Raw genomic sequence first — 56597 nt, 5'->3', positions numbered from 1 at the left:
TAAAAAAGTGATTCGTTGTTCCTATCTTGTACTATTTGGATGTAGATTATGTAAATAAACACTTATCTTGAGCATATGCAGTTAATATGAGCATGATTCGGTTATTGATAAAGCTTGTTGATAAGCGGTGTTTTCTTATCTCTATCCAGCCTATATATTAATCTTCTTAGGCAAAAAATAGGAACTATCACCCTAATACATCTATACATCTATACATCTATACATCTATACATCTATACATCTATACATCTATACATCTAATATTTTTAACTGCTTTCTCTCAAACCTGGAAGTCAGTTATTAATTTTTCCAACTACGCCATCTCGAACACAGAGATCTCTGGGGAATAGTACGGTGAGTTTCTGGGATCTCTCGCTACGCTCGAGATGACGTGGTAAGAAGGATGGATTAGTTTAATAATAAGGGTTATTAATTTTTTCGTTCTGTTGCTCTTATCATCGAAGTAAGTTGCACGTCGCTTTCCGGCAAGGTGATTTCAGATAGTATTTTATAGCCACTCTTTATATGGACTTGTTTTGCAGATTCACTTGCAGTTTCAAGATAGCAGGGTAATAAAGTAGATTCTGCTGTATTAAAAGTATGTTGCATTAGGGCCTTACCAAATCCCTTTTTTTGATATTCTGGTTTAGTTCCCAGCATCCAGCAATACCAGTATTGTTGCGATCCCATATTCTTTTTTCTTTCTTTCATCGTCAAATCATCTAGTTGCATCAAGCGGTTGAATGCTTGTTTACCTAAAATTCCTGGGGTACTTAACATTCCAGAACGAAACATTCTCCAAAAGGTTAAATGAGTATCTCCGGGGATTTTACGTAACGCTATAGCTTCAAAGTTTTGGGTCCTAAACGCTTTTCCATATAGCACGCAATATTTTACCCAAGTATGAAATATAAGAATCCCTTTCTCACGGTAGGCAGATTGATCAGAGAAGATCCATTGTATTAATGAATCATTTTTAAAAGCATCAAAGAGTGTGGACGCCACCTGTTCAAGTTCATTTAACGTGATGTCCGTAATCTCAATTCTATTAGACATGTTATATACCTTGTAAGTCGTAAATAATAAAATTGTTTATTATTTTAACACCAGGCGCTCTTAAACAACATGCTCTGGAAATGAAGTATCTATATATATTAGATTAGGAGTAGATATTGGCTTGAAAACACTAGGCAACCTCCCTGAAGTTATTTTATACACCACTCATTCTTAGATGATGCACCGATCTCTGAGATTACCTCGATCTACCCCCTCTCCCGCGCTAGTGAGTAAAAAAACTTCAGGGACGTTGCCTAATAAAACTTATTGGTCTTAGCGATAAAGCCCTCCTGCTTAAAGAGAAGGGCTAATCTTGTTTAACGATGAGCATGTCCGTGTTCATCGCCATGTCCTTGCTCATATCCATGTTCGTATCGATGCCCATGTTCATTTCCATGACCATGCTCATATCGACGTCTCTGTTCTTGTACATGGACATGCGTATTATGTCCATGTAACGATCTTCTGTACAATCCCATGTCATGTCGGTTTGCCCAATGACTACCAATCCAGTGCCAACCAGTGCATATCCCGCCTGCACGATAACTTCCGCATTGCCAATATCCATTAACCCAAATTCTTTGGCCCGAAGCGCCATTATATTCACATACACGGTGCTTATGGTGCCAAACACCATCGTAAAAACCCGGTTGGACTATAAAACAGCTTGTATAACCAGGTGGGCCAACCATGATTTCCCTTGCTGGTGGTGGAGCAGAAACAATAACTGAAATGCCCGCGTGAATGCTTGTGGAAACCAGTAGTGATAATAACGCCACCAGTAAATTTGAAAAGCGGCACTTAACGTATAACATAGGAGTAACATCCCCATTTATTAGCATCAATGAACTTGTATTTTAAACAGCTTTGAGAATTAATGCACAATATAAATCAATTTTTTTACCAGGAATAGGACCTTTTACCAGCTAGTTGTATGTTAGACCAAGAATATTTGCAATCATTTTCAAGTCACCTCTGGCGATCGCCTTCTTTTTTTGTTACTCTTCGCAATTCAACTATGGTGGCTCTATTGGTCCCCACGCGACGATAGATTGTGAACCCCGTCAGGCCCGGAAGGGAGCAGCGGTAACGATTGATTCGGGCGCCGAGGTGTGGCTCTTAGAGCTGCCGCCCAAATTGCGAAAACATGTATGAGCTATCTGGCCCTTGCCCGTAAATGGCGACCACGCACATTTTCCCAACTGGTTGGCCAAGAACATATAAATAAGGCATTAATCAATGCGTTGAATCAACAGCGCTTGCATCATGCCTATCTATTTACTGGTACCCGCGGTGTGGGTAAAACCAGTGTTGCGCGAATTCTGGCTAAAGCACTCAACTGTGAAAAAGGAATCAGTTCAGAACCCTGTCTTCAATGCGATGCATGTCTTGCTATTGAGCAAGGTCGATTTATCGATCTAATAGAGATTGATGGCGCATCTAAAACAAGGGTAGAAGATACGCGTGAACTGCTTGATAATGTACAATATGCACCCTCTAGTGGCCGTTTTAAGATCTACTTAATTGACGAAGTGCATATGCTCTCCCAGCACAGCTTCAATGCACTATTAAAAACCCTGGAAGAACCGCCCCCCCATGTGAAATTCATTTTAGCGACCACTGATCCGCAAAAATTACCGGTTACCGTTTTATCGCGCTGTCTGCAATTTAATCTCAAGCATCTACCAGCGGAGTTAATAAGCAAGCATCTACAACTAATTCTCCAAGACGAACAACTGGATTATGAAATCCAGGCTTTAAATATCCTGGCCCAAGCCGCGCATGGAAGTATGCGTGATGCATTAAGTTTACTGGATCAAGCCATTACCAGTTGTGATGCACGATTACAGGCCAGTGATGTAAAAATGATTTTGGGATATACCCAACAAGATTATGCAATAAAAATTCTTCAGGCCCTGGCAGAGCAAAATGCAACTATGTTATTAACTCTAAGCCAGCAAATTGCTACTGAAGGAGGACATTTTCAATATGTTCTGGACGAGTTGCTTAATTATTTTCATCAGATTACCGTCTATCAAAACATAGGGGATCACAATCCATTAATTAGTCCATCAGTGGAAGTTAAGTCCCTTGCGCAACAATTTTCAGCAGAAGATATTCAATTATTCTATCAATTTGGTTTAAAAGGCTGTGAAGAAATTCATCTTGCACCAACATTGGCTATAGGTTTTAACATGACGATGCTACGCATGTTAACTTTTAGACCAGCACCTTGTGCCACTATGCCACCATTAGCTTTTCAGCAAAACAATCCAGTTGGCCAGCCTGTAATTAACGAAGAGGCTCCACAGGAAACAATTGAAGAAGAAGCCCAGCCCTTTATTGATGATACAGCTGTTGATAATACGATTGTTGAAGATGCCGTCGATATAAATGAGCAAAGAGAAGAAACAGATGTTGTGATGGAACAACCGATTATTGCTAACGACAAAGCAACTGATTGGGCCAATATTATACCGCAGCTCAAACTAACAGGCTTAGCACTTAATGCGATTGAAAATGCAGAGTTTATTGCTAAAGAGGGGCGCGATATTATTTTAAGAGTAGCGAAAGGTCATCAGTCCTTATTCAGCCCAACCATTCTCACTCGAATTGAAACCGCGCTTGCTGGGTACTACGAAAGCCCTGTAAAAATCACCCTGAACAGTGATGAGGCAGTACAAGCGAGTCCTGCACAGCAAAAAGAACGGGTAACTCAGGAAAAACAACAAAAAGCAGAAACGGCTTTACATAATGACCCTTTATTTCAACAGCTTCAAAAAGAATTTTCAGCTGAATTGGTCAAAAATTCTATTGTCCCGCTCAAAGATGACTTATAATAATGTAATTAACCTAAATAAACGAGGCAACAATGGACATCAATCAAAATCTTGGCAATCTGATGAAAGAAGCACAAAAAATGCAACAACGCATGCAAGAAGCACAGCAACAATTAAGTCAATTGGTGGTTAGCGGTGAATCAGGCGGTGGCATGGTAATGATTAAAATGAACGGTCGACATGATGTAACTGAAGTTAAAATCAAACCTACCTTAATGGATGAAGACGTTGAAATGTTAGAAGACTTAGTGGCTGCAGCAGTCAATGATGCCGTACGAAAAATTGAAAAAGTATCTAAAGATAAAATTAGCCAATTAACAGCTGGCCTTAATATTCCAACTGACTTGATGGGCGATAAAGAGGAATAAGCCTAACCATGGATACTCTAAACCGTTTGGTAGAAGCACTTCGCTGCCTTCCGGGCGTAGGACCAAAATCCGCACAACGCATGGTGTTTCATTTACTGCAACATCAAAGACAGCGAGGCTTACACCTCGCTTCTTGTTTAGAGCAAGCAATGAACGATATCAGTCATTGCGAACGATGTAATAATTACACCGAAAAAACCCTATGTAATCTGTGTCAAAATCCTGATAGAGATCCGGGGGTTCTTTGTGTGGTAGAAAGCCCCGCTGATGTATCAGCTATAGAGCAAAGCAATGCCTTCCAAGGTAAGTATTTTGTTTTGATGGGCAAAATATCTCCTCTAGATGGATTGGGACCCGATGATATTGGGTTACCCAGACTTAAAAACCTAATCATCAGGGAAGAAATTAAAGAAGTTATTCTTGCCTTAAGTCCCAGCGTTGAAGGCCAAACTACGATTCATTTTATTCATCAACTTTTGCGTGGTGAAACCATCAATATCAGTCAATTAGCTCATGGGATACCTTCTGGAGGCGAATTAGAATTTTTAGACGGTAATACTATAGGAAGTGCACTTCGTAATAGAGCAACAATTAATGTTTAGAATAAAATTTATACATCATTTTATAAAACGCTCTGGCTTAATCCTGTTGATGCTTTTTTTTGCTGGATTGACTCATGCATCTTTTCATAAAAGCCTATGGCCAAAATGGGAAGTGCATAACCCTCTCTCCAAAGAGGTTATTTCTCATCAAGCATGGCAAGACTTCCTTGATCACTATGTAATCACCAATGAGGAAAAAATCAACCTCATTAATTATGAACAATTAACTCAGAAAGATTTAGAGTCATTAAAAAGCTACATAGAAAAAATGTCTCAAATAGATATTGATAATTACAACCGCAACGAACAATTAGCTTATTGGATCAATTTCCATAATGCTCTGATAGTGCATACCGTTGCCAGATACTATCCTGTTACTAATATCCAGGAAATCAATATCTCCCCTGGTTTATTTAGTGTCGGTCCCTGGGGAGCAAATCTGGTAACCGTTGATAATAGTGTGTTATCCCTTGACGACATCAATAATCGCATTATTCGTCCCATTTGGAACGACCCACGGACTCATTATGCATTAAATAATGCAACCATAGGTGCGCCTAATCTGAATAAACAAGCTTATCAAGGTGCACTAATAGAACAACAATTGAATGAGGCAGCGCTCTCTTATATTAATTCGCTCAGAGGAGTTCAGGTAATTGAGGGGCGGCTAATTATTTCTAAATTATACGATTGGTATGAAGAGGACTTCGGCGGCACCAAACAAGACGTGATTACTCATTTGCTACAATTTGCACAGGAGCCGCTGCTTAGCCAACTAAAACATACGAACAGTATTGATAGTTATATCTATAACTGGCATATAAACAGTCCCGCTGTCAGTACTTCATGAAAAAAAAGCACCCAGCCTTTTCTCATTTTTGTTTTTTTTTATTGTGTAATCTGTGCTTTTTTGTTTTGCAATTAATTCTGATCCATTCGCAAAATAGTGGTTTTACTAGCGCAGTTAAACTCCCCATCAGGGTTTATCTCGAAATTTTTGCGACATTAGGTATTCATCTCACCCTCTATATTCTTTTATCACTAATCCAAACTCTATTGCTTATGGGGATACTCAAAAGGACCTGGCATTATTTCTCTCCGGAGCAATGGTTGATTATTATTTGGTCATTATTTGTTTGTGCCATATTAAGTGCCAATGCTTACTTTTTTCCTCTTAGTGTATTCAGTAAATTATTCTCACCTCCCGTTTCTGAATTTTTTATTCTGCTCTTATTATTTCTTTCATTACTGGGCATCTGTATTTTAGTAATTAACAGTCTCTTTTATCGCAAGAACCTGTACGGATTTGTTTTAATACTTCTGGCGGTTTTTTGTTTTATGCTTATAACTCATTATACCAATCCCATTCACGATCAGGGCGCTCATTCCAAACCGAATATTATTATCCTTGGTATTGACTCCCTGAGTCCTGAAAGTATTAATGAAGAGAGCATGCCTTTTCTTACAGGACTCCTGAACAACAGCATGCAATTTACCAATGCCATTAGTCCATTAGCGAGAACGTATCCTGCATGGACTAGCATGCTTACTGGTTTATACACGCAACATCATCATGCAGAAGAAAATTTAGTTCCTAGACGTTTTGTGAAAAGTGATGCAAGCATTATATGGACGTTAGATAAACTAGGCTATGACACCATTTATGCAACAGATGATCGTAGATTTAACAGTATCGATAAAGATTTAGGATTTAAAAAAATAATTGGCCCCAAGCTCGGGGTTAATGATGTTTTATTAGGTACATTTAACGATTTTCCCCTAAGTAATTTACTAATCAACTCCGGCATCAGTGCCGAGCTTTTTCCCTATAACTACAGTAGCCGGGCCAGCTTTTTTTCCTATTATCCTGGAACATTTAGCGCAAAGCTGCAAAATGATTTATCTCAGCCTCAACAGAATAAGCCTGTTTTTTTAGCAGTACATTTTGCCCTTCCTCACTGGCCTTATGCCTGGGCCGTGTCGTCACCGGAAGAATTGGATAACGAGTTCAGTATCGAAAAGCGCGATCATTTGTATCAAGATGCCCTGCAGCGCGTCGACAAACAATTTTTTTCTTTTTTTGAGTTTTTAAAAAAACATCATTATTTAACTAACAGCTTAGTCATTATATTAAGTGATCATGGAGAAGCACTGTATTATCCAAATTCACGTCTGACCAATTATCAGAATTACCAAGGTTTGCCGCCAAGCAGGTTTGCGCAATACCTTAAAAAAAAGACAGCAACCGTATTAAATAAGAGTGCTGGGCATGGCTCGGATATCTTAAGTCCCCGCCAATATCATAGTGTATTGGCATTTAATATTTATGAAAATGACAAAATAGTCACTTCAAGTCATAAAATAAACACACGAATTGCACTGATTGATATTGCGCCTACTATTCTGGATTTTCTTCACATAAATAATACGCACAATATGGATGGCATTTCACTGTTACCAGCCATACTTAATCCACAAGCAAGCTTGCCTGAACGAGCCTTTTTTATAGAAAGTGGTATATTTCCTAATCAAAAACTATCTAAAGAAAAAACTATTGAAATAGGCAAGGAGTTTTACGAAGTGAATCCAGACAACGGTGAGCTTGAAATCAAGCCTAATAAATTAAAATTCTTCGAGCAACAAAAACTATATGGAATTATCGATGGTAATTGGGTGCTGGCACTTTACCCTGATGATAAAACATATATCGCCGTCATCCAAAACTTGGCCACCGGCGAATGGACTGATGATCTGCATGATGCTTTTGCCCAAAAAACACCGGCGGATATAATGTATCAACAATTAAAACATTTTTATGGTAAAAAACTCTTTCTTCCCTTGCCTTAAATAAGTTCTATTTCGTCCCCTCATTTCGCAGTCTCTTGGGATTCTTGACCTGTATTTTCGATGAAATTAAATAACTCTTCTACCGTGTTATTCAAAGTGACCGTTTCACTACCATAAATAGCTATAATTCTAAAAACCGCGTCACGATTACGACGTCCCGTATGAATTTGCTGTTTTGCTAAATCATAAACATAGGGTTCTGTTGCCGCATGTCTGATTTTCAACTCATCTCGTAAGGCTTCCATAACGCATTGTAATGCTTGAAATACACGAGTAATCGCATTTTTTTCAATACTATTGAGTGCAGGTAGCCAGTCTAAAAGATGGCCTCTATCTATAGTAAATAAAGTATACAGTAAATAACGACTGTCATTATTGGCAAAATAACCGTATAAATCGAGACACTCTGTTGTAGAGAGCTGTTCATATAAAAGAATCATTTTCTGACGGAATACTGATAGTTTGTTTTCTTCAGCGATATCATCCTTGACTAAGCGCTGCTGTAAAACCATAACCGCATCAATTAGTCGATTCGGATTAAACCAGAATTTATAGGCTCGCCCCAAATCATGCAATCGCTCCAGGGTAACCTGCTCCTCACTTTCATGAGTATATTTTACTTTTACCTTTTTAATTGCTTCTTGAATGACCGCTTTAAACTCTTCATCAACCTCTATCATGATTCCTTGGGGTAGCTCATCACCATGCAATAAATAATCTACTTCAGGTTTTAGTCCTTGTTGTAGTGCAGTGCTGTATAAATGGTTTTCTAATAGTTCAATATAATGATGTAATAGACCTACGCGGGCGCGCACTGAAACCAATTTTTCCGGATGGATCAATTCTTTAAATAATTTATCTGGGTATAACTTATAGAAAAACATCGCATTGACCAGATTGACCAATTCTGGCGCAGAAAAATAATCCAGAGCGACTTGTAACTGTTGTGGATTCCATTCATGAAATAAAGACGATAGTTCCACGCTTTGAGCATTACTTTCATTCCAAAAATCAACAACTGCGGTCAACCAGGACTGCAGATCCTCTTTTCTAAATATCTTTTTCAATTCCTCAGAATGCTCACTGGCTGTATTGGACAGTAAAGGAGGGGCAGTTAATTGATTAAAATGATAATAAAGGGAGGCAATTTCAGTGATGAGTTGACATTCCTCTTCCAAATGGGTCGTTTTAGATAATTGCTGTTTCAGATGCAGAATTAACTGATATTGTTTTTGCCAATTTAGTAGTTGGTTTGGCATTGGTAATTCAGAGCACACATTTTTTTTACTCTCATCTATCAATTTTAAATAATCAAGATATTTGTGAGCCAAGGCGTGACACAAGGTATTGGCTTCAGCAGGAAAAAATTTGAAGTCACTCTCAACATTCAAATATTTGTTGAGTCGGCTTTCCAATTGTTTCACTTGAAATTTGATTTTCGCCAAAGCTCGATAATCATCAGTGATAAACCAATGTGCTAAATCAGGTTTATTTTGAGTCATCCTTGTCTCCTCAAACATCTCTCTTAATAAATGAAAGCAATACGTCTAATTTAAACATATCATTAAAATAAAAATTTGCGCGGCATTTATTGATCAAAATGACTAAATATTTGAATCCTTTGTAAAAATTGTCCTATAAATAATTAAAAATTATTTGCAACAGAGAGTTAAACTTGTCAAAATTAAGACATTTTTTTAACTATTAGGAGCAAATCGATGTCACAAGGTCATTATTTGCTATTTATTGATGAAACCCCAGTCAATGAAGACCTAAAAGATTATTTTTCAAAATTCAACTTAGATATAATACAACAAAAGACCTTGCACCCCATTCATACCGAAAAAGGAATGCCCGCAGCAATTTTGATTCATTGGTCCATTTTAAAAAAAGAGCCAGAAACAATAAATCAATTTTATAATAACTATCCGGTTCCGCTATTAATCATCAACGATACCCCTGATGAAGATACTTGTATTTCCATGCTTGAATCAGGTGCGGATGATTGCCTGACCACCCCCCTTTATCCGCGCGAATTGCATGCACGAATTAATGCGATTACTCGTCGGGTTATCCGTGCCCAGCAAAAAATAGAGCATGGTAAAGACGTAATGATGTTTACCAACTGGCGATTGTATCCGGCTTCTCGGCAGGTATTCGGGGAGAATAATCAAGAATTACAATTAAGTGCAGGGGAATATGACTTGCTGTTGACCTTTGCTCAACAACCTCAGCGCGTATTAGATAGAGAATTCCTCTTACAAATAACTAAAAACAGTGACTTAAATCCCTTTGACCGAAGAATAGATGTACAAATAAGCCGTTTACGCCAAAAAATAGAACTCGATGCAAAAAAACCTGCTTTAATTAAAACTATTCGTAACGGTGGTTATATGTTTACTGCCCGGGTAGTCACTCTAAAAGAAAGTGATGCCGAATAGGCAACAATAATTGTAACTCATTAAGATAACTCATTATTTACAAATATTTTCCAACCTGATCATTTTATGATAAAATAATCACCTCTATAAATACTAAGTATACGTCGTAAATTACATCGCTATACTCTAATGATGTCTGAATTATGTCTAAAAAATTGTACGTTTATATGGATGATGTATTGTTTACCTCTGATGAGAAAACAGTACTGATTACCAAAGGAGTTACTACCTGTATCGCGTTCATCGTACAAGGGTCATTTTGGGATGAAGAAAACGATAAAATTCACTTTTGTGGTCTATATCATTGGTCAGGTTTTAAAAACGTTAATAGAACCCAGGATCAACAAGCTAAAGATACCCTCCTCAATTTTTTTAAAAAACTCCGAAACTATGCAGGAATAGACGATGAAGATGAAATCACTATAGATGTGCTGTATTTTATCGGCGGAGAAAAAGAACAATGCGATTCCGATGACGAAATCCTTGTCTCAGGTACAGAAGCGGAAGTGAACTCGCTCCAAAAAGCGGTTAAGGGATTTAATTTTGCAGCCCACCAATTTAAAATAGCTCCTGAAAATATACACCATCAGCATTTTTTAACCGAAGGGGAACAAAGCATTTCCATTCAATTGACCCTTGATGCCATCGATTGCAAAATAAAAAGCCCGGCACCAGGTGACGCATTCGATAATGAAGTTACGCCGAATCTGGGCATGCAATAAGTAGACGCAAATATAATATCAGACGTCAACAATGAATACGTTACTCCAAAAGAAACTCTTATAATTTCCCAGTTTTCACTGTTATACTGCTGAATTCAAATAAATTTCTAAACACGGAATGTTATGTGGATAGTTTGGATTGCTCTTTCGCGACCCTACACATTTATCGTATTGGCCCTGATGTTACTCATTATCGGACCGCTTGCGATGATGCGCACCCCCACCGATATTTTCCCAGACATTAATATTCCTGTCGTCAGCGTGGTTTGGAATTATACTGGCTTACCCCCCGATGAAATGGGGAATAGAATTACCAGTGTTTTTGAAAGAGCCGTTACTACTACAGTTAACGATATAGAACATATTGAGTCAGAATCGCTGATTGGCGTGAGCGTTATTAAACTGTTTTTTCAGGCAGGGGTTAATATTGATATCGCATTAAGCCAGGTAACCGCTATAGCTCAAACCATGTTACGCAACTTACCGCCAGGAACCCTTCCCCCCTTAATATTAAGTTATAAAGCATCAACGGTCCCAGTATTACAACTCGTTTTATCCAGCTCAACCATTCCAGAACAAGAGCTAAATGATCTAGGAAACAATTTCATTCGCACTCAGCTGGCTACCGTGCAAGGAGCGGCTTTACCTTACCCTTATGGAGGAAAAACTCGCCAGGTTCAGGTTGATCTGGACCCGCAAGCGATGCAGACTTATGGCGTATCTGCACAGGGAGTGAATGCAGCTATCGGGGCACAAAATCTCATTTTACCAGCAGGAACGCAAAAAATTGGCCAATATGAATACATCGTCAAATTAAATGGCAGTCCGCTCAAGGTCAATGAATTAAATGACATGCCGGTAAAAATAACTCCCGGGCGGGTGCTTTACATTCGAGATGTAGCTCATGTACGAGATGGCTTTGCTCCACAAACCAATATAGTCCGAGTCAATGGACAACGTGCGGTAATGATGTCCATTCAAAAAACAGGAAATGCCTCAACTCTGGATATTGTCAGTCGCATTAAAGCATTAATACCTAAAATCAAAGAAAGCCTTCCCAATGGGCTGCAATTGACGATGTTAGCCGATCAATCAATCTTTGTGACCGCAGCGATTCAAGGGGTTATTGTAGAAGGCGTTATAGCAGCTGCTCTGACGGGTTTAATGATCCTCCTCTTTTTGGGCAGTTGGCGCAGCACTTTAATTATTACCTTATCCATCCCTTTATCTATTATCGCCTCTATTTCTTTGCTTTCAGCTTTAGGACAGACAATTAATATTATGACCTTGGGCGGGCTAGCTCTCGCTGTAGGTATTTTAGTTGATGACGCCACAGTCGCCATTGAAAACATCAATTGGAATTTAGAGCAAGGGAAAGAAGTAGAACAAGCGATTCTGGATGGCGCGAAACAGATTGCCATCCCTGCATTGGTTTCCACTTTATGTATTTGTATTGTATTCGTACCTATGTTTTATTTAGGTGGTGTGGCTCAATTCCTCTTCGTTCCATTGGCAGAGGCGGTAATTTTTGCCATGTTAACTTCATATATTTTATCACGGACTCTGGTAGCAACTTTAGCCAAGTATTTGCTCAAGCCTCATGATTTGACTAAAGAACATCAGCAAAACGGTAATCGTTTTGTTCGCTTTCATAATGCCTTTGAAGAAAAATTTGAAGCCTTTCGCCAAAGATATTTTGCTTTATTAAGCTGGGTATTAAAAAATTCGACCTTGTTTATGTGCAGTTTTCTAGGTTTTGTTATTGCCTCTATTGTGCTGCTCTGGCCGTGGCTTGGCTCTGATTTCTTCCCCAGTGTGGATGCCGGACAAATAAAACTTCATATCCGTGCTCCTACCGGTACGCGAGTTGAAGAAACAGCACGCCTGGTCGATAAGATAGATACTCTAATCCGCCAGGTAATACCCCCAAAGGATCTTGACAATATTGTTGATAATATTGGCTTACCAGTAAGTGGTATTAATTTATCATACAGTAACTCAGCTCCAGTAGGACCGGCTGATGCAGATATCTTAATTTCGCTTAAAGACGGACATCGTCCCAGTCCTGATTACGTAAAAGAATTAAGATCCATTCTGCAGGAGAAATTTCCTGGTGTATCTTTTGCCTTTCTCCCTGCAGACATTGTGAATCAAATTATAAACTTCGGTCTGTCATCCCCCATTGACATCCAGATTATTGGTTTGAAAAATAAAGAGAACATGCTTTATGCGGATAAATTATTACAACGGTTAAAACAGATACCAGGCCTTGTAGATACCCGCATTAGACAAGCCAATAATTATCCTGAGTTCATGGTCGATGTTAATCGCAGCAAAGCAAGTGAGCTGGGATTCACCCAATTTGATATTGCATCAGATTTATTGGTTACTCTTTCCGGAAGTTTTCAAACATCACCTACATTTTGGTTAAGTCCTGAGAATGGAGTTTCCTATCCCATAGTGACTCAAGCCCCCCAATACGTGATGGATTCATTACAGGCCTTACGAAATATTCCTGTTTCTAATATAAATAAACCCGACCAAGCACAAATTTTAGGCGCCTTATCGACCATTAAACGTATCTGGGGTCCAGTGGTAGAGTCGCATTATAACGTACAACCAGTAGTTGATATTTTTGCCGCCGTACAAGACCGAGATCTGGGGGCTGTGGCCAGTGATATAAACAAGGTGATTAATGACACCAAAAAAGAGGTGCCTAAAGGCTCTTCTGTCGTTGTACGAGGTCAAATTCAAACCCAGCACCAGGCTTTCCAAGGTCTTTACTGGGGATTAGTCTTCTCTATATTGCTGGTCTATTTATTAATTGTCATCAATTTCCAATCATGGACTGATCCCTTTATTATCATTACCGCCCTTCCCGCAGCTATAGCAGGGATTGCCTGGATGTTGTTTATTACTTTTACGACATTAAGCGTACCGGCTTTAACAGGGGCAATTATGTGTATGGGGGTTGCAACGGCGAATAGTATCCTAATCATTAGTTTCGCCCGCCAACATCTGGCTGAAACGAATGATCCACTAGCGGCTGCTCTTGAAGCAGGAAAAGCGCGTATACGCCCCGTGTTAATGACTGCATTGGCAATGATTATTGGGATGATGCCTATGGCTCTTGGACTTGGCGATGGAGGCGAACAAAATGCGCCTTTAGGACGTGCCGTGATAGGCGGACTGTCTTTTGCCACCATATCCACCCTCTTATTTGTACCTACAGTATTTTATGTCATTCATCATCGTCGATTAAAAGTAAAGCAAAGGAAGAAAGATGATTAAACGAATTCATTCGCAATTCAAAACCCAACTCGATACTCGATGGATAGCGATTATTTCCTTTGTCTGCCTGATTCTTTTGATCGTAATAGGTTTTCGTATTTATGCAGCCATAGTTTTGCGTCAACAAACTAACGCCAATTTGCTCCCGGTAGTTGCGACAACGATTCCAATTCAGGTAACCGGAACAGAAAAAATTATATTACCAGGCAATGTACAGGCATGGCATGAAGCCCCCATTTATGCGCGCACTAATGGCTATATAAAAAAATGGTATGTTGATATAGGCAGTCATGTTAAAAAAGGTGACCTGCTTGCCGTTATTGAAACCCCGGAGCTGGACGCTCAATATGCACAGGCAAAAGCTGATTTAAATACAGCCATAGCAAACAACAAATTAGCGCAGTCTACAGCCAAGCGTTGGGTAAATTTATTAAAGACCGATTCAGTGTCTAAACAGGAAACGGATGAAAAAGTAAGTTCTGCGGCGGCATTGAACGCCGCGATGATTTCTGCACAGGCTAATGTAGATCGTTTAAAAGAATTAGTCAGTTTCGAGCGCGTCATTGCCCCTTTTGATGGCGTGATTACGTTTCGTAACATTGATATTGGTTCTCTTATTAATGAAGGCAGCAGCACTACAGGGGTTCTTTTATTTCGATTATCGCAAACCAATCCACTGCGGATTTATGTGAATATACCGCAGAATTATACGTCGCGGATTACTGCCAATATGACGGTTAGTTTGACTTTTGCAGAACACCCTGGGCAGGTATTTACAGCCAAACTAGTCAATACAGCCCAAGCAATTGATCCGGCGTCATTTACTTTGCTGGCCCAGTTCAGCGCTGAGAATAAGAAAGGTATATTACTTCCAGGAGGCTACACGGAGGTCTCTTTTAACTTTGCGGTCTTACCCGGAACAGTTCGTTTACCGGTTAATACTCTTATTTTTCAGGCAGCCGGCTTGCAAGTAGCCACCTTGGATAAAGACAATCGGGTAGTGTTGAAATCCATCAAGATAAGCCGTGATTTTGGTTCAGAGGTTGAAATCGAATCCGGAATTAGCCCTGGAGAAAGAATTATCATCAATCCTCCTGACGCCCTGACCAATAGAGAAAAAGTACGAGTTGCTTCATGAGAAAAGTAACTGCAATAGGAATACTGACCTGCGTATTGACCAGTTGCAACCTGGCACCAACCTATCATCAACCTTTCATACCTATTCCTGATCACTTTAAAGAGACAGGGAAATGGGTAGCGGTTAAAGCCATTCCTCCTCAAGGAACACCTGGTCCCTGGTGGCAGATATTTAATGATCCGATATTAAATGAATTAGAAGAAAACGTGGTCCCTGCAAATCAGGATTTAAAAGCAGCATTTGCTCGCTATCAGGAAGCAAGCGCATTAGTACAGGTAGCCCGAGCTGGCTTTTTCCCCACTATCCAGGGACTAGCTAATGCAGACCGGCAAAAAACCTCGGTTACTGTTGCCAATCCGAGCTCGACACCTATTTTTAATAATTATTTAATCGGAGCTGATTTAAGTTATGAGGTAGATGTCTGGGGACGAATTCGTAATGAAGTGGCGCAAAATCAAAATCTTGCTAAAGCAAGTGAAGCCGATCTTGCCGCAGCGACCTTGAGTTTACATGCCACCCTTGCTAGCGACTACTTTGCTCTGAGGGGGGCTGACGAGTCGCAAAGGATACTAGATGAAACAGTTGCAGCTTATCAAAAAGCTCTTTATTTAACCCAGCAGCGCCATAAGGGTGGGGCAGCGCCAATTGCAGATGTCGATGAAGCAGAGACACAATTGGAAAATGCGAAAACATTGGCTGCAGATATGCGGTTACAACGAGCTCAACTGGAACATGCAATTGCAGTGCTCATTGGCAGATTCCCCGCAGACTTCAATCTGCCTCCCGCAAAACTACCCAAGCATTTTATCACCATTGCCCCTGATTTACCGTCTACACTTTTGGAGCGCAGACCTGACATTACGGCTGCAGAATTACGTGTAGAGGCAGCAAATGCGAATATTGGTATTGCTCGAGCTGCTTTTTTCCCTGTCTTTAATCTCTCCAGTATTATTGGTTTTCAAAGCAAAACCTTATCCAATCTTCTTAGCAAGCCCAGCTTATTTTGGTCAATTGGTCCAGTCAGTGCATTAACATTAATCCAGCCAGTAGCAGCTATGACCCTTTTTGATGGAGGTAGATTATTAGGCTTGTTAAGACAGGCAAATGCCAGTTATTTTGAAACGGTAGCCATCTATCGTCAAACCATACTGACCGCCTTTAAAGAGGTAGAAGATTATTTAGTAGCCATAAGGCAACTGGATCAGGAAAATCACAGTCAAACAGCGGCTGTACTTTTTGCAAAAAGAGCATTAATTCAGTCCCAACATCGCTATACAGGGGGGATTATTACGTTCCTTGAGGTGGTGGTCGTCGAAAATGCAGCCTTACAAACGGAACTCTCAGCAGTGAATATTCGTACCCGAAGACACATAGCTACAGTTCAATTAATTAAAGCGCTGGGTGGTGGATGGTTCATGACTCCTGGAATCAAGACCAAATTCCATCAATAGTTTTTAGCTCATCACATAAGCAAAATAAAGATGATGTCTACTTTTTTAAAGTGGTTAATAATAATTAATCTCTCTTAATTACAGCTGTTGGGAAGGAGCATCTGTAGGCTCTTCTTTTTTAGTTAATTTTCCATCTTTACCCAACTCAAAATCTTCCGGCTTTTTAAGATATTCACCCACTTCCTTCCGAGTACCATGAACAAATAATCCTTTGCCATCCGAATAAACACGATGATCTTTTGCAGCGCAATACATATCAAAGGCTCGACCTTTACTACTTTGTTCTTTAAAAAACGATATGGCATCTTCTTGCTTATTAAAAGCAAGCACTACTCCTTGTTCCGTTTGTTCAGGCTCCTTACCTGTTTTTTCTTTATAATCCGCAATAATCGCTTTAATGTCTTTGGCAAATACAGGGTTAACAGCATACTCCGTTTTTTCTTCTTTTTTCTTTTTTAAGAGCTCCGGATGGGAAATTATCTCGTGTCCATGGAGCTCTAAAAGACGCCTATATTCTTCCTCTTGGGCTTCATTGCGTTTTTTATTCTCATGGAGCTCCCTAAATAATTTTATAGATGCTTCTTTTAGTTCCTCTGGCGATGGACTCATTTTTTATCCCTATTTGAGAGCTAACAGTCATTAGAATAAGTTTAGCTCGAACTTGAATGAAGCACAAAAAACTAAGAATACTCCGTTGAGGAAAATTACATGTGGTTGAACAGTCAAACTCAGGTGGGTGCTCTATATAAAAAAATTTACCATTAATTCATAGCAATTGGATGCCGCGAACAAGTCGCGGCACATAGGTGGAAAAGAAGGGTTATCAGCACATTTGGTTTAATTGATTAAAATTGGAGGTGCCAGGAGAACAATCAATTAACCTTTTTTTACAAATTGTGATTTTAATTTCATAGGACCAATTCCTTCAATTTTACAATCAATATCATGGTCACCACCAACGAGTCTGATATTTTTAACCTTAGTCCCTACTTTGACCACTAATGAGGTACCTTTTACTTTTAAATCTTTAATTACGGTAACCGTATCTCCATCCTGAAGCACATTGCCATTAGCGTCTTTAATCACAGTTTCGCTTTCAGTTGCTTGTTCTGCTGTCTCTTGAGTCCATTCATAAGTACATTCTGGACAAATAAAAAGCTGCCCGTCTTTATAAGTATATTCAGAATCGCATTTTGGACAATTGGGTAAAGTGCTCATGAGGTTGTTAATCCTATATTTTTCTTTAAAACATAGATTTTACTCTATTATAGACTTATATCCAATTTATGTGACAGAGCCTTTATTGACAACGGCAACACTCATCTTATGAATCATGGAATACTTGTTGCAGAGGCCTCGTCCGAGGACGGAGGAGCAGCAGCAGGTGCTGGAGTTTCTTCCGGCAAATCAGGACGTCGCCTATGTATTTCTGCTTGTCTTCCTGCTTTTTCTTCCGCAAAAAAGCGATGACGTCGCTTCTCTTTTGATTGCTCATAGGAATGCAGCATCACTGCTGTTTTAAAATTCATTCTGTGTTCAGGAGTTTCAAGGACCGCTTGCTTAACGAGTACGCTTTGTGTCTCTTGAACAGGAACTTTCTGAGTATCGCTAAAACTCCAGAGTACGCCGTTACTATCGGGCGTTGTAATACTACCGGCATAACTGTGAATAAAGATATCTTTGCGCAGTAAATCCATACGGAACTCTTCTGCCATCAGCCTATTCTTGTTTTTGCTTCCACAACAATAAAGATGGATAGCAAAAATTTGATAAAGCACCTCCCCAAAATCCTGGTTAAACCGCTCAGTAACGGTTCTAATACCAATACACTCTGTTTTCATTAAGTCCCTGTTATTACCTACAATTAATGGCAGGCTATCTGAGAATCCATGCGCACAGATATAAACTTCCGAAAGCAATGCTTTTGTAGCATCAAAATCAAAATCATCACCGTGATAAATAATGTGTATAGACTCATTTGAAATTTTGCTTTGCTCATTTTTCCAGCTTTCCATGCCAACAACTAAATCACCGGCTTGAGAGTGGGGAAATGGAACATATAAAATCATTATAAATATTCATAAATCTTCAAATAAACATTGAGACTCATTTTAAATCACATAGATTAAGAGAACATCAATATGAACTCAATTTGTCGCAGGCCATCAATTAATAGTCACTATGGATAATTATCTAGCATCAGCATAGCCCAATGGTATTCCAAACTAACTCTAAGCAGACAAGAATAAATGGCCAGATCAGTAGAGAAGAATTAACGGGGCGATAATTACCAGGGGCTGTTGACAATTGTCCAGCAGCCCCTAATAAATAACAAATCAGTCTACGCAGCCCTAGAAATGTACTTAATAGACGCCCATATAATCTTTTTTGCCGATTTCAATACCTTGATTACGCAAGATGTCATAAGCTGTTGTCACATGGAAGAAAAATTGGGGGAGTCCATAATGTAACAGGTAAGATTGACCATTAAATCTTTTCTCTTTGGGAGTTCCTGGCCGAGTAATAATTTCCTTCTCTTCGCTGCCGTTTATGGCTTCTGGTTTAATGTCGGAGAGAAATTGAAGCGTTTTCTCGATGCGAGCTTGTAATTCATCAAAATTAATTTCATTATCGTCATAAGCAGGAACTTCCAGGCCCGCTAAACGAGCGCTGACTCCTCTGGCAAAATCAGTGGCAATTTGTACCTGACGAATAAAATTGAACATATCAGGAAACAAGCTTGCCTGCAGCAAAGTATCAGGCTCAATTGCTTTGTCCACCACCTGCATTTGTGTTTTACTTAAAATGTCATTTAATGCAGTCAATAATTGTTTAAAAATCGGAACTGAAGCGTTATACATTGAAATCGTCTGGTTCATTTTTTTCCTTTAATCTATTGGGAAATCATTCTGGTATTTAAAATTTTTTCGCACCATCATTAAAACTTAAATTCGGTTTTGTCTCTCATCCGATGCCTTTACTGTACTAAATTTCGGATTAAACCGACAGGGACATTCTTAAATGACGTGATGAGTCACGAAGCTGATCGGCTTTGATATTGTTTTCTCTGCATGATTAAGTTAATAACTATTGTCAGGATAGCAGTAGTCAAGGGCACCGTGATAAAAAGCAACCAGGGAATTGCAAAGCGACTGTTAAGAATGGCTTCAGCCAAATATGAATTAATCAGTATTGCGGTACCTGTAGCCAGTACCCCCGAATAGATGCCTATTAAAAAGGCTTCACTACTTCTTATCCATAATAAGGTCTTACGGCGCATCCCCAAAATCTTCAATATTTTTGTTTCCTGTAATTTAGTACTACTAAAAGACAAAATGGCTAGAGTGACGATAACTAGTCCAATTAATAAAGCAAAAAAACTAATAAAAGTGATGGCATTGCCCGCACTGGTCAATATGGTTCGAATTTTGTTAATCGTATCAGCAACATCAATCACAGTAACATTAGGAAACTGCTTGTTAACCTGGAGTAACACATATTGCTTTTCAGGCGGTAGATAAAAGCTGGTAATCATGGTTTGCGGTAATTCATTCAGGAGACCCGGCTTGAAGAGCATGAAAAAATTGGGCTTAAATGAATTCCAATCAACCTGCCTGAAACTGGAGATCCGGGCATTTATCTCTCGATCACCAATACGGAACAACAAAACATCACCTAATTTTATTGCTAAGGTTTCTGCTAATCCTTTATCTACAGAAACCCAATTTTGAGAAGGGTCCGTCACCACCCAGGTCCCATCTACAATTCGATTGCTATCCGGTAATGTATCTGACCAGGATAAGTTAAGTTCTCTTTGCAATGCGTTAATGTCTTTAGCACGTTCACCATATCGTTGGTTAACTGACTCCTGATTAATAGCTATTAATCGCCCACGGACCATAGGATAAAAATTTGCACTCTTAATCTGATTAACCGCTAATAATTTATTCAATAAAGGAGTCTGCTCCGGTTCGATATTGATGACAAAATAGTTAGCCGTTTGCGCAGGTAACTGTTGCTGCCAATCACTAAGTAGATGATTTTTAAGTAAGGTAAGACTGAGCATGGCGGTTAAGGCAAGACCAATACCTATCACCTGCAAAGCACTCTCATTTAAATTATGAGCAATATTGATAAAACCAAAACGCCAACTCAACGAAATACGGACCTTGGTTTTAATCAGCCCAGCAAATAATAGCCAAAGACCGAAAAGCGCTATTCCTATAAATCCAAGACATCCTAGCAATACGCTTAAAGTGACTTTAAATGAGTCAGTATAAACATAAGCCAAAGCAGTCAATAGTAATAAAGCCATGCCATAGGTCAAAAAAAGAGTGTTCTCCCACATAATCTGATACTGACGAAAAAGAGTAATAGCGCTTACTTTTCGCAATTGCCAAATCGTTCCTACAGAAAAACAGAACAAGAGCAGCATTCCGGTGATGATACTTAGCAATAAAGGCCACAAGGTAAATTGCTGCTCTATTTGGGGTAAGAGACCGCCTAGCCATTTGACTAATACGGGTTGAAATGCATAACCGATAACAGCGCCAAGAATACAGGCAATAATGCCCAATAAGCCGATACTGCTTATATACAGTTGCATCACTTGACGTTGAGAGGCGCCAAAACAACGCAGGAGAGCGACCTGTTTGAGATGACGTAGACAATACCGTAATGAAGCCATACTGATAGCAACCCCGGCCAGGATCATACTTAATACGGTGCTAAAACTCAGATAACTTAATGTACGATCGAGGGTTTCGGTTACGCGTTGATTTCTATTTTGACTGTCCATCCATTGCTGTTTGTCTGCCCCTGTCTTATTGAGAAAATCCTGTATTTCATTCAATTGCTGTTTAGAGCCATTAAGCAACCAGTTGTAACTTAGATTGCTTCCCGGTTGAATGACTTTTGTTTTAACAACATCTTCTAAATTTATAATAATGCGCGGAGAAATGGTAAACCAGTCCCCTGTTTGTCCAGGTTGATCCCGAATCACCCCGGTAATTTTAAAACTGGCAGAACCTATATTAATCGTCTTGCCTATATCTGTTGCCAGTATGGAAAAAAGTCGCGGCTCAAGCCATACCGTTCCGGGAACAGGGGCCTGGTTTATCTCTTTTCCGGACGAGTCATTGAGATTATTGGCTATTTTAAGCCCCCCACGCAAAGGATATGGGGTTGAAATTGCTTTGATTTGGGCAAGCTGCAATTGATTTTGATATTCAACCATGCTGGGAAAAGAAAGGCTAATGGTTTGACTTAAGCCAATAGCTCGTGATTTTTGCAACCATTCAGACTTAATAGGCGATTTGCTGGTAAAAACTGCATCAGCACCGAGCATGTTCCTGGCACTTTGCTCCAATTTATTCTTAACTGTTCCGGTAAAATTATTCATTGCACTGACACAAGCCACTGCAACGATGAGCGCGATAAATAACAGGGTCAACTCACCAGTTCGCCACTCCCGAATAATTGCTTTAATGGGTAAAGGTAGACTTAGCAAACTAATCTCCCATTAACTAAGGGCCAGTGGAGCTGGCAACGTTTGGCCAAACGATTGTCGTGAGTCACAATGACTAAAGTAGTTTGATGTTCTTCATTTAAAGCAAAAAGTAAGTCGGTAATGGTTTTACCCGTATGGGGATCCAGATTACCAGTAGGCTCATCAGCAAATAAGACTGATGGAGAGATGGCAAATCCCCGTGCTATAGCAACACGCTGCTGTTCTCCTCCAGATAATTGCAGGGGAAAATGATTGGCTCGATGATGAAGACCCACTTTATTCAACCAGGAATTGGCAATGGCCAATGAATTCTCCAAATGCAGAATTTCCAGAGGTAGGGTAATATTTTCCAAAGCAGTAAGATTGGGTAATAATTGAAAAGACTGAAAGATAAACCCGATTTGACGTGCTCGGAGCTGGGCTCGCCGGTCTTCATCAAGCAGAGTAATATCCTGATTATTATAAAATATTTTTCCTGCAGAGGGCAGTTCGAAGCCTGCCATCAGGTTGAGCAAAGAAGTTTTTCCAGAACCGGAAGCACCAGTAATGGCAATAGTGACTCCCGCCTTGATTTCAATACTTATGTTTGTCAATATAGATAAAAATTGATCTCCGCTTCTAACGGTATAGCTGACGTTTTCAAGCCTAATTATTTCCTTTTGGATCACCATGAAATCTCTGAATTTATTGGTCATGTTATTGGTGTTAATAATAGCACCTCTGCAAGCAAAAAATATCGTTATCCTAGGCGATAGTTTAAGCGCAGGTTATGGTATTGATGCTCAAAAAGGATGGGTGAATCTGTTAGCAACAAAGCTGCTCAATGAAGGCCGTTTTAATGTCATCAACATCAGTATAAGTGGTGATACAACAAGTAATGGTCTGGCCAAATTAAATCCAGCATTACAAAAATACAAACCTGACGTCATCATTATTGAATTGGGAGCAAACGACGGTTTACGCGGCCTCCCCATCAGTCAAATAAGAAATAATTTCGAAATCATGCTCAAAGAAAGCCAAAAGGCTGGAGCCAAGGTGTTATTACTGGGTATAGACCTTCCCCCTAATTACGGTCCCAAATATCGTGAGCAACTTAAGAACTTGTACGTTGAATTGGCTCATTCCTACAAAACTGCTCTGGTACCCATGTTTCTAGAAGGAGTCGCAGGTCACGATAATCTGATGCAAAAAGACGGTTTACATCCTAATGAACAGGCGCAACAGAAAATTCTTGATAATGTCTGGCCCATTCTGAAAGAAATACTTGGGACTGGAAATTAGGTTAGCGGACCTCATTCTATTTCGACCCAAGTCTATATAACAACTCATGAAACTCATTAGTGGTACATTGAATATTTAAGCGAGTGAAGTTTTCAGATGTTCCATATTCAGGACCGTAAGTTGCCATAATTTTATATTTATCCAAAAGGTACTGCTTCGCATTTATTGGTGTTTTAATCCATATAGTAGGACAATCATAATTTAAAAGCTCGATCCCCGTCTTTGGAATTATTTTACGTACGAGACTCCAGCGTCTACTAAATTGTTCAGTAACCCAATCAGCATATTCCCTCGCCAAATTATTTTCAATTAAGTAACGTAGTGCGGTCAAACAACGGATTTTTCTTTGATGGAGCCATCATATAACTTCCAATAGCATATTTACATTTTATTTAATTCCATTCTAAATTTTCGTCCATTTTTAATTATAGGCTATAGCCCGGTACAATTAGAAATTTGAAACGCAAAAAGTTTAAGGAACATTTTGAGTTCTATTTTAACTAATTTCCTTGACTACTATCTTATTTTTTCCATGATTCTTCGCTTGATAAAGTGCTTGATCTACAATAGTGATGACTTGGTGCAAATCGAACTTCTCTTCCCAGGGAAGATGAACAATTCCCATGCTTAAGGTAATTTTATTAAGTATTTCATGCTGGTTAAAAATGGCACTATCATAGGACAAGAGATTTTTATGAAAATTTTTTTTAATCAATTTACAACTGGCTAAAGTGTCCTTCACCGAATTATTAATAAAAATAATGGCAAACTCATCCCCGCCTAGACGAAACACGATCTCAGCGGCACGCCGCAATGATTTTTTTAATACATCAGCAAGATTAATTAATAAAATATCCCCATGAGGATGGCCAAAACTATCATTAATCATTTTAAAATTATCGATATCGATAAGCACCAGATTGAGCGGATATTTATTGCGTTTTGCCCTATAAAACTCACTATTTAAAACCTCTTCAAAATGACGTCTATTGTATACGCCAGTTAAAGAATCAGTTAGAGACATAGTGGTCAATTGAGAAATTAATGATTCTTTCTCCTGGGACAATTTCAATGTAGTGGTCAACAACCGATTATTTAATTGCGCTGAAACAATCACCATGACCAGAAATAGCAGAAACATCGTTGCTAATATGGCTCTGTCAAAATTCATTAACGAATAGTTGTGCCAAATTACCGGTATAAACATGGGTAATATATAAGCGTAATAGGCCGGTAAATAAATAGACAAAGAGGCAATTGAACCTGCACACATACCACCCAACACAAGAATTATAATAAACTCATGTAATTCATTTAAATAAGGCAATATCATTAGATAACAAGAACCCCAGGCCATACCCATGATTAAAGTTAGGATAAGAAAAATAAATAAACCCTGATGTATATTCTTCTCAAAGAGTCTTTTCTTCAGGCACAAAAAACAAAAGCACCATCTCAATGCACTAATCAGAAAAATACCTAAAAACCAGAGGCCAATTAAAATTTGAGGCATTCGATGGTAAATCAGATCGCCGGCCAATAAAGAAGCCAAAACTATATTAAAGGGGATGGCCCTAGCGGATCCCTGATAAAGCAATAAAACCGCTTCTTTATAAATTTTTGACGAGTAGATACCCATTTCATTCCATGAAAAAACTCCTTCTGTATATAAATTATACACTTTATTTGTAAGACTATTTAAAAATGGCTCAAGGGTATGACTATTTAAAAAAAGCAGATCCCTTTGTGTTCTTCAATGACATCAAAAAGACTCTCGGTTATTTCTTCCCCATTCACCCAATAAAAAAACAGTTAACTTTACAATTAAGAAACATTTCCTTAACAATTCCTTAACATTCGTTTGCGATAATGCCTGCAATTTAAAAGGTCAACCGACTAAATGAAGGAGGTGCATCCGGAAATTGATAACAGGATTGGCAATGCAGTCCCACCTGCCGCCCAATTCCCCCAAATAAATTGGTTCATGTAAGAGTTACACACACGTTAGTTAATAATTTAATTACCTGAGGAGTCACGAATCATGGCGTTATCAGAAATCATTATTAATGATTTAGTTCTATATCATACTAATGCGGCCATTAGCGAATCAAATTATCATACCCTTCGTCAATATCTCCTGGAAAGAAAACCTTTATTAACCGTAACCAATAGCATCAACTCCCTACTCTCGGAACACTGCGACGCCGATCAAAAGGCAATGAGGAACTCCCTTGTTCAAATAGCCTGTGAGGCCCAAGGAAAAAGTGATCGTCATGAAGCAATAAGGGACGAGCAAGAAAAAAATAATGATGACTCGCTGAAATCAAGTTATAAAACAGAGCTGCCCATATTAGAAAGCAGGATGAGTCAACTTGAAATGAAGTGTTTTCATCAACAAAACATCTGTTCTCAACTTCGTAGTCAATTAAATGAGCATACAATTAATCTGCAACAGGTGAACGAGGCAATTGATCGGCTCCACAGAGACCGTCAATTGGTTCATTACCGTTACGCCTATACTCTACCAAGTAACGTGCATTATCATTATCCTGATCTGCATCCCCCTGTTTATCCAACTCCTACGGTTGTGTATTCTCTGCAGGATCAGTTGATTTTGGATAGACTTCTTAGTGAAGAAAATAGACTGCTCATGGAGCGTCAAAGACTGACTTATCTTGTTGATTCAAAAGATACTGAAAGCACTAAAGAAGAAAGAAATTTAACTAGATTTCTTAAAGAAAAAAAACGCACTGAGGAACGCTACAGCGAAATTAAACAGCAAATTGATATTGAGCTCCCTAATAAAGAACAGCAACGCCGGGTTCGAGAGCAAGAGCGTATGGGCAGAGAACAGGCCAGAACAAGCCTTGATCCCAACCTTCAGCAACTGTCTCATAAAAATCGTGAAGCCCTGCAGCAACAAATTGCCACCCAAAACCATGAACTTGAAAACAAGCGTAACCAATTGATGGATAAAGCGATGGAAACGAGTTATCTCGTTTATATCACCCAGCTTGAACAAGCCCTTCAGCAAACAAATGGGCTCCAACTCTCATTCAATGAGCATGAAGCATTGAAGAGGATATTAGGGCTTATGAAAAATTTCATCGCGATGGGAGAAAGAGAGCAAGGCATTATTCACTCATTACATGAGGAACAAAACAATTTACGCAAGCTTCGAAAAAACCTGTTTGATAGTAATACGCAATTACAACACTACATTGCCTCGGAACCTCTGCTGGTACAAGAAAATAAACAGCTTACAGAAGAAAATAGCTCGCTTACTCTTACCAAAGATGCAGCTGGTAATCATAGAACCAACGCTCTATATGCCTCTCTTTTTGGAACCGCCAGTGGTCTATTAAGTGCAGGTCTAATCAATACCTTAGTGATTAGCCCAGTGTTTTTTGCTGTTCCGGGCGCGTTTGCTCTGCTTACCGTTATTTCACTGACGGTTGCCCTGGTCTATCATTTAAAAAAATCCGCTGCTGAAGATAAAATTGACCAAAATACCCAAACCATCCATGAAAATGAAAGCACTATACTGAATCAATTAGAACAGGCTAATGATTTGAGTTTAACCACCATTCCTAAGCTCAATACTCAAATAGGTGAAGCTGAAAAAAGCATTGCTACCATTGAAAAACAATTAAAAGATCAACAACGTGCGATGAATCAACTATTGAGTAAAGCAGAAAATATAACCAGCACCTATGCCAGCAGCAATACTTTCTTTAGTAGTGAAGGAATGGTTGCTTATCCCATACCTTCGGCTCCTGAATATGATACTGAAGCCCTGCTTAATTATGGAAGTGGCAACGTATATGCTCAAACGCCTATCTATTAACTCGTTCTAGTCTACTGAATAAGCTTTATCCACTGTATATTAGCCCGCGACCGGCGGGCTAATATAATACGACCACGGCCATTAAGTTAAAAAAACGTCATCTCGAGCATAGCGAGAGATCTCCTGAATATTAAGGAGATTCTTCGTTGCAAGCTCCTCTGGATGACGAAAACTCCTTAACTTAATGGCAGTGAATAAGACGACTCCCCCTTAATCGATATAACTTGTGTTTCGTCGTTACAACAAAAAATGGCCAGAAGGGTTATTCATTACATGAATATCCTAAGCACTCCAATCCTTTTTCCAAATAATAAGCAATAGTGGGCTTGGAAAATAAATAACCAGTTAAATTGGGAGCTAAATTATTACGGGCCTCCTTATGTGCATTACTCCAATCATTTTCACCGAAATCCCCTCTACCAAGATACATCAAACAAAGGAGATCAACTTTCTGATCCGGATCCAGGCTTTCTATTATTTGACTGACCTCAAGGTAACTCAAATCGTCCGGATGATCGGCCAAAACCTGCTCCGTATCATATTCATATTCTGCATTTGGTGTTTCTTCATCAAAAGTAACCCCTTCTTTTGCCTGAAATTCCTTTGCTTTGGCAATAATAAAACAGACTGTTTGGGGATTAATATTTAAAATATCCGTATTTAACATAGTGTTCTCCTGTCTTAAACTTGATGCTCATACTCTATAACATTTTTATTTTTACAAAAACCAGCTTTACCTTCAGCTTAACAGAAATTTAAAAGCCAACTGCCTGCCCATCTTTTCGTGGATCTGATGCAGCCCAATACCCCTCTTCTAGGCAGTAAATCGCCTGGCCGCCCCCATAGATAACCGTGGGACTTGATACAAACTCATGACCACGCGCCCTGTAATTCATTAATTACTTCCGATTTAATATCACCCTCCACACTAATTTTATTTTCCGGAGAAATGTACCACCGTGGGGCATCCTATAGGCATTATCTTCTTTATACCAACTCCATGTTGCCGTATAAATACATATAATTGTAGCTCATACCAAACTTAAGCATTGCTCTTTTGTTTTCTTTATCCGATACCCTCTAATTCGTTCATGGCCGAATCATCAAGCTCCAAAAGTGCAGCTCGGATATTTTCTTCCAGATGTTTGACGCTGGATGTTCCAGGAATAGGCAATAGAACCGGAGATTTTTTTAGCAACCAGGCAAGCGCTATTTGAGCCGGTTGAGCATGAACTTTATTCGCCAAACGAGTTAATATGCCCCCCTGACGGGTTAGATTCCCTGTTGCCAGTGGATACCATGGGATAAAGGCAATGTGTTCTTGCGTGCAATATTCCAACACAGACTCTGCGCTTCGCTCCATTAAGTTATATTTATTTTGCACCGAAACGATGGGAGTCATCTTTCGTACCGCCTCAATCTGCTTCACACTGACCTCTGATAAACCAATATGGCGTATCTTTCCTTCTTGTTGTAAGTCAATTAACACGCCGATCTGCTCCTCTAATGGAATTTGTGAATCGATGCGATGTAATTGATACAGATCAATTCGCTCTAGCTTTAGACGTTTAAGACTCCCTTCACAAGCAGCTCGCAGATGTTTAGGATCACCATTTATAATCCACTGCTCTGGACCTGGCCTGACCAATCCTCCTTTGGTAGCGATAACCAAATTCTGAGGATAGGGATATAAAGCCTCTGCAATAAGTTTTTCTGATATTTCAGGTCCATAATAATCAGCCGTATCAATAAGCGTTATTCCCAGATCCAAGGCACGATGGAGAACTGAAATGACCTCCTGATGATTTGCCGGCTCCCCCCAAACACCTCGTCCTGTAAGACGCATTGCCCCAAAACCTAAGCGATGAACAACAAGATCGCCACCAATGTTGAAAGTTCCACTGTGAATAGCCGGTTTTGCAGAGTTTTGCGTGACGGTCATGCCTACTCCCTAAGATAAGTTAATTTTAAATTCAATCCGGCATCCCCCCTTGATACGATTTGCCCATTTAAGAAAATTAAGCTAGTCTCAAATCAATGGCAACATGAGGGATTAATTTACAGGAAAAAACGATGAAGGATTGCCATAAAAAAATGTCACTGCTTATTTTATTTTTACTCAGCCTATCCGCCTTTTCATCTCCTGTTTTTCCTCCTGTGGATCAAAATGGAGTAAAGCGAATTGATTTAGACGCTCAAAGTATCATTGAGGAATATATCAAAAAAACCCCGAGTACAAAATCCATGTATTTTAATCAACAAACCGGCCAATACGCGGAACAACGATTGGCTTTGCATCAAAAAATCATCACGGAAATAATACAGAACAAGCCCTGTGTTAATAAAAAACAGACCGTGGCGCTCTTTACCGCAGGATTAGCCGGTTCAGGTAAAACAACTTTCTTGAAAAAACATATCAAAGATATAAATCAGTATGTTCATATAGATGCAGATGAAATTCGAGAAAAATTACCTGAATATAAAGGCTGGAATGCAATTAATACCCAGGAGGAAGTGACTGATATTATTAATGAAGTATTCAATCAACTGGAGAAACACTGCGAAAACAACATCATTTATGATGGCAGCCTGGTCGGCCAGAAATATATAAATACCGCCATTCACTTTAAAAAATTAGGGTATAAAATTTACGTGGTCTATGTACAAATCCCCGTAACTGTCGCTAAGGAACGTACACTTAAAAGATATCAGAAAACGGGGCGATATGTGTCTGCTGATTTTATAATTTATGTTTCACAACGTATAGCCAATTCATTTACCAAGATGAAATCTTATCTGGACGGGTACGTCATTGTCGATGGGATAAGTGGCAAAATTATTGAGGAAAAGAATTTTAATCTTCCTAAGCAATCCCCCATTACCTCTACTGCTAATACCCCTGAGATGACGAAGGATTAGCTAAGCAAATCATCAATACTTAATTCATCATTCTCCAGTAACATCATCATCACTTGATTCAATCCCTGGGCTATTTGATCTTTACAGTATATTGTTAAGGGACCATTAATTGATAATCGATATTCATTATACTGATCTTTTGTAAAATACAGCCATAAAGCTTGATTACTTATAGGGCGATCCACGCTGCCATAATGATAGGGGATACTGGTATTAAGACCTGCAAAATTCATGTCTCTGGGGTCTTTGATAAAAAAACTTGCGGTAATGTTAATAAGTATTCTCAGCCTGGCTGGTTTTTGAAGTCGCAGCTTTAGTTTGAATAACTGATTGAGCCTATATTTGATTCGATAGTTTATTCTACGCCATATTGTCAGGCTCAAGGTTCTCAGATGGTAATCTATGACAATTGGATTAAGCCCGGTTTTTTTAAAATGTTTCATAAGAAATAATTTACTATATACATAGGTCAAATACTGACCAATTGATAATCGAGTGTCTCTTAACCCCGCAATCTTAATGGCTTGCGAACATTTCTGATAGGGTGCTGTTTTTAATAGTTGCTCTTCAATCGACTTGAGAAAATCAATGAATTTATATTTTTTATTTAAAGTAATATTGAGCCTTTTGTATTCTGTGAACAAGCCTATAACTGACTTGTAATGGCTGCCCTCTCTTCCACTGTGCAGTATCGTAATGGGTATTTTCTTTTGGCGACTAAGCTTATAAAAAACAATTTGGCATGCAGCAATTAAGCCAGTGCTCACATTAATGTTTTTTTCCTGGTGCCACTCCTTAAATTTTTCAATAAGGCGAGCATCGAGAGGGTAATGAAATAAATTTTTCGCTTGATTGGTTGCATCAGGCAAATGATGTGTCCGACCAAAACTCAAGCGTTGAAAACCTTTATTATAAACCCGCCAAAAATCAACTTTATCTTGCAGGTCTTGTTCATAATAAAAATTATTCTGTTTCACATAATCAAAATAGGTATAATTTTCGGGTACAGGAACAAGGCTATTCCCCAGAAGCAGGGTCTCGTAATTTTTTTTGAATTGCTCAAAGAGAGTTCGGTATGATGAATCATCGAGGATAATATGCGGAATCATGATGTGCAATTCATGCAAATCGTGATTCAACTTATAAAGATATATTCTAATCAGTGGTTGTTCGTTAAATGGAATAAGCTGTTTTATATTCTCAAAAAACACTTTGTTTAATACCTGCGGATTATAACTTGAAGAAATGTCTTCGTAGATTAAGTTGAACTGTCCCTGTTTTTTCAGTCTTTGGACTGGTACATCATCGTTAATGTTTATCCAAAAAACACTATTTTGCTTAATAGCAAAATCCATGGCTTGGGAAAGGTATTCTTTGTTGAGTTTACCGTGCAGTTGTAACTGCATCCCGCAGTTAAAACTACTTCCCAGTTTTCTGATTACCCAGAATACGTATTGAGTATCAGATAAAGGTATTTCTTCTTCGGTTGCATTTTCTGCTCCGTGAACCTCTCGTGCTTTTTCAAAAACAATGTGTAATTCATTTGCAATATTTCGTGCAATTTTTTCGATTCTTGGTTCATTAATAAAATACTCTATTGGCAAGCTAAGTGTTGGACATCGCAATTTATCGTGAATGCGGTTTCTAAGATCCAAAGACATCAGAGAGTCCATCCCCAGGGAGAACAGATCATTTTTTACTCCTACTTGTTCGGCGCTGGTTAACCCCAAAATATCTGCGGTAATATCGCATAATGTCTGGCTCAGTATGACAACACGTTCTTTATGGCTATGTTGTTGAAGAAAGGATAAAAAGAGCGGCTCAGTAGCTGTCGCATGCTTAACCTGATCGGATAATTCTATATATTTAGGCCTGTTTTTGAAATAAATATCCCAATGAATAGGGCATAATACAATTTGTGGTAACTGACTTTGCAATAACACATCAAGCACATCGATGTGCTCTTTGGCTAATGGTATGAAACCACGTCGTTGCAAAGAATCCATATTCTTTGCAGTCATCCCTAGAGTGTTAAACGCCCCCCAGTTAATCGCAATCGCTGGTAATCCCTGCTGTTGCCGTAGGTGTGCCAAGCCATCTAAAAAGCCATTGGCAGCGACATAGTTGGATTGTCCTCTGGAGCCGAGTATGGACGCAGAAGAAGAAAACAAGACAAACAAATCTAATTGAAGATTTTTAGTTAATTGGTGGAGAACCAAAGCGCTATCCATTTTTGCATTTAATACCTGTTGAAACGCGTCCTCATCCAGATTAACGATCAATTCGTCCCGAATCACCCCCGCAAGATGAAATACGCCTCTTAATGGTCTAGAGCTTTGCTCAATTTCCTCAATTATCTGTTTCATCTGCAGCAGGTTACTTGCATCAGCGGAATAATGCCTTACGCAAACTTGCTTTTTTCGGGCACTATCAATCAAGTCTTTTGTCTTCGTGGGACATTCGGAGCGACTGGTAATAATAATATGTTTCACCCCACTGCGAATGAGATAATCAATCAATGGCTCTGCCAAACCACCGGTACCGCCGGTAATAAGGTAACTGGCTTCTCTATCAAACAATACTTTGGGCTGCTCAGGATCGATAGGAATCTGTTTTCTCTTCAGTCTGGGTACATAGAGTAAATCCCTCGCCGCAAATTGGGTTTCAGTACTTGTCGTATTGAATAGATATCTTAACGCATCTTTCAAGGTACTGTTTGAGTCGAGGTCAATCGTATAATTTTTATTGAATTCAAGCTCATTTCTAAAGCTTTTCCAAAAAGAGCTGGCCATTGTATGGTAAGGGTTTACCTTATCGATGGAATTGTTATTAATGGCATAAGCGTTTTCTGTAACCAATATAAAGCTGGCAGGAAGTAACTTAAACATGCTTTGACAATAATGAAATAAATCATTGAATTGCTCTTGTTCATAAAGGAATACAATATTTTTATTCTCAACGTTCTCTAATTTATTTACATTATCTACGAGCTGATAACGAAGAGTTCCCATGACTTTTTTAGCTTTAATCTCATTTTTAGCAATAACCCAAAGATCCGCTATTTCCGCTGAGTTTAGTATATTTGAATTCAGTGGTTCCCACTCGATTTCATACAGATGATGTAAGACAGATTCATAGGAAATAAAGTGATTTTGCTGGACTTTCCTTAAGCGAAGTTCATCAATGCTACCAATCAGCAAACCTGAGTTGTCATAAAACAGTATATCAACACTAAGTTCATTCTCATGCTCAACATCACGTTTGGTGACATGAATCCAAACTGTTCTTGGAGCGTCTTGAAAAGTAGTCATCCGGGTGAAGGCATAAGGCAAATAAGTCGTATTCGCCTCATAATTCTTATTGATTAAAAAGATGCTTTGTATTGCACTTTCGAGCACCAGAGGATGATAATAATACCCTTGTTCCTCATTGGTTTTAGCCAATGCGACTTTGGTCAATACACTGCCTGATTTGACATACCCCTCTTGCAAAACCTGAAGTACATCTCCATAAAATAAAGGACTTTTCTTAAGACCGGCATAGAATTGTGAGATATCAACTGGCTTATCAAAAGATAGTTTCAGATCATTAATAGCGACAGATTCAGGCACCGATGAGGCCAGCTCGTGTATTTCCATTTCAGAAAATTTTTGCCACTGCTCGTTTTGTTTTGCAAAGAGCTCTATCTTGTACTGTTCGTTATTCCCTGGTTTGGCTTGTAGTTGAAAATCCTGTCCTTGCACCGGGTATAATGGCCGTTCAATATTAAATTGCTCTATACAAAAAGTATTACACTTCAATAGTGATTTGGCGGTCGCTAAACCTGATTCGATGTAAGCTGCTGCAGGAAAAATCACTTTTTCAAAAACGCGATACTGATTAATATAACTTAAACCGTCCACGTCCAGCTGATGACTGAACAAATACTCATCGCCTGGCATAGATAACATCTGCCCCAACAGAGGATGCATGATGTTCCTGATTGGACCATTTTCGCGCTTTTTTTCCAGCCAGAATTCAGCCCGATCAAACGAGTAGTTAGGTAATGCTACTTTAATCAGTCTAGGGCGATTGGTTTTGTAATAGGATACCCAATCTACTTTCTTACCTTGCAAATAATCAGTAACTAATAATTGAAGTTCCTTATCCTGCGGCAAATCAAGTAGATTATTTTTTCCATGAGAGGATGCGAACTCCCCTTTATGTAACAATTGGCTGGCTTCTACAACGTTCTCGGCTGCTACAGCCACCCGATAAGTATAGTGATCGCGGCAAGTCGCGGCGGTAAAGCACACGTCGTTAAAATCATCGGAGGTGGTTTCCAAATACTGCTGATAGCGTTTTACTAAATTATCTAAAGCAGCTTGGCTTTTGGCGGATAGAATCAGTACGTTCGCTTTGGCAGGCAGGTTTTCCCTTTGCATTTTATTGGCAGGAAACTCTTGAAGAATTAGATGCGCATTAGTGCCGCTAAAACCAAACGCATTAACCCCTGCGCATTTAAGTTTTGCCTCACTGCTCCAGGCAGTATTGTGTACTGCGATGCGGGTATCATTTATTTTTATATGGGGATTTAATTTATTGAAATTTAAATTCTTATAAATTGTTCCTTTTTGTAAACTGATAATTGTTTTAATAACGCTGGCAACACCAGCAGCGCTTTCAAGATGACCTATATTCGTTTTAACCGCACCAATATACAAGGGATTATCCTTGCCGCGCTGCGCTCCGTACACTTTATTAATGGCATGAACTTCTATGGGATCGCCTAAAGGAGTGCCGGTCCCATGCGCCTCGACATAACTGATATCCGTGCTGGATAACTCAGTTTGTTCCAATGCCATCATCATGACCTCTTCCTGGCTTTTGCCGTTAGGAACCGTTAAACCTGCAGACTTACCATCATTAGTGATTGCCGAAGCTTTGATGAGCGCGAATATATTATCCTTATCCCGTAAGGCATCTGTGGTTCTTTTAAGCAATAACACCCCACAACCCTCAGACCGCGCATAACCATCAGCATTTTCGTCAAAGGTTTTGCATTGACTCTCTGGAGATAAGGCTTTAGCTTTGCATAGATTGACGATGCTTTCTGGTCGTAATAACACATTCACACCGCCAGCCAGGGCCAAATCGATTTCTCGATTTTTTAAACTTTGACAAGCATAATGAATCGCAACCAGAGATGAAGAGCACGCCGTATCAATGCTTAATGCAGGCCCTTTGAAATCAAAGGTATACGCCACTCGTCCAGGTATAATATTCAACGCCTTGCCAGTAACAGCAAACATGCCCAGTTCATCGTTAGACAACCCTGCTTTTTCTAATTGAGAATAATATTCATGAGAGGTCCCTACTCCGGCAAAAACGCCGGTTAAGCTCCCGCGCAAAGACAGAGGCGGATAGTTTGCATTTTCCAAAGCCAGGTAACAATTCTCCAGAAAAAGTCGCTGCTGGGGGTCCATCAACGGTGCTTCACGGGGGCTGATGCCGAAAAAATGGGCATCAAAGCATTTGATATTCTCTATTAATCCCAGTTTATTGACGTAGGATTTTCCTGGTGCGTCTGGATTGGGATCATAATATTTTTTATTGTCCCAACGTTCGATGGGAATCTCCCTAATCCCACTCAACCCATTTTCGAGCAAAGTCTCAAAGGCAACAATATTGGGGGCATTAGGTAGTGAACAACTCATGCCTATAATAGCAATCGAGTCGTCCATGGATTCCGATGATGGCTGCAGCGCTTGCATTTTATTGACATTATTTTCGAGCTCAGACTCAATATATTTTGCCAGTTTGTTAATGGATGGATACTCAAAACCGGCAGTGACCGCCACGTTAAGAACGGGCTTTAGGGTTTCTTTTAGCCTGGTCGCCATTTCAGTTATCATCAATGAATCGAAGCCAATTTCAAAAAATCCACCGTCGTCATCTAAATCTTCTGTTTCTGGCAATCCCAAGATCTGTTTACAAATTGCAGACAACATGTTCTTGCAGGTAATAAACCTCTTCTCATGGTCAATCTTAAAGTACTCATTCAGCCACGGCGATATGCTTTCATCAATTTTGTGCTCGACTAAGGTCAGATCATTTGCCAAGTTTTGATAAAATGCCGGCAATGGCTTAGGAACAAAATCCAGCATGAACTTGAGGTATTCTGGGGATATAATTGTTGCATAGGTTAATTGGCTATGGATTAACTGGTTAATCAACGCACAACCTTGTTCATTATGAATTAGTGCCTGTTTTAAACCTTCATGGGCACGTTTTTCTGCCATACCCACTTCAGCCCAAGGCCCCCATTGAATTGCGGTGCCCGCCAACCCCAAACGGTGGCGCTCGGCAATCAACGCATCTAAAAAACTATTGGTCGCACTGTAGACAGATTCTTTATTGCTTCCAAACACGGAGGAAACAGAAGAGTAGACGACAAAAAAATCCAAATTGCAGTGCCGAGTAAGCTCGTGTAAATACCAACCGCCTTGTACCTTGGCAGAAAATAAATGATCAATGTCTTCGTCTTGATGCTCAAGCAATGGCGCATTAAGAGATGCACCTGCGGCATGAACAATGCCCTTTAATAAACCATCAACGTTACTCTCTGCTAACAAATGGCGCAGCTTTTCTTTATCGGTAATATCTAAACTAACGGTACGAATGACGCGGTCCGGATAGTGGGACTGAATTTTTTTTATACTTGCTTTTAATGAGGGCTTATCTACGTTTCTTGAGACAAGAATTAACTCTTTGGCACCAGATAATAACAAGGCTTGCGCGGTTACCAAGCCTAAACCGCCGCAGCCCCCGCTGATAAGGTAGCGGCCATCGCCGTGTAGCGCTCTCTCTTCGCCGTATAAAGTCGCTTTTTTTAAGCGGGAAACCAATCGTTTGCCATCACGATAGGCCACAACATGCTCATAGTGTGAGCCGTGATTATGATTCATTTCATTAACCACTTGCTTTGCATAATTTGCTTCATCGGTTTTATCCAAATCGATGAGAATGGATTTATACTGGGGTAACTCTAAAACCAAAGTCTTGCAAAACCCAGGGAGCATGCTATTACCAAGATTAACTCGGTTAACAGCAAGTTCTGCTATGGCATTGTGAGTCAGAACGATGAGTTGTAATTCAATTGCCTTGTGATTTAATACTTTAATCAGCGTCAATAACTGTTTTAGCGTTTTCTTTTGCAAATCAATAGAAGCATCGATATCTTGGGGTGAGGTTAAATCGAAACCTGCTGCAAAAATAATCCCATCAAGAGTGTCTAATGAATAGTTGTCGTCATCCCGAACAATGTGTAATCCCTGCTCGATAAAACCTGAAGCTAATTGCTTGGCGCCAATTAAAAGCCAATGATTGCCTTTTAGTTTACGATTTTGCTTATCAAAAGGCTGGTATTGCCATTCTAATTGGAAGCACCAGTCTTTAGGCACTGACACATCGCTTCGTGTTTCTTTATCATGCCAATAGGCTTTTCTATCAAAAGAATACAACGGCAAATCCACTTCATTGTACTGTCCCTTGCTTTTATCCAGCCGTATATTGGCTCCCGATAAATAATCCTCATAAATGTGCTTCGCATCATTTTCAGTTGTTTTAAGGTCTTTTTTTATGGTGACTTTTTTCAACTCATAATCTTGAGATTCAATTTTTTTAATTAAGTCCTCTTTATCTTTTGCAACGATGGCGCAGCGAAATCTGTAATGATCCCGACAATTGATTAGGGTATAACATACATCGCGCAAATTTACGGAGGATTGCTGCAAATAGCGCAGATAACTGACCATCATTTGTTGCAATGAGTGTTCGCTATTTGCTGAAAGGATAAAGCAGAGAGGCTCACTACTGTCAGCAGTTGCTGCCTTTAACACACCCTTTGGCGCCTCTTCAATAACAGCACTAACATTAGTGCCGGTAAAACCAAAATTAGAAACTTGTGCATACCTCTTTTTATTGGGATGTTCCGCGAAGGATATCGTTTTAACAGGAAAAAGAGCGGGGATACTCTCAGGGGTAATCGCGGGGTTAGGTGTTGAAAAATGTAAATTAGCGGGAATGGTTTCATTTTTCAAGGCTTCTATCACTTTAATAAGTGATGCAATACCTGATGATGAAATAGTATGTCCCAGATTACTTTTTAATGCACCGATAATCAGGGGCTTTTCTTTGGAATGATGCCCTTGGTGGATGTATTGAATGGCATTAAACTCAACAGAATCACCAACAACAGTACCTGTTCCGTGTGCTTCAATATAATCAATCTCACTGGCGGATAAATTAGCCTGTTCTAATACCGCTTGATGCATGGCAATTTGCGCTTCCAAATTAGGCGCAGCCATGCCCATCCCACCCCCATCTTGATTCATGACGATGCTTTTGATAACCCCATGAATGGTGTTGTTGTCTTTTATAGCATCACTTAACCGTTTAACAATAACCACGCCGCAACCTTCGCTACGAGCATAACCATCAGCTGAAGCATCAAAACTGCTGCATTGACCAACAGCAGATAGCATATTGGCCTTGGTTACGCCGATAAAAATTTCGGGACAAAGGCTAAGATGGACTCCGCCGACAATTGCCATGTCACATTGACGATTTCTTAATGCTGTGGTGGCTAAATACAACGCAGACAACGAAGAAGAACATGCCGTATCAACAGTAATACAAGGGCCTTTTAAATTTAGAAAATAACAAAGTCTTCCGGCTGCAGCACTATCCGCAGAACCAATATAGGTATAGGCATTAAATTTTATATGGTCTTTGTAATTGAGTTGGCTGTAGTCATGAGTTGAAATACCACAATACACCCCCGTGTTCGAATCTTTCAATGAATCAAGCCTTATATTGGCATGGTTTAACGCCCGAATGGATACTTCTAAAAAGAGACGTTGTTGCGGATCAATTTGTTTGACTTCAGTAGGGGTTATTTTAAAAAAGGGGGCATCGAATAACCGAGGATCATTTAAAAAGCCCCCCTTACGGCTCACTATTTTATCTTCTTTCTGTCTCGCTGCATCATAATATTTATTAATATCCCAGCGATTTTCAGGCACTTCTTTAATGGAAGTCTGTTTATTAATCAACATTTCATAAAATGCGTTTACATCTTCGATGTCCGTATTAACTCCGGGAAATTGACAATTCATTCCGACAATGGCAATGGGTTCATTCAGAATGTCTTTTATATTTTTTTCGTGCTGCATTATATTTCCCGTAAGTTACACCACAGTCTATTCCCTGCTTTTCTTTTGCAATAAATAACAGAGATATTTCTGCTGTCCATTAATAAATCCATTATATGTGACGGAGCCTTTCACCGCAGAGATATCGCGCACCGCTTGACGCCATATAGGAGAATAAGTTGCATTAATATGGGCTTTTCGTCTATCAGACAGATAAGTTAACGAATTAAGTACTTGAGGAGTAATATCACTGCGTTGAAGAACCTGCAATCCAGAGGCGCTAATATACTTATCCAACGCCTCCACCTCTGACGACTGGCGTATATCAGTAAAAGCCATATACCCATTGGGTCGAAGCACACGCCAAACCTCACTTAAAAAGTGTTCCATCGATGGATAGCAATGGGATGATTCCACATTGACAACAACATCAACACTATGGTCAGGAACAGGTAGAGCATCTGCCCGTCCCTGCATCCAGCGTGCGTTGGCACATTTAGAGTAGCGTTGACACAATTCAATTGCTTTTTCAGATAAATCAATCCCCAGATAGGAACGAGGTTTTTTATACTGGATTAAAAATGCACCGCCAGCCCCTTGCCCACATCCAACCTCAATAATGTCCTTGTCCTCTAAATCGATGTCTTTGACAACACGGTTATAGAGTTGAATGAAATATCGATTAGACTCATCCTGGGAATTTAAGGCTAAAGTAGTCTCATCCTGATATCCATAATTTAGAAACACACATTGTTTGGACTTGTTATTCGCGGCGAATTTATTGTACAACCATCGGATCAGTATCAGACGTAAATGAGGCGATAATTGCATTAAAAATCGATATATTTGTCTCAGCTTGCTTGCCTTCATTGTATTATCCGACTTAGATGATGAGCTTCCAGAACTTGGGCCTATGCTCACAATATGCTTTAATCGAAACAAGAGTAATCATGCACCAATACTGAGTTAATGACAAGATTCTTTCTCGGTTAAGCCTCTGATTTACTTGAATGTCTCGCTCAGTTTTAGCTTTTCAAAAGTACAGTCAATCTTACCGCCAATTATTTGTCAGCCTTTTTTCAGTCAGTCGATTTTAAGCACAAACTCATGAGAGATAATCATCGAGTGAATGTAATTAAGGCGATTTATCAACCAGGATGAGTTTCTCTATTATTTTTACTCAGACCAGCATTTTTTACTTTTCATAGTTATTATAGTCTATAGACCAAGCTTTGTTTCTCCAGGTGTCTGCGTCATGCACGAATATAATAATCTATCGCCTTGATGAGGCTCCTTTCCATGCATAAAAGTATAATTATCCACTATCATAAAGTCTCCTTTTTGCCAATTGAATACACAAGTATGATGTTGAATAATCCGCTTAATTTCCGCTATCTCATCAGATGAAAAAGCCTGCCCATTGCCATAATGACAGACCATGGGCAAGCTGTCTTTCAACATCAAATACCGCATAGCAATGAATTTATAAAAAGGTAGCGCCTTTAAATCGCTGTAGAGCAAATTTGAATAAAAATTTAAATATTCGGATGCGTTAAACCAAAGGATTTGATGAGTAACAGGATGTTTTAATGCCCCGGGTAATCGATTTAATAGAATTAAATCATTACTCTTGTTTATCCAACTCCAGTCGACTTCAGACTGAGCTAATTTTTTTTCTATGGTCTTTTTGTCCTCTGTACCAAAATACTCAGACCAACTGCGCACACTTTTTTCCCCTAGAATGTTTTTTAGCATGGAGTATTTCATGGTCTTACCGTGAAAAAACTGCTTATAGAGGACTCCATATTCAATAATCTTGTCTTGAGTTTTTTTAGGAATATCCCGCCATATAGCCGCGGCATTCGCAAACAATGTCCCACCCCGTTGTTCCGCAGGGGTAACGCAGCAAAAATAAATATGATTAGGGGGATTTTTTGATCTGGGTTTTTCATGATGAAGAGGCAAAAAAATATGGCCGGGAAAATCACTTGAAGTATATATTTCATTTGGCAATACAGTTCTGGGCAAATCGTAGTCTTTAGTACTACACCGACTACCAAGATCACAGGCCTCTATAGCTTGGGAAAAATACGCCTCATCCTGACAAGCAAAACCTCTAAATAAAACGGCACCATACTGATTGAGCTGCCCGATTATCTCGGCATGATGCTCAGAGATTAGGCTCAGTAAGGATGTTGGATTAACCGCCTGCTTATTAGAGGAAGCCACCACCATAGGCACGTTCATACCAGGAACAATGAGTGTCTCTAAATTCATTTTATCCTCTCTAAAATTGCATGGTCATTTTATAGCCTCTAAAAAAATGGGGCGTGTTTCATAATACAGCCTGCCTCCATATTTGCGCTGACAAATAGTTTGAAAAGCCTGTAACATCTCTTCAAGAAGCCCCTCAATACTCTCGGCAGGAAAGGTGTTCATAAACGGCATGGTGAGCAGTAAATTTTTAAAATAATTTATATTGGGAAAATTAACGGTGACCGTTTTTAAATTCAGTTTCACTTGTTTAAAGGGTAATTGATTAAGGACCGTAAGGACACGATAAAAATATTTTGTATGTTGGTAATTTGGATTAATAAACCGATCAGTTAAATCCTTGTAGCGATTCTGTTTTGCCAATTCATGCCAGACCTGCAAAATACTGTTATCAGAAAAAGAAGAAAAAACGGCATACACCCGCCCCCCCTCTTTCAATGCATGAAAAATATTAGGGAAAGACTCCTCAATACGAGTCCAATGCAAACACCAAAAAGACAGAATAAAATCAAATATCGGAGCACATTCAAATTCTTCAATATTGTGGACTTCAAAAGAAAGATTCTTTCGCGCCCAATGTAGATTCGCGTAACGGATCATCTCCTCAGAACTATCAATGCCCAAAATCTGACCGTGTTTCACCGTATTCGCCAACATACTGGTATATTGACCATCACCACAGCCAATATCTAAAACAGTTCCCCGTGGCTTCACTTTAAAACGTTTTCGAAATGCATCATTTATTTCACTCTGAAAATAGTTTCCAAGCACATATTGTTCAGGATCCCATGCCACATCATTCCCCATTCATTAAACTCTTTTCCAGCATCTACATACTACCTGCTGCGTCTCCAAAAGGAAAAATTATTTTCATTTAATGTATTAATAATATACAATCAATCGCTTAATAATCATTCAGGTAGCAACATGGCAAAACCAAAAGTTAAAAATTTAAGACAAAAGAAAGAAAGTATCAGATATTCTACCCCGGAACTGACTTGGCGCCCAAACCCCACCGATCCTTATATTTATGTTTCATTTTCCAATGAACAATTAGCTCAAATAGCGCCCATGGACCGAGATCCAATGGGTGTTGCCGAAATTACCCCGGAAATGATTAGTGAATATAAAAAAATGATTGAGGATGAGTATATCAGCAGGGGTATGCCCATACGCTATTTATCCGGAAATGAATCTCAAGAAGCATTAATGCAAAAAAATGTCGTCTATTTTAGCAGCATGAAATATACCGTTGCCGAACTTGAAAGAATAGGCGGTCCACTACGATTTGCAACGCGAAGGTTATTTGCAACCGATGAAGCAGGGCAAGAACGTGTGGCAGCAAGAATTATTCGGCTACCTCATTTTTCTCCCAATGATATGACAAAAAGAGCACACAAGCGTGGAGTCATTCATGAGATGTTTCATGCCTTTCCGGACGGTAAACATCATACCGCATATGTTCCTTCTGATATTGGTCCTTTTAGCAATGGTTTGGATTGTGAAGAATCAATAATGCCGTATGATGCTGATTGTGCTGCGGTTATGGACGTAGACCATAATGCTCCTTCGTTTAATGGAGACGTACACCAATATCTGGAAGCACGCGATCAAGCTCATCCAATAACCTTAGGTCCTGTGGACATTGCAGTGATAGCAGATTTTAAAAAAGAATGGCAAGATAAAAATAAAATCGCCAATAACGACTACGCGTCATCAATCCCTTATCCAGGAATGAGGGACCATGATGAGTTAATGCTTATAAACTCCGGTCAAATGAGCCGGAACGCATCGACTCAATTCCCTTTAACATTACCAGAGTCAATGACCACAACGACTTTAATGACACCGTCTGCACCCAATGATCTGGTCTCTTCTTTGTTGAATCTGGGATTATTTGCTTTGGCATCAATGGGTCTTTATACCTACAGCAAGGATCCGGTTCAAGTAAAAACAAGTGATTCATCAATGCAACATCCCGATCTGGAGCGTGAGGTTTCGGCACGAAAAATAGTCCTGCGCAAATTCAATATGTCTTTAGAGACGGCCTTAGAAAAATTATGCGGAACTAACCATAGCAAGATTAAAGATTCAGAACAGGCAGGCTTAGTGAAGTCAATGGTCATTGATGTCCTAAATGACGATGTGACTCGGGAAATAGGATTGGCATTTAATCGAGTAACGAATATAAAAAACAAAGAAAAACGATATGAGCGTTTAGTCCATTTAGCGCAAGATTGGCATGAGCAACAAGAGCAGCAACGTTTAGGATGCTATTAAAACTTAACTTGCAATAACCGATGAAAGCGCTTCTTTCTGAGCAAGGGATTCATTGGTAGGTGATAAGAACTTGGTGGATTCGGGCAGGCTGAAAAAAAACAGACCGTTTGTATGGCGCTTTGTATCCTCTATCCCTATTTCTGATGAGAACTTTTGCTTAGAAAGTTGCGTTGATTCACTACTGTCCTTATGACTCGCGACAGTATTGCCCTTCTCTGCTGATAAATTGGAGTCGTCCTTACCTTGTTTCTTCTCCAGCTCAATGCTGTGCCGACGGTGTAACTCTCTGAACTCAGCTTGAACCTTATTCAAAGGAGTTGCAAGCTCGGTCTGGAGAAACTGAGGCAGATTCGCAAAAATCCTGCTTATTTCCTTGACGAGCCCCCCTTTTGTTTCAATCTGGCTTATTAACTCCAACTCACGAACTAAAATTAAAAATAAATTAAAATCTTCATGAAATTGGCGTAACTGGATAATAGCTGCGGCATTCTCTGAGTACAGCATCTCATCTTCTTCCTCAAAGGCCTTATTCATAAGACTCCAAAGTATTGGACTTTTAAGTATTATCCCAATTAACGAGCTCGAATTCATAAACTCCATTTCGTTCAAACAAATTCTGGCAAGTTGGACACCGGGCATTGAAGAAAGTTTTTTTTCCAATTCTTGCAGAAATATCGGATACATGTCACTAAACACCTTCAAGTACTCTTTGAGCGCATCAAAAAGAAAATGAATGGCAGATGCCTTGGCAATCTCGGTTGAATTTTGAGTATTTTGTAATACTCTGATGGTAACCATAGCCTGGAAACCGGACTCCAATACCTTTTCGGCAATCTGCCAATATGCTTGTTGATAAGGCACTCTGTTTTCTTTATAAGAAGGCAAATGGGGAGTTAAATCGGTTGTTAAAGTAAAAAGACAACGGAGAAAATTACTTTCTGAATAAGGTAGAGTGATGCTTTCATTTGGTACAATAAAGCAAGCCTCATCAGCAGAGGACTTTAATCGCTCAACTTGACGTAACAAGCCATCCAGAAAAGAATTGAATTGTTGAGCCAATTGGGGGCGATCAATACTATTAAAATCAAATACGCTTTTCTCATCGGATGAAAAAAGTATGTATAACCAAGCGTTCATTTGCTCTGCAAAAGGAGTAATCATATTAACAGGTAAAGCAATAGCCGTGGGTAAACTTTCTACATAAGTAATCTGGGATAAATCTGATTGAGCTGAGGCGGCTGAAGAGTCCTGCATGACCGTAATTTTTTTTAATCGATCTTGTAAAATACCTGTCAAATCGCACGCAAACTGCTGGTAATTACCTCCTTCGCCAAAACTGATGTCATTAAACGACTCCATGCAGAGATAGTTAGCTAATTCTATTTTGGTCTTGCTATCTACTAAATCAGCAGGAAGTTTTCTTAGCACCGTGGAAATCATATCAACCAGCAGTGTTTCATTTACTTTTTGTTGGAAGATACGTGCCTGTTGCGCTATGGTTGGAAAAAGTCCTTTAATTTTCAGATAATTAAGAAAATAACCTTTGGTATATCCTTTAAGATTGAACCACCCTTGATACTCGAAAGGATACAAAAGATCTTCATTATTTTTTTTGTGTCCAAAATAACGAAAGGCCGCTCCCCAATCAATACGCGCAAATTGGATGAATAACATCTCAACTGCCGAAACGACATCCAGGCAAACCACATTTCCGCTATGGACGCTATTATCACCCAAGAGCAATGAAAACATTAATGCGATAGCAAGACCATAATATTGTCTTAATTGAGTCAGTGACAGGTAAAATTGAGGACCACAAAACATTTCCCACAGGGGATCTCGATCGGAACCATCTCGATAACCCGTACCAATGATTTTATATAACTCATTGAAGGAAACCTTGGGCTGAATAAGTCCGTAACTGCCATCATCAAATTGAATCAGTTCAGCACAAATCAACGAAGCATGATAAATAGGGTCAATCAATTTCCGGCGCATAAACTCTTGTAACAATAGTCCGGCGAATAATTCCGTGAATAACTCTTTAAGATCCTTGGGTTTTTTTACGAAAAACTCCAATCCATCCGGGTCACGGTAAAAACCATCCACTTTACCTTGATTTTTGCCACCCTTCTTATCTTCAACCTTAGTAAGTTCCTTGCCTTTATAAGTTAGCATTCCTGGCTCTAATAAGAATTCCCTTTAAAAACCATTATTATCACTTTTTAAACTTGTGAGAAAGATTTTCCAACACGATGATATTAGCTATAACCAGAGCAGAAAAAGAAAAAGAAAAAGAAAAAGAAATTGATTTTAAGGATGGCTCCATGCGTATTGTTCTTGTTCTAAACCGGAAATTACAATGGCGTTAAAACATTCATTTTTAGGTATAATGGCGGTTTTTCTGTGTATTACCTCATGGAGTGAGGCCCCCTGAAGAGGCGAAACATCATGGCGACTACATCAAATGAAATAAGCGAATCCATTGCATCTACATTAATTTCGGATTTGGTGCTCTATATCGCATCCTTTTTGGCACTTAGCGATATGTTACTATTGGGTACTGTATCAACACATTATGAAAAAATAATTGATAGATTATACCTCAATGAAGATTTTTGGAGGATTCAAGCAGAATCCATGTACTCAGCGAGTCAACTAAAACACATAACCAATTATAGCCAACTGTTTAAAGACAAACGTCGAGGTCAAGCAAAGATTACCCCATCATTTTTTAATGAAAAATTTAATTATGCAGACTCCAATTCATCGTTAACATCATTTTTTTCTACTCCAGATGATGTTTATTATCAGCTAGGAGAGCCAGTCTTTCCCATTAGTTTTAAGAGGTTCGGCGTTAAGAAAATCAAACGGGTAATAATGAATGATCAGGCTGAAATACTTTTAGATATGATTTCTGATCGTTTAAACCGGTTAATTATGTATTTTTACCTTGATGATTTCAGTCCAGAACAATTTCATCAAACTATTTCGCAGTTGTCTGATGTCTATTCAACTTACATTACCGCTGAAGAGATTAATTTCATCTATTTATTGCCTATAATTATGGATTCAAAGGCATTGAATTGTTTTGATTTACTTGTTAGGGCTTATTTTCCCTTATTTTTAGTCTATTTGAATGAACAGGGTGCGAATCCTCAATCCCAGAAACAATATGGCATCCATGTTGTCCTTGATATGGTTGTAAAAGCACAAGATGAATTGTTCTTAAATCGTTTTCTGGAGCTGTCGATACTCATGTTTCCACAAGAAGCGACAATTTCTTGTTTTGTGATTGCGGAATATCTCAAAGAGGAAAATTACGAGAAATATGTCACAGAAGCTTTTTTACTTGCCTCCGATATAAAGCGCACTGCGATTTTAGCAAGATTTCAACATATTAACCCCATAGGTAAAGAGTTAGCTTTTTTAAATGAGGTGATAAAATCAGAAACATCAACGTTAACATTAACCCCGTGATTTGTTGCCTACCCCATCATTCATTGGCAAAATAAATATTATATAATTTTATGTAGGTATTATCTTTTTCTATGTCGTCTATTAACGTATTGATACGCTCAATTAATTTTTTACTCTTGGGTAAGGCCAGGATTACGATCCCGTCGCCAATTGTAAATACGGGTCCCAATGATTTAAATTGCCCACCCCCATGTTCAACCCAATAATTTACTGATGAGCGATTAAGAAATGCCGCCGTTATTTTTTTACTGCTTAAATCAGCGAGTATATCCTCGACATCATTATATAACTTGATTTTAAATTGTCCTGGGTAACGCTCCAGTAAAAACTTATAGGACACACCACCATTAAGCGGATTTTGTAAAAGACCTATTGTCTGACCACGTAATTCCCTAATTGAATCAATTCGATTTTTTTTCTGAACTAAAAACTGCCCTTTACTTAACATATAAGGCAAACTGAAAATAAAATTAATTTTAAGGGAATAAGAGATAGGAATTCCTCCTATTGCGAGATCAATTTTTCCCTCTTGTAATTTCTTGTATAGTTCATTTATACCCATTGGCTTAAAGTCGCACCGCTCTTGCAAACGCTGGCAAAGTAAATGGGCCAAATCAATATCAAATCCATTACCAGGGGAAGAAATAAAAGGGGGCTTAAATATAAGAGTACCAATATTAATCGTGGAATTCCCCAACGAAGAGAAGAAGAAACACAAGGCTAATAAGAAAATTTTAACACGCATTATGTTCCACTCCTTTTTAAAAATTCCTAATTATTAATAATCCCTTTTTTATAGTCTATACTCAAACCCTGTTTGTTGCACAAACGGCAAACATAAATTGTTATGGATTGAGGTTGGCTCATTGTTTAACAGCAGATTGAAAAATTAAGGTAATGCAAAATGCCAGCTCATGGCTTTGGACAAACCTTCCAGCATGATTTCACCTCTGATGCTGTTTCCTTTAGCATTAACTCGTGGACTTAATACCACAATACCAGCTTTACCTGGAACCACAGCAATGGTGTAACCAGACACACCACTTTTTGCCGGCATCCCCGTTCTAACCATATGGGTACCCGTTTCATCATATAATCCACAAGTTGCCATAATTGCTAAAGTAATTTTACAGGTTTCAGCGGAGAGGATTTGTGCGCCGCTGTCTGGATCTCGTCCCCCATTGGCTAAAAGGGTAGGCAAAAAAAGCATCTGATCTAAATTTGCTTCATAGGAGCACAGTGCAAAATACAAATCCAGTGTCTCATGGACGTCTGTTCCAAGATTATTTCTACTTTTCAATAAATACGCGAGTGAGCGATTGCGATTTCCGGTTCTTTTTTCAGAAGCAAAAACCAGGGGATTAATGCTCAGTCGTTGATTAAATAATTTTTGCACCCAATGTTCCAACCATCCGAATTGTTGTTCACCGGTGCCTGGAATACGCGAGCATAAGGTGATGGCGCCAGCATTGAGCATGGGATTTGACGGCTTGGGGCCAAATTGCTCCAAACGGGTGATCGAGGCGAAATCATCACCTGAAGGTTCAACTTTAACCCATTCAAACAATTGCTCGGCACCTAATTCTTCAAGTAACCCAATCAAAGGGATCATCTTGGCAGTACTTTGCAAAGTTACTGGCTGGAGCAGGTTATTGCTATAAGAAAGAGGATTCTCCCCCAATGGTTGCACAGCAATTGCGGTTAACTCCTGATTAACATTCGCCAGTTCAGGAATATAATCTGCAGTCTTACCCTCTTTATTTAACTCGGCAGCATGCACTAGATCTTCTAACAAACTAATTGTAAGCAATTTTGATGACATAGGACCATTCGATTGAAAAAGGGGCTATTATGTTAAATTTAGCACATTAAAACAAATATTTTATTTTGAAGAAGCAATCCAAAACATGTTAAGAGAGAAAAACACTACGCTTCGTTTATCCCCTATCATCCCCCCTTTCACAGCATCAAATGAATGGCTAACCCAATAGCTTTAATAAATTTTACGCAGATAAGACTTTATTAATTAGCTGATCTACTCATCCTTAATGTTCGCATAATATTCCAATAGTATAATTAATGGGATTTTAATGAAGGGGACTCCAGAATGCCTCATCAAGATACCATCCTAACTCGTTCTGAGAATGGCCAGGGTAATTATTTTCGTCTAATCGCCAAGTTAACGTGGGGGCAACGACTTGCTCGTTTTTGCCTCAATGTAATAAAAACCCCTGTCAACATTTATCAATGGACTATGGGACGTTTATTTACTCATGTAATCATTAATCCCCTGCTGCGCAAAGAAGAAAGGCAGGAGACGCTTCTGCTTCAGAACCATCGACATCCCGATCCTTTATTTGCTAGCCAAGATGAGATGGTCGTCATTAATGTTTCATCAAAAAAGAATATTTTGCTTAGAACCTTTTTGAATTGGCATAAGTTTTTTGAGAGCAAAACAATATGGGGAGGAGTCGTTTCGCTTTTCTCCCAGCTAATTAGTCTATTCCCCAAAATTACAAGCAATGTGGAACATTATATTGACCGTATTGTAGATGATGTAGAAAACCAAATTATTGGCGATAAACAAGACGCCCCCCTCCAAGCCTCCCAAATTCTTTTCCGCGGCTTAGAAAATCTTAAGCCACAACAACGCGAAATTTTTTATGCAAAATTGACTGAGCGCTTTGGATATGATTTTCGTCAAAACAAAAAATATATAGATTTTTATACCCTGCAAACTGAGGATAATGCCTTACTTGATTCTGTTGAGGTTCATGCGAAGAGTGCCTTAGAGAAAAGCATGGCAGAACGTCGTTTTATTATTTCATGCATGCCGCGCAGCAATAACTATATTGATTGGCTCAAACAATATCGTTGTCTGGCAAAAGAACTTGATGTTTCAATTATTGCATTTAATTATCGGGGAACAGGATTATTAAGCAAGGGCATCATTTATAATGAAAACAGTCTCCATGAAGATACTTATGCTCAAGTACAACGTTTACTTAAGATGGGTGCAAAACCTGAAAATATTGCCTTAATGGGAGAATGTTTAGGCGCTAATGTAGCCACCTACACTGCAGGAACCCTTCATCAACAAGGTCTTCCTGTTAAGTTATATAATGCGCGATCTTTTCGCTCCTTGACCAGTCTTATCGAAGGACATATTCTGCCTACTGCAGATGATTCTAACTTGCATCCTAAGACTTGGTTAAAATGGATAGGATATGGCATTTTTAAATTGGTGTTCCATCCTCTTTTGCTGAGCACCGGTTGGACGTTAAACGTTGAGAAGCAATTTTTGGCAATTCCTCCAAAAGACCGGGATTTCCTTGTCGTACGCTCAAAGAAAGATGCAGAGGGCAAACGCTTTGCGGATGACTTAATGGTTCCCCATAATCATGCCTCTATCTATTCTCTAGTAAAAGAACAGCGCAAATTGATCTTAGAAAAATTAAATAATGGTGAAGAAATTTCAGACGATGACATTGAGTGGCTATGCGACACCCCTGCAAATCATAAGTTTCATGTTTCATCGCTCTTGCATGAGGGGGCTGCTCGTGCAAATGGTCACACTTCCCAAGCTCAACTTTTGGTACCAACGTATCCAGGAAGAAGCGTCGTGCCAGATGGGCGGGAATATGCAATAGGCTTTTTCCGTCGCGTATGGCCTCATCAACCCACCTGCCATCCTGCGGAAACTCAAATGGTTGAAGAAAGTAACTATCAAAGCCAATTAGTGTACTAAACTGAACTGACTTATATAACATTCATTATCATAATATTTCGTATTAATTGCTGGGCTTTTAGCCCAGCCTACCACTAAGGACTATTAAAAAGTGAGAAAAAAATTGAATGTTCCTCATGTATATGATTTATCAGACCTTGTACTCTCGTGTTAGGGTTTTGTTTTTTTATAGAGTTATCATCAATGATGATCAATGAGATCAAACCAGGTAAGATCTCATTGATTAAGAAATGAATCTATTATCCCATGAAAGGTAGAGCCTTTCCTGTTGGTTGAGTATAGACTCCGCTATTATATTCTTGCCAGTTTTCGGCAGGTTTAATGGGGCAATGTTTTGAAACCATGTGCCATCCCGGTTGGTACTTCACGCAGGAGGCCTGAATGGGCCCAACGGCTACAACCATGGAAGTAGCGATTATTAATCCTGCTACTGATGATTTAATCTTCATGCATATCTCCTTATTCTTTAGTATCTCCGATTGATTAAAATTTAATCAATATGATTATAGGTCGTTCTCATAAAAATGCAAGTGTATTTACAGTTTTGAATAGTCTTACTGGTTACTGACTTCACCCCAAACGGCCGATAGGACACGATGAGAATCCCTCACTAAATGCTTTTCTTAATTTAATAAACAACTCAAAAAATAGACTATATTTATAGATGTAATTTAGTGTTCTAAGCGTAAATTGCAGCTTTAAGGAGATAAATATGCCCCTTTATTTATTAAATATTCATAGTAATGAGGCTAGAGAAATTTTAATCGAATTAGATGACCTGTCTCCTCTTCTTCAGGAGGGGTTGCTTGTAGAAGCCAAAAATAAAAAGGAAGCAAGGGAATATGCAACAAAACATCATAATACCGTGCGTTCCCCCCAGAAAACAGCCAACATGCCCCCCGAGGAAATTCAGATTAGAACAGATTATCGCAATCTTTGGAAAGATCCTGATATTTCATCAGTCCAGGAAGTCTCTTCCTCTTGAAATAAAAATGAAATGAGTGGCTCCGCAGGAGTTTTTATTGATTTCCGGAATATTACGTCTCCACATGCTCATCTGGAAAAGTGTTTAAGGTAAGCAATAGAGTCAATATGAGCCGTTATCTGATTCAGTGACTTCATTTTTAGCAGAATCTGTCGCGGGTAAGCCATGAAACTCAATATAACTTTCCTCTCCACAGATAATTTCATTACGACAAAAGTAAGGCGGTGCAGGACTTTTAGTAATAATTAAATCCTCCGAGAAAGAAGAGGAGAATTGATCACTACGGCTCGCTATTTCTAACTCCAAAGTAGCATTCTCAGGAATGGCGGCTCCAGCTGGAGTCAAACTCCACTGCAATCTCACCTGTTGATTGGGTATCAAAGGAGTCGGTTGATCCACAGCCATCACCCATTCGAATTCAGAAGAGAGTGACTCATCAATTTGATGTACTGCTGGGCGTAAGTGTCCCATGCCAATATGATGGTATTTTTTATCTGCATCGACCCAACCTAAGCGAGCAATTAAATAGGAGTCAATCTCGTTGCAACGAAAATTAATCGAGATACGAATAGCTCCAGCAACAGTAATTGAGTGTTTCATTGGAAAATGAAAGATCAAATTCTGTGGAGTAATTGCCTCCAGCTCCGGAAGTGTTTGAATTCCTGGAGGTATACTATAAAAAGTAAGTACCTCATTATTCGAAGCGGGCTCTTCGAGTAAGGAATAGTTCTGAGGATTATCTTTAGTTGCCGGGCCAAGATAATAACGCACCCATTTCGCGTTTGGAGGAGGAAAAGAAGATGAAGATATAAATTTGTTTGCCCCAGATACCCAATAGCGCACTGGAGATTGCTCCTCATAGCCGTTATTCAGGCCGTACACTATGTAATCGAAAAAAGCCAAAGCCTCTTGCTGCCAGGAATAAACAGGAAGTTTATATTCGGCAGGGCCTACAATTAACCATCGAGGCAATTCCTTATTCCCCGCGCGTGAATATAAATCATAAGCCCCAAACTGATGCAAAGAGACGTACGCTTGATTTTGCACCACAACAAAGGGAACATTGATATTTGCCAAGTCGAGATAAGGGCCCCGACCGATGGGGCTAAGCTCCCCATAAGTTGACTCGGTTAAAAATTTCTTATAATAAAGCAAAGCTTGAGTATTGATTCTATGTTCTTTCTGCTTATCAATAATCTTGGATAGATGAGGTTTCAACAATCGATATAAATAAGGACGATTAAAAATATAACTAAGCACAGCCCGCATGTTGGGCTTTATGTAACGATGAAGTGCTGCATCAGTAAAATTAGCCCCCAACCATAAGTTAAAAAAATCGAGATTGGGTAACCCACCATAATAAAAAACCTGGCGATAAAAATCGGTGCAGATCTCATTTGCAAAAAAAGCGCGTAAGCCTTGCGGCTTTTTTGTAGCGACTAAGGCTTGATTCATCCCATAGTACGACGTACCAAATAAGCAGACATCACCGGAACACCAAGACTGTTGCGCAGCCCATTCAATACAACAAACATGAGCCGCTACTTGTTCGTCACTCATCCAGGGCTGTAAAATACCCTCTGAACGACCAACTCCTCGCGCGGTAACCACCACTTGGGCATAGCCTCGGTCATTAGAAAGAGGCGGTGAGCCTATTTCATTGGATCCCGTTGGTATTCCAATAGTATGCAAGTCACGATTATAAGCTGAAAACTGCACAATAGCCGGGTAACGTCCAGGCTCTTTGGGCAAATAAACATCGGCAGATAAATGAAGACCATCAGGCAGCGGAATCATCACATCGGATAAAAGGCGAGAACCCAATCCTTGCCGGGCAAATGCTTTAGGCTTCCAGCCAGCATATTGCAGCCCCCCTAACTGAACATGTAGCGGTATAGCCATTGACTGCTCCTTATCATGAAATATTTCCAGTATGCTTAAATACATTATAGTCATAGTCGACTTAACTGAGCCAACATCACATAAGCCGAAGACAAGCCAAAAAAATACACCTTAAGCCTACTGGTACACATACTCTTTTTCTATTTCGTTATTGTTTTCACTCTTTTGGGGATGTGATAATAACCCGTAATGCAGCATACCTTGTATTGGCCATTGTAATTGCTGATGCTCGCTTACTTTACCATTGCATGAACTCAAAATGAGTTGCCCCTTATCGTTAAAAATGGAAAAGTTTCTGTCATCGGGCAAATGGGTTATTGCCGTCGTAGATAGCGAGGCATTCCTGGGATTAGTAACGAGCGCCGCGTACATTGAATCCATGCGGCTTTCTATTGTTTCATCCTGTAACGATTTAAAATACTTTTGTGCACAAAGAGAGAGGGAGGCTGCACTGCCTGCAAGCGTTTTGACAAGTCCTTTTTCCCCGGAAGGGAGAATTCCCTCTTTCATCAGAAAATTACCGTCTTTATCTGCCAGATAGAAACTACTCTGCTCCTTACGAATATCGAGAGAGCCCAGTTTATGCACATCATCTTTGCAACCTGTAGGTCTTAAGGCACCTGTAGGTCCTAAGGCATCAGTGACCAGAATAATTTTGTTTTTAAGTGAATTCCCTATGAGAGAAATAAAAGACGTAGATAGGTGTACGCCATCAACAATCAGTTCAATACCGGGTGGGCAACTCTCCGGATTTTCGAGGATCCATTGGACAACATGACTTTTGGCGTCTTTTAAGGTAAGCATTCGTGTTTCTCTGCTACACGACTCCAGGCAAGCATTACCTACATGAGTAAATCCACAAGCACCTGCTGCAATGGCTCGCCCAATGACCTCTTTATCTTCGGGATTGCAGTGACCAATAAACACTTTTACAAAAATACCTTCCTTTTCAAGATCCTTGGTCTGTTTAATAAACTCTTCTGCACCGGGTAAATCTGGAGCAATAGTTATTTTCCAGTGTTTTATATTAGGCGCAGCCTTAATGATCTCCCGAAATTGCGCCATACTAATGCTATCTTGCAATGCACTTATCGCATGCGCGCCTTTACAACTCTTTGAGATAAATGGCCCCTCTAAATGGACACCCACTATCTGAGTCGCACCGGCAGTAGGTTTTTGCTCTTGTTTTTGGACAAAATCATTAAGTTTTATCAGTGCCTTTTTTAAGGCAGGTAACGGCATCGATACAAAGGTTGCTAAAGCATAAGAAAGCCCGGTTTTTCCCAGGGCGCCGACAATGATTTCTAGCCCCTCGTCACTAAGCTCATCCCCAATATCAGCAAAATCAATACCTCCTTGGCCATGAACGTGAGAATCTAACATTCCCGGCATTAAGAAATAACTCCCTTTACAATCAATAATCTTCGGCTCTTTAAGATGGGATAAATCATCGTCAATATGAAATACTGTCTTTAGGCCATCTTCTGTCACCAGCACATGTCTTAGCTGTTTAATCCCAGCATCGCTATAAACATAAATATTTTTAATTAACATTGAATACCTCGTAGGGATAAATTCCGTTCTATTTATGGCTCAGCTCTGGTCTAGAGAGCGTCCCCCTATCAGGAAATACTCTAGAGTTTCTCTTCTAAATTAGCTAGAATCGAAAATCAGATAAGTCGAGTCTTTTATAATTCATTAGCATCCTGCGTCAGTGTCATCATAACAAAAGAAAGGGATGAGATGAATGAAGTGTAACACCCCCCTTTTGAAGTAGTTTCTCCTTATTCTGATTCTTGGTTTTTATAGGATATAACGTCTCTAATTCTTGGAGAAAATAGTATGTTTGATCACATTATTGTTAGAGAAACACCGGAAGGAATGGCGCACAAAGCAGCTCGCGCGATTCAAAAGAAAATCATGGAAAATAATGAGAAAAAAATACCCACTGTCCTGGGACTGGCCACAGGAAGCACGCCTGAACCCGTGTATAAAGAATTAGTGCGCATGCATAAAGAGGAAAAACTGGACTTTTCATCGGTAATCACATTTAATTTGGATGAGTACCTTGGTTTAGAGCCAACTCATAGTCAATCTTATCATTACTACATGCATCACCATCTTTTCGGCCATGTTAATATCAAAAAAGAAAACATTCATATGCTTGATGGAACGATATCGCCTGACTTAATTGACCAACATGTCAAAGAGTATGAAGAGAAGATTCAACAAGTTGGTGGAATAGACATTCAACTTTTAGGTATAGGTGTGAATGGTCATATTGGTTTTAACGAACCGGGCTCCGCACTGGACTCTAAAACACGATTAGTAGAGCTGGATGATAAGACTCGCGAGGCAAATAAGCGCTTTTTTAGTTGCAAAGAGGTCGTACCAACGCATGCATTAACCATGGGAATTGGAA

Annotated in this window: 42 protein-coding genes and 1 other RNA gene (1 of these 43 only partly in view); 19 read left to right on the top strand and 24 right to left on the bottom strand. The window is 39.3% G+C overall.

Translation table 11 applies throughout. The features are described from left to right. Positions 1–429: 429 nt before the first annotated feature. Both LOX96_RS07385 and LOX96_RS07380 read right to left on the bottom strand, forming a co-directional pair. On the bottom strand, positions 430–1056 hold the full coding sequence (locus LOX96_RS07385; RefSeq protein ID WP_250420958.1) for a GNAT family N-acetyltransferase: 627 nt from the start codon (positions 1054–1056) through the stop codon (positions 430–432). A 317-nt stretch (positions 1057–1373) separates the two neighbouring features. Beyond that, entirely contained in the window at positions 1374–1871 is a 498-nt protein-coding gene (locus LOX96_RS07380; RefSeq protein WP_250420957.1) for a hypothetical protein, read from the bottom strand. Between the two features lie 213 nt (positions 1872–2084). Here LOX96_RS07380 and ffs point away from each other — a divergent pair. From ffs to LOX96_RS07350, 6 genes are all read left to right on the top strand, one after another. After that, positions 2085–2181: signal recognition particle sRNA small type (ffs, locus tag LOX96_RS07375), an RNA gene on the top strand. Positions 2182–2207: 26 nt separating this feature from the next. Next, the gene (gene dnaX / locus LOX96_RS07370; protein WP_250420965.1) at positions 2208–3896 is read left to right on the top strand and encodes a DNA polymerase III subunit gamma/tau; all 1689 of its coding nucleotides are present in this window, start codon (positions 2208–2210) and stop codon (positions 3894–3896) included. A 32-nt stretch (positions 3897–3928) separates the two neighbouring features. Next, the gene (locus LOX96_RS07365; RefSeq protein WP_250420956.1) at positions 3929–4264 is read left to right on the top strand and encodes a YbaB/EbfC family nucleoid-associated protein; all 336 of its coding nucleotides are present in this window, start codon (positions 3929–3931) and stop codon (positions 4262–4264) included. 8 nt (positions 4265–4272) lie between these two features. Beyond that, a complete protein-coding gene (recR, locus tag LOX96_RS07360) occupies positions 4273–4866 on the top strand; it encodes a recombination mediator RecR (protein WP_250420955.1) in 594 nt (197 codons plus the stop codon). Further along, entirely contained in the window at positions 4859–5716 is an 858-nt protein-coding gene (locus tag LOX96_RS07355) for a DUF547 domain-containing protein (protein ID WP_431606629.1), read from the top strand. Before recR ends, LOX96_RS07355 begins: the two co-directional genes overlap by 8 nt. Beyond that, positions 5713–7713 (top strand): sulfatase-like hydrolase/transferase, encoded by a 2001-nt coding sequence (locus LOX96_RS07350; RefSeq protein ID WP_250420954.1) that lies wholly within the window; start codon positions 5713–5715, stop codon positions 7711–7713. The genes LOX96_RS07355 and LOX96_RS07350 overlap by 4 nt, the downstream gene beginning before the upstream one ends. Before the next feature lie 20 nt (positions 7714–7733). Here the strand turns inward: LOX96_RS07350 and LOX96_RS07345 are convergent, their stop codons facing one another. Continuing rightward, on the bottom strand, positions 7734–9215 hold the full coding sequence (locus LOX96_RS07345) for a hypothetical protein (RefSeq protein WP_250420953.1): 1482 nt from the start codon (positions 9213–9215) through the stop codon (positions 7734–7736). Positions 9216–9431: 216 nt separating this feature from the next. On the opposite strand from LOX96_RS07345, the gene LOX96_RS07340 reads away from it, so the two are divergent. From LOX96_RS07340 to LOX96_RS07320, 5 genes are all read left to right on the top strand, one after another. Next, positions 9432–10154, top strand: coding sequence for a winged helix-turn-helix domain-containing protein (locus tag LOX96_RS07340; RefSeq protein WP_250420952.1), 723 nt, complete (start codon positions 9432–9434; stop codon positions 10152–10154). A gap of 143 nt (positions 10155–10297) precedes the next feature. Next, entirely contained in the window at positions 10298–10876 is a 579-nt protein-coding gene (locus tag LOX96_RS07335) for a hypothetical protein (protein WP_250420951.1), read from the top strand. A 123-nt stretch (positions 10877–10999) separates the two neighbouring features. Beyond that, entirely contained in the window at positions 11000–14167 is a 3168-nt protein-coding gene (locus LOX96_RS07330; RefSeq protein WP_250420950.1) for an efflux RND transporter permease subunit, read from the top strand. Next, positions 14160–15305, top strand: coding sequence for an efflux RND transporter periplasmic adaptor subunit (locus LOX96_RS07325; RefSeq protein ID WP_250420949.1), 1146 nt, complete (start codon positions 14160–14162; stop codon positions 15303–15305). The genes LOX96_RS07330 and LOX96_RS07325 overlap by 8 nt, the downstream gene beginning before the upstream one ends. Continuing rightward, on the top strand, positions 15302–16756 hold the full coding sequence (locus tag LOX96_RS07320; RefSeq protein WP_250420948.1) for an efflux transporter outer membrane subunit: 1455 nt from the start codon (positions 15302–15304) through the stop codon (positions 16754–16756). The genes LOX96_RS07325 and LOX96_RS07320 overlap by 4 nt, the downstream gene beginning before the upstream one ends. Positions 16757–16834: 78 nt before the next feature. Here LOX96_RS07320 and LOX96_RS07315 read toward each other — a convergent pair whose 3' ends face one another. The 6 genes from LOX96_RS07315 to LOX96_RS07290 form a co-directional block, all read right to left on the bottom strand. Beyond that, complete coding sequence (locus LOX96_RS07315) at positions 16835–17365, bottom strand: hypothetical protein (protein WP_250420947.1); 531 nt, start codon at positions 17363–17365, stop codon at positions 16835–16837. A gap of 267 nt (positions 17366–17632) precedes the next feature. Continuing rightward, on the bottom strand, positions 17633–17974 hold the full coding sequence (locus tag LOX96_RS07310; protein WP_250420946.1) for a zinc ribbon domain-containing protein YjdM: 342 nt from the start codon (positions 17972–17974) through the stop codon (positions 17633–17635). 113 nt (positions 17975–18087) lie between these two features. Then, positions 18088–18825, bottom strand: coding sequence for a hypothetical protein (locus LOX96_RS07305; RefSeq protein ID WP_250420945.1), 738 nt, complete (start codon positions 18823–18825; stop codon positions 18088–18090). Positions 18826–19119: 294 nt separating this feature from the next. Continuing rightward, complete coding sequence (locus LOX96_RS07300; protein ID WP_250420944.1) at positions 19120–19635, bottom strand: DUF1993 domain-containing protein; 516 nt, start codon at positions 19633–19635, stop codon at positions 19120–19122. Between the two features lie 155 nt (positions 19636–19790). Continuing rightward, positions 19791–22265, bottom strand: coding sequence for an ABC transporter permease (locus LOX96_RS07295; protein WP_250420943.1), 2475 nt, complete (start codon positions 22263–22265; stop codon positions 19791–19793). Beyond that, the gene (locus LOX96_RS07290) at positions 22259–22936 is read right to left on the bottom strand and encodes an ABC transporter ATP-binding protein (protein ID WP_250420942.1); all 678 of its coding nucleotides are present in this window, start codon (positions 22934–22936) and stop codon (positions 22259–22261) included. The genes LOX96_RS07295 and LOX96_RS07290 overlap by 7 nt, the downstream gene beginning before the upstream one ends. Here LOX96_RS07290 and LOX96_RS07285 point away from each other — a divergent pair. Then, complete coding sequence (locus tag LOX96_RS07285; protein ID WP_250420941.1) at positions 22935–23546, top strand: arylesterase; 612 nt, start codon at positions 22935–22937, stop codon at positions 23544–23546. The two genes, LOX96_RS07290 and LOX96_RS07285, sit on opposite strands and share 2 nt — an antisense overlap. A gap of 16 nt (positions 23547–23562) precedes the next feature. Here the strand turns inward: LOX96_RS07285 and LOX96_RS07280 are convergent, their stop codons facing one another. Both LOX96_RS07280 and LOX96_RS07275 read right to left on the bottom strand, forming a co-directional pair. Beyond that, positions 23563–23877, bottom strand: coding sequence for a hypothetical protein (locus tag LOX96_RS07280; protein WP_250420940.1), 315 nt, complete (start codon positions 23875–23877; stop codon positions 23563–23565). Between the two features lie 165 nt (positions 23878–24042). Continuing rightward, the gene (locus LOX96_RS07275) at positions 24043–25185 is read right to left on the bottom strand and encodes a GGDEF domain-containing protein (protein WP_284498331.1); all 1143 of its coding nucleotides are present in this window, start codon (positions 25183–25185) and stop codon (positions 24043–24045) included. Between the two features lie 402 nt (positions 25186–25587). On the opposite strand from LOX96_RS07275, the gene LOX96_RS07270 reads away from it, so the two are divergent. Continuing rightward, positions 25588–27393, top strand: a complete 1806-nt coding sequence (locus tag LOX96_RS07270; protein WP_250420939.1) for a type IV secretion protein Dot — start codon at positions 25588–25590, stop codon at positions 27391–27393. Positions 27394–27655: 262 nt separating this feature from the next. Here LOX96_RS07270 and LOX96_RS07265 read toward each other — a convergent pair whose 3' ends face one another. From LOX96_RS07265 to LOX96_RS07255, 3 genes are all read right to left on the bottom strand, one after another. Next, on the bottom strand, positions 27656–28060 hold the full coding sequence (locus LOX96_RS07265) for a DUF3775 domain-containing protein (protein ID WP_250420938.1): 405 nt from the start codon (positions 28058–28060) through the stop codon (positions 27656–27658). An 88-nt stretch (positions 28061–28148) separates the two neighbouring features. Then, entirely contained in the window at positions 28149–28289 is a 141-nt protein-coding gene (locus LOX96_RS07260; protein WP_250420937.1) for a hypothetical protein, read from the bottom strand. A 170-nt stretch (positions 28290–28459) separates the two neighbouring features. Then, positions 28460–29335, bottom strand: a complete 876-nt coding sequence (locus LOX96_RS07255) for an aldo/keto reductase (RefSeq protein WP_250420936.1) — start codon at positions 29333–29335, stop codon at positions 28460–28462. A gap of 131 nt (positions 29336–29466) precedes the next feature. Between LOX96_RS07255 and LOX96_RS07250 the strand changes: the two genes are divergently transcribed. Further along, positions 29467–30312 carry a zeta toxin family protein gene (locus tag LOX96_RS07250; protein ID WP_250420935.1) on the top strand — a complete coding sequence of 282 codons (846 nt, stop codon included), beginning with the start codon at positions 29467–29469 and terminating at the stop codon, positions 30310–30312. Here LOX96_RS07250 and LOX96_RS07245 read toward each other — a convergent pair. The 4 genes from LOX96_RS07245 to LOX96_RS07230 all read right to left on the bottom strand — a co-directional run bounded on the left by LOX96_RS07245 (position 30309) and on the right by LOX96_RS07230 (position 42587). Continuing rightward, positions 30309–39527 carry an SDR family NAD(P)-dependent oxidoreductase gene (locus LOX96_RS07245; protein ID WP_250456357.1) on the bottom strand — a complete coding sequence of 3073 codons (9219 nt, stop codon included), beginning with the start codon at positions 39525–39527 and terminating at the stop codon, positions 30309–30311. The two genes, LOX96_RS07250 and LOX96_RS07245, sit on opposite strands and share 4 nt — an antisense overlap. A 27-nt stretch (positions 39528–39554) precedes the next feature. Beyond that, entirely contained in the window at positions 39555–40376 is an 822-nt protein-coding gene (locus LOX96_RS07240; RefSeq protein ID WP_250420933.1) for a class I SAM-dependent methyltransferase, read from the bottom strand. 348 nt (positions 40377–40724) lie between these two features. Beyond that, positions 40725–41783 (bottom strand): TauD/TfdA family dioxygenase, encoded by a 1059-nt coding sequence (locus LOX96_RS07235; protein ID WP_250420932.1) that lies wholly within the window; start codon positions 41781–41783, stop codon positions 40725–40727. A gap of 24 nt (positions 41784–41807) precedes the next feature. Further along, on the bottom strand, positions 41808–42587 hold the full coding sequence (locus tag LOX96_RS07230) for a methyltransferase domain-containing protein (RefSeq protein ID WP_250420931.1): 780 nt from the start codon (positions 42585–42587) through the stop codon (positions 41808–41810). A 120-nt stretch (positions 42588–42707) separates the two neighbouring features. On the opposite strand from LOX96_RS07230, the gene LOX96_RS07225 reads away from it, so the two are divergent. Further along, positions 42708–44060 carry a hypothetical protein gene (locus tag LOX96_RS07225; protein ID WP_250420930.1) on the top strand — a complete coding sequence of 451 codons (1353 nt, stop codon included), beginning with the start codon at positions 42708–42710 and terminating at the stop codon, positions 44058–44060. Between the two features lie 3 nt (positions 44061–44063). Here LOX96_RS07225 and LOX96_RS07220 read toward each other — a convergent pair whose 3' ends face one another. Continuing rightward, the gene (locus LOX96_RS07220; RefSeq protein ID WP_250420929.1) at positions 44064–46238 is read right to left on the bottom strand and encodes a LepB GTPase-activating domain-containing protein; all 2175 of its coding nucleotides are present in this window, start codon (positions 46236–46238) and stop codon (positions 44064–44066) included. Between the two features lie 273 nt (positions 46239–46511). On the opposite strand from LOX96_RS07220, the gene LOX96_RS07215 reads away from it, so the two are divergent. Continuing rightward, complete coding sequence (locus LOX96_RS07215; RefSeq protein WP_250420928.1) at positions 46512–47540, top strand: hypothetical protein; 1029 nt, start codon at positions 46512–46514, stop codon at positions 47538–47540. Between the two features lie 16 nt (positions 47541–47556). Here the strand turns inward: LOX96_RS07215 and LOX96_RS07210 are convergent, their stop codons facing one another. Beyond that, positions 47557–48285 carry a transporter substrate-binding domain-containing protein gene (locus LOX96_RS07210; protein ID WP_250420927.1) on the bottom strand — a complete coding sequence of 243 codons (729 nt, stop codon included), beginning with the start codon at positions 48283–48285 and terminating at the stop codon, positions 47557–47559. A 144-nt stretch (positions 48286–48429) separates the two neighbouring features. Next, positions 48430–49362: a glutaminase A gene (gene glsA / locus LOX96_RS07205; protein WP_250420926.1), complete on the bottom strand. Its 933-nt coding sequence runs from the start codon at positions 49360–49362 to the stop codon at positions 48430–48432. A gap of 285 nt (positions 49363–49647) precedes the next feature. On the opposite strand from glsA, the gene LOX96_RS07200 reads away from it, so the two are divergent. Then, on the top strand, positions 49648–51288 hold the full coding sequence (locus LOX96_RS07200) for an alpha/beta hydrolase (protein ID WP_250420925.1): 1641 nt from the start codon (positions 49648–49650) through the stop codon (positions 51286–51288). 239 nt (positions 51289–51527) lie between these two features. Here LOX96_RS07200 and LOX96_RS07195 read toward each other — a convergent pair whose 3' ends face one another. Continuing rightward, on the bottom strand, positions 51528–51737 hold the full coding sequence (locus LOX96_RS07195) for a hypothetical protein (RefSeq protein ID WP_250420924.1): 210 nt from the start codon (positions 51735–51737) through the stop codon (positions 51528–51530). A 263-nt stretch (positions 51738–52000) separates the two neighbouring features. On the opposite strand from LOX96_RS07195, the gene LOX96_RS07190 reads away from it, so the two are divergent. Continuing rightward, complete coding sequence (locus tag LOX96_RS07190; RefSeq protein WP_250420923.1) at positions 52001–52273, top strand: hypothetical protein; 273 nt, start codon at positions 52001–52003, stop codon at positions 52271–52273. Between the two features lie 102 nt (positions 52274–52375). Here LOX96_RS07190 and LOX96_RS07185 read toward each other — a convergent pair whose 3' ends face one another. Together LOX96_RS07185 and LOX96_RS07180 are read right to left on the bottom strand one after the other, a co-directional pair. Continuing rightward, the gene (locus LOX96_RS07185; RefSeq protein ID WP_250420922.1) at positions 52376–54175 is read right to left on the bottom strand and encodes a CocE/NonD family hydrolase; all 1800 of its coding nucleotides are present in this window, start codon (positions 54173–54175) and stop codon (positions 52376–52378) included. A gap of 117 nt (positions 54176–54292) precedes the next feature. Further along, the gene (locus tag LOX96_RS07180) at positions 54293–55729 is read right to left on the bottom strand and encodes an N-acetylglucosamine-6-phosphate deacetylase (RefSeq protein WP_250420921.1); all 1437 of its coding nucleotides are present in this window, start codon (positions 55727–55729) and stop codon (positions 54293–54295) included. Positions 55730–56017: 288 nt separating this feature from the next. On the opposite strand from LOX96_RS07180, the gene nagB reads away from it, so the two are divergent. Then, on the top strand, positions 56018–56597 hold the 5' portion of the coding sequence (nagB, locus tag LOX96_RS07175) for a glucosamine-6-phosphate deaminase (RefSeq protein WP_250420920.1). It continues 311 nt past the right edge of the window; 580 of the gene's 891 nt are visible here — the first part of the coding sequence; the start codon lies at positions 56018–56020; the stop codon falls past the right edge of the window.

It is taken from the genome of Legionella maioricensis, from assembly GCF_023618015.1.
In the GTDB taxonomy this organism is placed as follows: Bacteria; Pseudomonadota; Gammaproteobacteria; order Legionellales; family Legionellaceae; genus Legionella; species Legionella maioricensis.
The sequence above is the reverse complement of the archived record's forward strand: the minus strand, read 5'-3'. Positions and strand labels throughout refer to the sequence as shown.

Bases quoted from the DNA above. Each gene is read 5' to 3' on its own strand.
- LOX96_RS07385 (WP_250420958.1), bottom strand. From the start codon at position 1,056: ATGTCTAATAGAATTGAGATTACGGACATCACGTTAAATGAACTTGAA.
- LOX96_RS07380 (WP_250420957.1), bottom strand. From the start codon at position 1,871: ATGTTATACGTTAAGTGCCGCTTTTCAAATTTACTGGTGGCGTTATTA.
- dnaX (WP_250420965.1), top strand. From the start codon at position 2,208: ATGAGCTATCTGGCCCTTGCCCGTAAATGGCGACCACGCACATTTTCC.
- LOX96_RS07365 (WP_250420956.1), top strand. From the start codon at position 3,929: ATGGACATCAATCAAAATCTTGGCAATCTGATGAAAGAAGCACAAAAA.
- recR (WP_250420955.1), top strand. From the start codon at position 4,273: ATGGATACTCTAAACCGTTTGGTAGAAGCACTTCGCTGCCTTCCGGGC.
- LOX96_RS07355 (WP_431606629.1), top strand. From the start codon at position 4,859: ATGTTTAGAATAAAATTTATACATCATTTTATAAAACGCTCTGGCTTA.
- LOX96_RS07350 (WP_250420954.1), top strand. From the start codon at position 5,713: ATGAAAAAAAAGCACCCAGCCTTTTCTCATTTTTGTTTTTTTTTATTG.
- LOX96_RS07345 (WP_250420953.1), bottom strand. From the start codon at position 9,215: ATGACTCAAAATAAACCTGATTTAGCACATTGGTTTATCACTGATGAT.
- LOX96_RS07340 (WP_250420952.1), top strand. From the start codon at position 9,432: ATGTCACAAGGTCATTATTTGCTATTTATTGATGAAACCCCAGTCAAT.
- LOX96_RS07335 (WP_250420951.1), top strand. From the start codon at position 10,298: ATGTCTAAAAAATTGTACGTTTATATGGATGATGTATTGTTTACCTCT.
- LOX96_RS07330 (WP_250420950.1), top strand. From the start codon at position 11,000: ATGTGGATAGTTTGGATTGCTCTTTCGCGACCCTACACATTTATCGTA.
- LOX96_RS07325 (WP_250420949.1), top strand. From the start codon at position 14,160: ATGATTAAACGAATTCATTCGCAATTCAAAACCCAACTCGATACTCGA.
- LOX96_RS07320 (WP_250420948.1), top strand. From the start codon at position 15,302: ATGAGAAAAGTAACTGCAATAGGAATACTGACCTGCGTATTGACCAGT.
- LOX96_RS07315 (WP_250420947.1), bottom strand. From the start codon at position 17,365: ATGAGTCCATCGCCAGAGGAACTAAAAGAAGCATCTATAAAATTATTT.
- LOX96_RS07310 (WP_250420946.1), bottom strand. From the start codon at position 17,974: ATGAGCACTTTACCCAATTGTCCAAAATGCGATTCTGAATATACTTAT.
- LOX96_RS07305 (WP_250420945.1), bottom strand. From the start codon at position 18,825: ATGATTTTATATGTTCCATTTCCCCACTCTCAAGCCGGTGATTTAGTT.
- LOX96_RS07300 (WP_250420944.1), bottom strand. From the start codon at position 19,635: ATGAACCAGACGATTTCAATGTATAACGCTTCAGTTCCGATTTTTAAA.
- LOX96_RS07285 (WP_250420941.1), top strand. From the start codon at position 22,935: ATGAAATCTCTGAATTTATTGGTCATGTTATTGGTGTTAATAATAGCA.
- LOX96_RS07290 (WP_250420942.1), bottom strand. From the start codon at position 22,936: ATGGTGATCCAAAAGGAAATAATTAGGCTTGAAAACGTCAGCTATACC.
- LOX96_RS07275 (WP_284498331.1), bottom strand. From the start codon at position 25,185: ATGGGTATCTACTCGTCAAAAATTTATAAAGAAGCGGTTTTATTGCTT.
- LOX96_RS07270 (WP_250420939.1), top strand. From the start codon at position 25,588: ATGGCGTTATCAGAAATCATTATTAATGATTTAGTTCTATATCATACT.
- LOX96_RS07265 (WP_250420938.1), bottom strand. From the start codon at position 28,060: ATGTTAAATACGGATATTTTAAATATTAATCCCCAAACAGTCTGTTTT.
- LOX96_RS07260 (WP_250420937.1), bottom strand. From the start codon at position 28,289: ATGAATTACAGGGCGCGTGGTCATGAGTTTGTATCAAGTCCCACGGTT.
- LOX96_RS07255 (WP_250420936.1), bottom strand. From the start codon at position 29,335: ATGACCGTCACGCAAAACTCTGCAAAACCGGCTATTCACAGTGGAACT.
- LOX96_RS07250 (WP_250420935.1), top strand. From the start codon at position 29,467: ATGAAGGATTGCCATAAAAAAATGTCACTGCTTATTTTATTTTTACTC.
- LOX96_RS07245 (WP_250456357.1), bottom strand. From the start codon at position 39,527: ATGCAGCACGAAAAAAATATAAAAGACATTCTGAATGAACCCATTGCC.
- LOX96_RS07240 (WP_250420933.1), bottom strand. From the start codon at position 40,376: ATGAAGGCAAGCAAGCTGAGACAAATATATCGATTTTTAATGCAATTA.
- LOX96_RS07235 (WP_250420932.1), bottom strand. From the start codon at position 41,783: ATGAATTTAGAGACACTCATTGTTCCTGGTATGAACGTGCCTATGGTG.
- LOX96_RS07230 (WP_250420931.1), bottom strand. From the start codon at position 42,587: ATGGGGAATGATGTGGCATGGGATCCTGAACAATATGTGCTTGGAAAC.
- LOX96_RS07225 (WP_250420930.1), top strand. From the start codon at position 42,708: ATGGCAAAACCAAAAGTTAAAAATTTAAGACAAAAGAAAGAAAGTATC.
- LOX96_RS07220 (WP_250420929.1), bottom strand. From the start codon at position 46,238: ATGCTAACTTATAAAGGCAAGGAACTTACTAAGGTTGAAGATAAGAAG.
- LOX96_RS07215 (WP_250420928.1), top strand. From the start codon at position 46,512: ATGGCGACTACATCAAATGAAATAAGCGAATCCATTGCATCTACATTA.
- LOX96_RS07210 (WP_250420927.1), bottom strand. From the start codon at position 48,285: ATGCGTGTTAAAATTTTCTTATTAGCCTTGTGTTTCTTCTTCTCTTCG.
- glsA (WP_250420926.1), bottom strand. From the start codon at position 49,362: ATGTCATCAAAATTGCTTACAATTAGTTTGTTAGAAGATCTAGTGCAT.
- LOX96_RS07200 (WP_250420925.1), top strand. From the start codon at position 49,648: ATGCCTCATCAAGATACCATCCTAACTCGTTCTGAGAATGGCCAGGGT.
- LOX96_RS07195 (WP_250420924.1), bottom strand. From the start codon at position 51,737: ATGAAGATTAAATCATCAGTAGCAGGATTAATAATCGCTACTTCCATG.
- LOX96_RS07190 (WP_250420923.1), top strand. From the start codon at position 52,001: ATGCCCCTTTATTTATTAAATATTCATAGTAATGAGGCTAGAGAAATT.
- LOX96_RS07185 (WP_250420922.1), bottom strand. From the start codon at position 54,175: ATGGCTATACCGCTACATGTTCAGTTAGGGGGGCTGCAATATGCTGGC.
- LOX96_RS07180 (WP_250420921.1), bottom strand. From the start codon at position 55,729: ATGTTAATTAAAAATATTTATGTTTATAGCGATGCTGGGATTAAACAG.